Origin of the sequence: Selenomonas sp. FC4001, from assembly GCF_000701565.1 — a bacterium.
GTDB classification, from domain to species: domain Bacteria; phylum Bacillota; class Negativicutes; order Selenomonadales; family Selenomonadaceae; genus Selenomonas_A; species Selenomonas_A ruminantium_B.
Map to the genome: position 1 here is coordinate 56393 of NZ_JNJF01000004.1, position 56091 is coordinate 112483.

The window sequence follows — 56091 nt, forward strand, 5'->3', positions numbered from 1 at the left end:
GGACTGCCGGGATGGTATCTCCTATACCTTCTCCATGATTCCTTCTGCTCTGGGCAAGACGGATGAAATCCGCGTGCAGAACCTCACGGCTATGCTGGACGGTTACAGCGGTTATGAAGCACATCATATCAACATCAATGTCCTCGATAGAGCTGTATTGGAAGATGCTATGGAACATCCGGAAAATTATCCGCAGCTCACCATCCGCGTGTCCGGTTATGCGGTGAACTTCATTAAGCTCGACAGACCACATCAGTTGGAAGTAATCCAGCGTACCTTCTATGAAGCCATGTAAGATGCTGCAGGGATATTATCATTCCAAGCTGAGCTTTGGCACGGTGGACGGCCCCGGCATCCGCTATGTGCTCTTCCTTGCCGGTTGTCAGCTGGGCTGTGCCTTTTGTCACAACCCCGATACCTGGGCCCGAGGTGAGCAGCAGATTACGGCAGACGAAGTGCTGACGGAAATGGAGGACTATCGTAATTTCTACGAGTCCTCCGGGGGCGGCCTGACGGTTTCCGGCGGTGAGCCCCTGCTGCAGCCGGAGTTCTTGTCAGAGCTCCTGGCAAAGGCAAAGGTAGCGGGCTTTCATACCGTCATCGACACTTGCGGTCTGGCCGCTAAAGAGGCTATCCTGCAGGTTTTGCCACATACGGACAGGGTGCTCTTTTCCTTGAAGGGCTGCACGGAAGCCAGCTATCAGGCGCTGACCAAAGCAAAGTTTGGCACCATACGGGAAAATCTTGTCTGCATAGCCAAACGCAAGCCTGTAACCCTGCGCTATGTGCTGATTCCCGGCTATACGGCAGGGAAGGACAGCTTGGCGGAGCTTATCCGTCTCGTGCACAGCCTGCCGGGGGATGTGGAAGTGGAGGTCCTGCCTTACCATACCATGGGCATTGCCAAATGGGAGGCCTTGGGCTGGGACTATCCACTGCAAAGTGTGCCGGAACCAACCAAAGAAGAAGTAACGGTCTTTCGCCAAGCCTTAAAACAGGCGGGCATAAAATTAGCGGCAACGGAGAAATAACCGTTGCCGCTTTTGCGCATATGTTATCGTTTATATTTCGCCCTCATCCATGATGCCCAGCTTCCGCCTCCAGTAGCGGGAGTAGATGGCGCCCAGCGGGTTATGGGCAAGTAACCTGTCCTTTACCACCAAGGTGGTGACAGGGCCGGGGCAGGCGGAATTGAACAGGGTATCGTGCCCCACGCAAAGACCGCAGGAGATAAAGATTTCTGTACCCTTGTCGGCGAGAATCTTAGCTTGCATCTTGGGATTGCACATGGCTTCGTGTTCGAGCTCGGGCTTGACCTGCTTGAGGCCGAGTTCCTTCTTGTTGAAGCTGCAGTTCTTGCAGCAGACACTGTAAAATTCAAAACCCTGCTGCTGATAGTAACGGGCGATATACTTTGCTTCGGCGTTCAGTCCGATGCAGAAGGCCATGCCCAGTTTTTTATAGCCCATGGCTTTGGCAAATTCTGCCGTTTCCTGCAGGCGGGTGATATTGCTGTAGAAGGTGCCTTCCACATAAGCGGCGGCCTTCATAATCTGACGTTCCTCCTCATTGTAGGCAGCAAGGATGGTTTCCTTGTCAAACCCGGTACAATTTACGCCCTTGGTATAGCAGGCGTGCGTTTTGCAGTTGGCACAATCGGCGTTCATAGGTAAAACCTCCTGTTTTCTGATGCTTTCATTATAGCGCGGGAAAAAGTATTCTTCAAGGCAGGTACTGCCCAAATAAATTTAAGAAACACCTCCCGGCTTACGATATATTCAGCAGGGAGGTGTCTTTATGAAAGTGGCAGACAGCATGGAAATCTCTGCAGGCATGACCAATATAGAGCGGGCAAGGGCAGAAGGCTCCGATGCTTTCAAGAAAATGTTTTCCGGGATGGTTCAGGAACGGGTGGAAAGCCTCACGGAAACGCTCGAAGAAATGAATGCCCGTCAGCAGGAAATAAAGCAGCTCAAAGAGCAGCAGCATTTTACCGAAACCATCCGTCACATACTGCCTGATGGCAGTATTCTCGTACGGGAATACGTGGATGGCAAGCTGGACAGCTGCTACCGCAAGCGCCCTCATCTAAAGGATGTGCCGGACGAAAGCAAGCCCCTGCCCCGAGCGGCAGATGGCACAGTTTTGGAGGCGCAGATAAAAATGAAACAGGTACCTGCTGTGCGTATCTTTGAAGATATTGGCTAAATTTAGAGCCTGACAAGTTTTATTTGACTTGTCAGGCTCTGTTTCTTTTATATCGTTTTTGACTTGTCAAAAGCTGACTGGTCAGAAATTGACTTGTCAGCCGGGGGCGGGACGAGCAGCAGGAAGCAGGCCAGAATATCGTCCACCTGAGAGGACTTGGCCACGCCGGTTTTGCACCAGAAGGCGAAGTGTTCGCAGTTGTTGAGCAGCAGGCTGTAGCCCTGTTCGCCGAGCTTGCTGCGTGCTCGGTCGATGGTTTCCTGAGGGGAAAATGAGGTGATTTTGCCGTCAAATACCCGCTGGATAATCCAGTCAAAGAGGTGAGTGTCCGCAGTCGGGCCAATGCCGTTCAATACATATAAGGTATCGCTGTCTGACATGAACTCTGCCAGTGTGGTTTCCGTGATAATGCCGTCGCTGAGCAGGGGATGGTGTTCCTTGTGATAATGGATAACCTGCTCATTGCCTGAATAAATGCCAAAATGGCGGTAGCCCTTGCGCTTGACATAGACGATATCACCGGTGTTAGCTGTTATCATAAGGAACATCCTCCCCTTAGCTTGCGCGTATTTATTTGCCAATCATCATGCTGATGATTTCCTTGTCGGTTTCCTTCATGCCGATGCGTCCGAGGCGGCTGATGTTGCGGATGGTGTTTTCCACGCCCTTTTCGACGAGGCCGTCACCGCCGTAGAACTGCTGGCCGTTGCGGTACATCTCAAAGCCTAGGATACCTGCATCCACGGCGGCAGAAATCTTGGCGGCACAGGAGGCCTTGGCGCCGTCACAGACAATGCCGGAGGTGATGGCCAGCGCATTGACGATGGTGTGGATGACGGATTTGTAGTCGCCGCTGCAGAGCCAGGCAATGCCGGCACCAGCCCCGGCTCCGGCGCTGACGGCACCGCAGTAGGCAGACAGGCGGCCAATCCCTTCCTTTTCGTGGAGGGTAACGAGATTGGCCAGTACGAGGGCGCGATAGAGTTTTTCCTTATCCGCGCCTAATTCCTTGGCGTATTCAATGACGGGCAGGGAAACGGTCATGCCCTGATTGCCACTGCCGGAGTTGATGACGACCGGCAGTTCGCAGCCGTTCATGCGGGCATCGGAACCGGCGGCAGCCTTGGCGCGGGCCCGGATATGGACGGAGCTTCCGTAGGCTTTTAAGAGGGTCTTGCCGATATTGGCGCCGTAGTCGTTTTTGAGGCCTTCTTCGGCAATGGCCGTGTTATAGGCAATCTGGCGGTCGATAATCTCCTGCACATCGGCCAAGTCGCAGCTCATGGCAAAGTCGTAGATATTTTCAATGGTCAGGCATTCGTAGTCCGGCTTGCCCGTGTCCACGGTGTTTACGATTTCCTTTTCGAGAAGGACCTGGTTGTTGCGGGTGATTTTGACGATATTGGTGTGCTCATTGACCACCTGAACTTCCACCGTATCTGCGCCTTTGCTGGCCGTGACGATAATATCGAGTACATGGTCGGACTCGGCAAATTCTACGCGCAGTTCCGTCTGCTTCATGTAATCTGCGAGCTTGGCCTTGTCCTCATCCTTGGCATGGGCGATGACTTCGAGGCCTGCTTCTTCGTCCCCGGCCACAATGCCAATAGCAGCAGCAGCTTCAATGCCCTTGCGGCCGCCGGTGTTAGGCACGATAACGCTCTTGACGTTCTTGATGATGTTGCCGCTGGCGGCAATGGTGACCTTGTCCGGCAGGCAGCCTAAGACGGCTCTTGCTTTGGCAGCGCAGTAGGCAATGGCAATGGGTTCCGTGCAGCCCATTGCCGGAACCAGCTCGCGTCTGAGGATTTCAACATAGTTTCGATAGGTGGGGCAATTCTTTTCCATTAAAGTATCTCCATTCGTGTCGTTATTGTGCTGTCTTATAGCAGGTCGCTTAATTTTTTGCCATAGAAGAAGTCGTGTACCAGCTGGTGATATTCGGTCCAAAGGGGGAGGGTTTTGCAGATGCCCTTGCGGGGACATTCTGGCTCCTTGTCCGTCAGACAGGCAACCGAGGCCAATGTGCCTTCCATGAGTTCGATGATTTCGCCGACGGTGTATTCCTCGGGACGGCGGCAGAGCTTGTAACCGCCGCCTTTGCCGCTGGCTCCTGTCAGCAGACCTTCTTTTACCAAATCCTTGACGATAATTTCCAGATATTTTTTGGAAAGTTCCTGGCGGGCGGCAATATCCTTCAAGGGGATATATTTGCCATTTTCGTTTTCAGCCAAATCCAGCATAACGCGCAGGGCATAGCGCCCACGAGTGGAAATCATACCATCAGCTCCGTTCTTTCGCTATTCTTATCCACCCATTATACTGCAAGGCGAATGGGGTTGGCAACAGCGTTTTTGGTGAGTCTTTGACATGACAGCATTTGACTTGTCAATTTTGACTTGTCAGCTCGCAAGGTATATGCTACACTGTGAGTAAATAAATTACACAGGTGAGCATCATGGACAAGGCAAGTTATATCGCCATTGACCTCAAATCCTTCTACGCTTCCGTGGAATGTGTGGAGCGGGGGCTTGACCCGCTGACCACGAATCTGGTGGTGGCAGATGAGAGCAGGTCAGAAAAGACCATCTGCCTTGCCGCCAGTCCCGCCATCAAACAGTATGGCGTACCGGGGCGGGCAAGGCTTTTTGAGGTGGTGCAGAAAATCAAATATGCCAACAGGCTGCGGGCGGCTAAGGCACCGGGCGGAAAACTCGTGGGCGAATCCTGTGACAGTCAGGAACTGGCCGATAATCCCCAGCTTGCCATCGGTTATATCGTGGCTGTCCCCCGCATGGCACTCTATATGAAATACAGCGGGCAGGTGTTCGGCGTGTACCTGCGGTATATCGCTCCCCATGATATTCATACGTATTCCATTGACGAAGTTTTTATCCATGTGGCGTCATATCTCGCTACCTATAAAATGACGGCGCATGAACTCGCCCGAAAGATGGTGGGGGATGTGCTGACGGAAACGGGCATTACGGCCACGGCAGGTGTGGGCAGTAATATGTATCTGGCCAAGATTGCCATGGACATCACCGCCAAACATATGCCACCGGACAAGGACGGCGTGCGCATTGCCGAACTCGATGAAATGCGCTATCGTCAGCAGCTCTGGGCGCATACCCCCATAACGGATTTTTGGCGGGTGGGGCGAGGCTATGCCCAGAAACTTGCCGACATGGGGCTCTACACCATGGGCGATATTGCCCGCTTTTCGCTGCAGGTCTATGGTGAAAATGAACTCTATAAGACCTTTGGGGTGAATGCAGAACTTCTGATTGACCATGCCTGGGGATATGAACCCTGCATGATGGAGGCGGTCAAAGATTATCGGCCGACCAGCACGAGCCTCAGCAGCGGTCAGGTACTGCACGAACCCTATACGAATGAACAGGCGCGGCTGATTGTCTGGGAGATGATGGACCAGCTTGTCTTTGATTTGCTAGAAAAGAAACTCGTGACCAATCAGGTGGTGCTCGATGTGGGCTACGACATCGAGAACATGGCCAAGGGTTATACTGGCCCTGTCCATATCGACCATTACGGACGCAAGGTGCCCAAGGCTGCGCATGGAACTGTGAGCCTTGCGCAGCATACTTCCTCGACGAAAGAACTCCTGCAGGAAACGCTGGCCCTCTATGACCGCATAACCATGCCGCAGCTTCTCGTGCGCCGCCTTACCGTGACCGTAGGCCGCCTGATTGCAGAGGACAGTCTGACCAGTCAAAAGGAAGCGGTGGTGCAATTTAATCTCTTTGACAATCTAGAGGAGAGAACCCGCCAGGAAGAAGCGAAGCAGCGCAGCGCGCAAAAGGAAAAATCCCTGCAGCATGCAATGCTGGCCCTAAGAAATAAATTTGGCAAGAACGCTGTGCTGAAGGCGGCGAACCTCAAAGAGGAGGCGCGCACCATAGCCAGAAACAGTGAGATAGGAGGACACAAGGCATGATTCCCCAGAGAACAAGTGAAGATTACGCCGATATCGTGAACCTGCCGCGACCGGAGCCGCAGAACCATCAGCGTATGCCACTCGCCAAGCGGGCGGCACAGTTCGCCCCTTTTGCAGCGCTGACAGGTTATGACAAAGTGGTGGCCGAAACCATCCGTCAGCATGAAGAAAGCATTGACGATTAAAAATCTCGTTGTTGACAAAAATGGCAAAATCCTTATAATAAATGATTAGCAAGCTAATTATTTTATGGTGGAGATAATTATGAAACGGGAAATTATACCGACCTTTGCCGAATTGGAACGGCATAAGAAGCTGGTGCCGGAGATAAATCCGGCGGCAGTCATCGCCATGCTGGGCATCAAGATGGCCAGTGATGAGATTCAGCAATCCATTTTGGATGTGCTGCAGCAGAGCTATCAGTTGTCCGAGGGTAAGTTCTGTGCGCTGGTGGTGCTTCATCAGTATGGCGAAAAGGGCATAGCCCCGTCAGAACTTGCGGCCAAAGTAGGCGTGACCCGCGCGACCATCAGCAATATGCTGCGGCGCATGGAACGGGATGGACTGGTGGATATCAATCCTGCCGCACAGGATGGCCGGGCCAAGGTCGTGAGCCTGACGAGAGCGGGCTGTGAATTCATGGAAGAGATTTTGCCGCCGCATTATCTGCGGGTCAGCAAACTGATGGAAAAACTGACCGAAGCCGAGCAGAAAGAACTCATTATGCTGCTGGAAAAGTTAAGTGCCTAAGGCACTTATTTTTACGTCAAAGTAGTTAGCTAGTAAACTATATAAGGAGAGAATCGAGAATGAACACAAAAGAAAAAGCCAAGCGTACGGGCATTGTATTTATTGCCCTCCTGATTATCGGAGGACTGGTGCTGATGTATAAGGGCAATGATGCGCTGGTGCTGGCCACGGAGAAGAAGGAAGGGATACTTACCGCCGAGCAGGTCAAGATGTCCTTTGATTCCGTCAGCGGGCGGCTCATCAAAGAAGCGGTGAAGGAAGGCGATTATGTTCATAAGGGTGACGTCATCATGGAGCTGGACTCCACGGACACCGACCTTTCCATTGCCAAGCTCAAGACCCAGATTGCTCAGATGGAAGCGCAGATTGCCTCCACCAGCGGCACGCAGGGCATCAACTATCTGAAAGCCGATACGAGTGAAAGCCAGAACTACCGTGGCATCGACCAGCAGCAGGCGGCTTTGCAGTCGGCGAATGTCACCTTGAAGAATGCCCAGCTTGATTATAACCGCAAGGCCTCTTTGGTGGAGGCCGGAGCCATTGCTCAGTCCCAGCTGGATGATGCGGAGATGACCCTCAATGTGGCTCGGGCCAATGTAGAGCAGCAGCAGCAATTATTGAACAAGCTGACCGCTGTCACCAATGGCAGCGGCACGGACTCCATTGCACAGGCGCGGATGTCTGCCGACAACATGGGCAATGATGTGGAAGCCCTGCGTCAGCAGAAGGCGGCCCTCGAAGTGCAGTTGAAGGAACTTGAAGTGGCCAAGGAACGTCTGACCCTGCGCGCTCCCGAAGATGGCAAAATCCTTAAAGTGCTGGCTAAAGAAGGGGAAATGATTTCTCCGTCCACGCCGGTGGTGCTGCTCGAAAGCAGCCGCAGCTACTACGATATCTATATCAGCGAAAAGCAGGCCGCAGGCCTCTCCGAGGGCATGGAAATTACCGGCACTACGGTAGCTGGAGAAAAGAAGGTTACGGGGACGGTACGTCTTTTGACGCAGGCTCCGGGCTTTGCGGATTTGAAGCAGTCCCGCGAAAAGGGCCAGTCTGACCTTTCGGCATTTCAGGTGCGTATCTATATTGACCCGCAGGATGGTATTATCCCGGGCATGACTATTGGGGTGAAAGACAGTGAATTCACTAAGAGATGAAATTAAGTTCCTGTTCTCTGGTCAGGGCATGCCCTATGAAAAGGTCTGCATCATGGTGGCCATGGTTATCACGCTGTTTGTGTCGGTGCTGCTCACTGGCAACATTGCCAAGGATGTTAAAGTCGTTGTTATCGATTTGGATAACTCGGCTTATACGCGAGATTTGACCAATCGCATAGATGCCTCAGAGTATATGAAGGTTACGGCGGTGCTGAATACGGCGCAGGACCCCAAGGATTTATTCTATCAGGACAGGGCTTTTGCCGTGGTGTATTTCCCCAGAGGTCTGGAAAAGGATAGATATACGGGTGTGGCAGCCAATATTGGCGTGTTCTACGATAACACGAACTCGGCCAATACCAGCAACATCAAAGAAGCGTTAAATGAAATCGTAGGGCTGGATAACGCGATGGCCAACGGTGATGTGGGCAGTACCAATGACAGCATTTACGGCAACGTGAGCCTTGCGACCCGTAACCTCTTTAATCCGCAGGAATCCAAGGACAACGGGGAAACGTTGGGCTTCTTGTTCTTCTTTGGTTCGATGTTCTTTACCTTTGCAACCATTGGTATGATACCGCGTCTTAGGCTTACACATCAGCTGGATAAAGTTCTGCTTGAGGGCACGCCCTGGGATTTATTGGCAAGACTCATTCCCTATGGCTGCTGTCTGATGGTTTCCTGGGTGCTGGGATTGGCGGTACTCCGGGTATGGGGGGATTTGACCTTTTCGGGAAATCTCTTTACCTTTATCTTCGTGCAGATATTTTATATTTTCACCGTGGGCACCTTGTCCTTGATGTTTGGCTGGACGGCAGCCAACCCCGGTATTGCATCAAGCCGTATGATTCTCTTTATTCCTGGCGGTTTTATTCTAGGGGGCGGTGCTGGTCCGACTACCTTCTTTGCGGATTGGGTGGTAAAATTCAGCCATGTATTTCCGCTTACCTGGGAATTTCATTTTGAACGGGATATCATTGCCCGGGGGGCAGGCTTTGCTGATATTACCCAGACCTTTGGCGCATTTCTCGTCTATATGGGGATTGTGGGCATCCTGTTCTGCCTGCGGTTCAATGCCTCCCGCAAGGAACTTTTAGCCAGACAGGCAGCTGAAGAACGCCAGCATAAACAGATGGCAGCGCTGGCGCAGGAACTGGCAGATAGGGGATGATGTTGTGGAAAAGATGGAATTGACAAGTCAAATGGATACGGCCTCGCTGATTGAGGAAATCAAAACGCGGCCACAGCAGGCGATAAAGTGTGACCGCATTCTTCTGCCCACGGACGGTTCCGGGCAGGCCTTTAAGGCTGTCAAGGAGGCCGTTCAGCTCGCGGCTGCGACCAAGGCGGAAATCACCCTGCTGATGGTGGTGGACTACAATCAGAATGTGGCGGCTTTTGAACAGGTCAGTCTCAGCGGTTATGTGCCGGCAGAACTCAAAATTGCCGCCTATCAATTCCTGGCAGACCTCATGCACGTAATCCCCAGTGATGTTCACGCCCATACCCGCGTGGAAGTGGGCAATCCCGGTGAGGTTATCTTAAGTGTGGCCGAGGAAGAGGAAAGCGATATGATTGTCATGGGCTCCCATGGCTTCGGCACCTTCCGCAGCCTGCTGATGGGCAGCGTGTCCAGTTTCGTCACCCAGCATGCAGATTGTCCCGTGCTGCTGTGCAAGGGAATGCCGGAAGAACCTTAACGAGCAAAAAGCTGTGTCAGAATGCAAGCGCATTTTGTCACAGCTTTTTTTGAGTGCTATGACGCTAACGTGAGACATCTCTGGCAGCAGGATTTAAGACTTAAACCGCGAATATTGCGAATAAATGGATAGGCTAGCGAATCATCAAATTCTTGATTTTTCGCTGATGGAAGCAGGAAAAATTGAAATCGTTCTCGTAAATTATATATAGCGTCTATGCTAAATGACCTGGTGAATATGCTGCAGCCGAGCAGTTTTACTACGAAAAGATTATTGGGATTTTTTGGGAAAGAAAAAAGTCAGGCTGACTGCAATGGATGATGACAGGAGGGATAGATATGAGTGAGAAAAAAATAAAAAATGTGGTTATCGTCATGTGCAAATACAGTGTGGTGGTGAAGGGCATCGAGCGCAGGCTCAAGGAAATGGGCTGCAAGGTATCCATCATAACCCAGGACAAAGATAAGATGCCCAAGATGGATAAGGAAAAGGAATCAGCTACCTTTATCTTTTATCTGCCGAACAATATTATGGATGATGTCGTCAAGTTTAACTGGCTCGAACATATCTATGGCAAAATCCATGATTTGGAATGTGAATGTGAAGTAATCGTCATTGGCGATAAGAGTGAACGCGATGATTTGACGGGCAGGATTTTTGGCATGCTCCATGTGGGCTGGCTCGACAGACCCGTGAAGATGGAAGAATTGGAACTGGCTGTAACGGATGGGATTTTCCCCGAAGTCGAGGGGAACAACAAGAAACACATCTTAATCGTGGATGATGACCCCTCGTATGCCAAAATGGTTCGCGAGTGGCTAAAAGATGTTTATCAAGTCAGCATCGTCACTGCGGGGATACAGGCCATTACATTTCTGGCGAAAAAAAGCGTCGATATGATTCTGCTCGATTATGAAATGCCCGTAGTAGATGGTCCGCAGGTCTTTCAAATGTTAAGACAGGAGCAATCCACCCAGGGGATTCCCGTTGTTTTCCTGACCGGCGTTGGCGGGAAGGACCAGGTAGAACGTGTATTACAGCTGAAACCAACCGGCTATATTCTAAAATCCACCACAAAAGAAAAGCTGCTGAGCTACTTAATGAAAAAGCTGTGAATCTCCGTGGCGCAGGAGAAAAATAGGGGGAATGTCAGATAGGTGCGTTCATTTTACTGGGAGGGGGGCTATAGATGGATGAAATCATGCAAATAAACGAAGTGGTCAATCACTTTGTCTGGGGCCCTCCCGGTCTTACTTGGCTGGTGGGGACAGGTATTTATCTGACGATTTTGCTCGGACTGCCCCAGCTCCGCTATTTCTTCCCGGCATTAGCCGAAGTATTCAGCTTTAGAAAGAAAAGCGAAGATGATAATGCCATTTCCGCTTTTGCAGCGATGGCTACAGCGATGGCCGCGACGGTGGGAACCGGCAATGTGGCCGGGGTAGCGACAGCATTGCACCTGGGGGGACCCGGGGCACTTGTCTGGATGCTCATTTCGGCCTTTTTTGGCATGTGTACCAAGTTTGCAGAGATTACGCTGGCTGTTCATTATCGCCAAAAGGATGAAAATGGTGATTGGCGCGGCGGGCCGATGTATGTACTGGAGTATGGCCTCGGTGCGTGGGGCGGCGTATGGAAATACATTGGCAAGTTTCTGGCGGTTCTGTTTGCACTGTTTGCGCTGCTGGCTTTCTTGGGGATGGGGGCAGCAGTTCAGGCTAATTCCGTAGCGGAAGTGCTGTTCATGGGCTGGAATGTGGACCACCTGTACAGTGGTGTGATGATGGCAGGTGTGGTTGGTCTGGTCATCATCGGCGGACTCAGCAGCCTTTCCCGTGTAGCGTTGCTCGTCGTTCCCTTCATGGTCGTTTTTTATACGGTGGGCGCCGGCATTCTGATTTTGAGTTATTGGACGCAAATTCCGGTGGTTATCCTCAATGCCTTCCATATGGCCTTCCATCCGGAACCTACAGTGGTCGCAGGTGGTGTAGCAGGCTGGTGCGTGATGGAAGCTATTCAACGCGGCATTGCCCGCGGCGTCTTTTCCAATGAGGCCGGGATGGGCTCGTCTCCGATGGCTTATGCCACGGCGGATAGTGTTCATCCTGTTCGGACAGGCTTCTATGGAATATTTGAGGTGTTTTTGGATACCTTTGTTATCTGTACCATAACGGGGCTGGCTATTCTCGTGACCGGTACAATGACGTACTTTCCGGAACTTACGGGGGCGCAGCTCGTGCTCCAATCCTTTGAGTTTGCGCTCGGGCCGGCTGGCAAGTATATTCTTTCCATTGGGCTGATGCTCTTTGCGTTCACAACGATATTGGGCTGGTACTGGTACGCGGAAACGGCCGTGACATACCTGTTTGGTGTGCGGTTCAAGGCTGTCATGAAACTGCTGCTGATTGTGATGATTATCGTTGGTGCTTCCGGTCAACACCTGACGGATGCCTCCGGCTATGAATTCCTGAACAATATCTGGAATATCTCGGACACGCTCAACGGCCTGATGGCCTTCCCAAACCTGATTGGCCTGCTGCTCCTTTCGCTGACACTGCGGCGGATGGTGAAGGATTATGAGGCGCAAAAGGGACAGGCTGTAGAAGCAGCGGCGAAAAAGCCCCTGTCTAAGGAATGGCGGTACCTGTTGATTGTATCGGCCTGTGCAGCTTTGCTGCCGCTGGCTATTATTGCCTATTACAATGGTTCGCGTGATACCGCCCACACGCAGGACGTTTCCTTGCAAACGGTAATGGACCGCGGACAGCTTGTCTTTGGCGTAGATGACACCTTCCCGCCGATGAGCTTTACCGATGAAAGCGGGGAATTTGTCGGGGTGGACATTGACCTGGCCCGTGAAATCTGCGCCCGCTTGGGCGTTAAATGCGTGGTACGTCCCATCGCTTGGAAGCATAAGGAAGAGGAACTCGCTAGTGGCAGAATTGACTGCGTGGGCAGTATGTCTGTAATTCCTCAGGCGAAGGAGCATATGAGCCTGACGGAACCTTATGTAAAAGATAATCTCGTCTTTGTCATTCGTGGTGACAGCAGTATTGTGTGGATGCATGACCTCAAGGGGAAAGTGATTGGGATGCAGGTCGGCTCCACGACATATGATGCCTTTCATGCATCGAACCTTTGCACAGACGCGGTAGTCGTTCCGCTGCCAGACAATATGGCTGTTCTCCAGCAGGTGAAAGAAAAGAAATGCGATGCCGGCCTCGTGGATTCGCTGGCCGCCTGTTACTTCATTCGTTCTAATAGCGAGCGGTATTTTCTCCTTCACGACAGCCTTAGCGAAGAGAACCTGGCCTTGGGCTTTCGGAAAGAGGACAAAGAATTACGCAGCAGGGTACAAAAAATTCTTAGTGAAATGAAAGCTGACGGAACCTTAGGGAAAATCTCTCAAAAGTGGTTTGAGAGCGATATTATGATTGTCCGGTAAGCTCTGTCAGGAGGAAGAAGATGGATGCAAAACAACAAGAAAAAGTGAATTCCGTCCTGAAGAGAGTAGACATGACCACGATTATCATCCTGTTTTTTCTGATGGTGGTTATGGCTTATTACGCCATGCTTCAGTCCGAAATGAAGCAGAAAATCATTGTAAATCAGGAACTGGTCGCCACCAGGTCAGCCAGTCAGATTAACGATTACCTGTCCACCGGTGTTGATATCATACGCGTGGCATCCTGCACCCTCGATGACATGATTCGCAAGGGGAAATCCCATGCGGAAATGCGCGATTATTTGCTGAATCAGTCAGGCGCCATCGAGCACATCTCGGGGGGGAATTCAATGGGCCTGTATGCGATCGTGCAGGATGATTTTCTCGATGGCACCGGGTGGACTCCCCATGCTGGTTTTGTACCGCAGGAACGCCCTTGGTATGGCGGCGCAATGGCCAACATCGGTCATGTGGCCGTTGTGGACCCCTATCTTGATGCGCAAACCCATACCATGATGATTACCTTATCCAAGTCGCTCTGTGATGTCAAAAGCGTGGCCGCGATGGATTTCTCTCTGGGGCATCTGCAGACGATAACAGAGGAACTGGCTGTCCATGGTGAATCGGATATCGAGATTGTCATGGACCGCAAGTATCAGGTGGTAGCCCATTCGGACAAGGCCGAAGTGGGGAAATGCTATCTCAATGAGGAAGGGACGTTTGGCCGGGCGCTTATCGACAAGATGCGTTCTGCCGATGAAAAGTATTTTTCGTTCCGCTTTGGTGATGCCGAGTACATTGCCTATACGATGCCGGTGGCGAACAGCTGGCAATGCGTGTCGGTCTTTGATGCAACGTCCACCTTTGCACAGCTCAGAAGAACATTCGTGCTGACCATCTTCGTGCTGCTGCTGGTGGTTTCCATATTGATGGTCATCATGACCCGTTACGAAAAAAAGACCCGGCTGGCGCAGGAACTCAACCAGAAAGCGGAGAGTGCGGCCTTAGCCAATGAGGCGAAGTCGGCATTTTTGTCGAACATGTCTCATGAAATCCGTACACCTATCAATGCCGTGCTGGGCATGAATGAAATGATTCTGCGCGAGAGCCACGAGCCAAACGTAATCGAGTATGCCGAGAACCTGCGCAATGCGGGCAATACGCTCTTGGGGCTTGTCAACGACATCCTCGACTTTTCCAAAATCGAAGCAGGCAAGCTCGAAATCATCCCTGTGGATTATGATCTTTCGTCCATGCTGAACGATTTGGTCAATATGATTCATACGCGGGCGGATGCCAAGGGCTTGACGCTTTTGCTGGATTTCGATCAGGAGACGCCCAAGCGGCTCTTTGGTGACGAAGTCCGCGTCAAGCAGGTCATTACGAATATCCTGACCAATGCGGTCAAATATACGGAAAAGGGCAGTGTGACGCTGGCTGTAGGTTTTGAGCGCATTCCCGAGGAGCCGAATGACGTAGAGCTCTGTGTGACGGTCAAGGATACCGGCATCGGCATAAAGCCGGAGGATATGGAGAAGCTGTTTTCTAAGTTCGAACGCATTGAGGAAAAGCGTAACCGCAATGTGGAAGGCACGGGGCTGGGCATGGCCATCACGATAAATCTGTTGGAAAAGATGGGTTCAGCTCTGCAGGTGGAAAGCACTTACGGTGTTGGCTCGACCTTCTCCTTCAAGTTGCGGCAGCGTGTTGTCAAATGGGAGCCACTGGGCGATTACAAGGCATCCTATCAGGCGCTGCTCAAAGGGCACAAGAAATATCATGAGAAATTCACCGCTCCGGAGGCCTTGGTGCTGATGGTGGATGATAACCCCATGAATCTGACGGTGTTTAAGAGCCTCATAAAGCAGACCCGGGTGCAGGTTGATACGGCTAACGATGGTGACGAGGGTCTCTTGCTGGCGCAGGATAAAAAATACGATATCATCTTTCTTGACCATATGATGCCGCGCAAGGATGGCGTGGAGACGCTACATGAGCTAAAGAAACAGGCAGACGGCCCCAACTTTACTACGCCGGTAATCTGCTTGACTGCCAACGCCATTTCCGGGGCGCGGGAGCAGTATATGGAGGCTGGCTTCAACGATTATCTGACCAAGCCCATTGACACCGACAGGCTTGAGAAGATGCTGCTGGCCTATCTGCCCAAAGAAAAACTGCGGGCGGCTGGGCACGAAGAAGTCATGGAGCAGGAGAATTTGGAGCTTCCGGATTGCCTTGCACCGCTGAAGGGCGCAGGTTGGCTGGATCTTAGCATTGGCATAAAGAACAGCGGCTCGGTCGAGGCCTATCTGCCGCTGTTGAAGATTTTCTATGACTCCATTGATGAAATGGCACCGGCTATCGAGGGCTTTTATGCGGACAGAAATCTCAAGGACTATACCATCAAGGTGCATGCGCTTAAGAGTTCGGCAAGAATAATCGGCGCCAAAGAATTCGGTGAAGAAGCACAGCTGCTGGAAAATGCCGGCAAAGCCGGGAACATGGACTATATTCGGGCGCATCATGAAAACTTCATCGAGACGTATCGGGGATTTAAGGTTCAGTTGGCGAAAGTCTTTGAAGAAGGTCTCTTGGCGGCGGAAAATGAGAAACCCGAGGCGGATATGGAGCTTATGGAAGCAGTCTACGAAGAACTGCTGGCCGCGGCAGAAGAAATGGATTCCGACCGTCTCGAAGAGATTATCGCCGAGATGGATGATTACCGCATCCCGGAGACGGAGGCTGAACTCTATAAAAAGATTAAACAAGCGGTCGAACACTTTGAATACGAAACCATTTTGTCCTTGCTTAATCATTAAAGGGGGAGAAGGGAGATAACTATGGGAGTCTGGATTGTTGTTGTTGATGATGATGCCATGACGCTGACACATGTAAAACGCATTTTGCGGGAGCAGGATATGCGGGTCACCTGTCTGCGTTCCGGGCGGGATCTTTTGAAATATATGGGAAAAAATACACCGGATTTGATTCTGCTGGATATACAGATGCCGGAGATGGACGGCTTTGAAACGTATCAGGCATTGCGGCGCATGGAAGAAAAAGAGGGGCGCAAACCCACGCCCATCATTTTCTTAAGCGGCATGGAGACAAGTGAGGCGGAGATTCGCAGCTTTGAACAGGGCGCCGCGGATTTTATTCGCAAACCCGTTCATAAGGAAATTCTCATTCGGCGCATCTTAAATGCCGTCAAGCATACCCAGGAACTTGAACTTCTGAAAGAGGAAGCGTCTGTTGACAAGCTGACCGGTTTTTTGAATAAAGCCGCTGGAACCTTGCGCTTGACGAAGCTCTGTTCGGAGCGGGCGGGCATGCTGATCATTTTGGACCTCGACAATTTCAAACTGGTCAACGATTTGTATGGTCATAATATGGGGGATAAGTTTTTAACGGCTTTTGCCGATGTTGTCCGGCGTAACATCCGCGCGCAGGATGTTATGGTACGAATTGGCGGGGACGAGTTCATGGGTTTTTTCTGCAACATGAACGATGAAGCTGCGCTGAAAAGTCTGCACCGCAGGCTCAATGATGAACTGCTCCATGAGGCCATTGCTCTGGCCGGGAAGGACTTTGAAATCCCGCTGAGCATTTCTTTGGGTGCAGTTTTGGTGCCGGAACATGGTCGGGACTATGAAATGCTTTTCCCGCTTGCCGACAGTGCTCTTTATAAGGTGAAGCAAACGGGCAAGAACGGCAGCCGCCTTTACGGTCAGGAGGGCGAAACCGATTTATCGGAAAGCAATGATATCAAAAAGGAATTTGCCCGCATCACGCAGATGGTGGAAGGCTGGCATAGAAGAGGCGGGCCTATTTCGATGGATATGGAGCAATTCTCCATAATCTATCACTTCCTGCGCCAGTTCTACAAGCGTTATGGCGGTATGATTGTGAAACTGCTGTTCATCCTGTCGGATGAAGAAAATATTGAGGCGCGCCCGTACAGTCTGTCAGACGCTGTGGAAAAATTTGACCTCTGTCTGCAGGATGCACTGCGGAAAAGCGATATGATACTTCGCTACAAGGCCAATCAGTTCTATGTGATTCTGCAGAATCTTTCGGAGGAGGATTTCCCCATTGTGTTCCGCCGCATCATGGATACATGGGAGGCCGGAGAAACGCACTCCGGTATTCATATCGAATATCTCATGGAATACGTCATCTATGAGAAAGAGTGCTATGACAAGTGATGCTGGATGTGGATTCTAAGTCCAGCAGAGTTTTCTTCATCTCCAACCCATACGCATAGCCGGTCATCTCGCCATTGCTGCCGACAACACGGTGGCAGGGGATGAGGATGGCCAAGGGATTCGCCCCTACGGCTCGGCCTGTTGCCTGAAAGGCGCGCGGTTTTCCAATAGCCTGCGCGATGTCCTTATAGGTAACGGTCCTGCCATAGGGGATTTTTGCGATTTGCGCCCAGACCACCTGCTGAAAGCTCGTCCCTTGGAAGGCATACGGAACGGTAAACACCGTGCGCTTGCCGGCAAAGTATTCCTGCAGCTGGTGATAGACTTCTGCGCTAAGAGGTGTAGGCTGGCTTACCGTATCTGCTTTTGGTACCATACCGATAAGAATGACTTTGCCATTGGCAACGCCGATTTTCAAGAGACCGAAGGGACTTTCATAAAAGGCATAGGCAGTCATAACTTCTTCCTTTCAATAGAAAATTTAACAAATCAATATAAAAGTATTATAATATAGCCTGGGATAAAGATAAATATTACAAATTACATGGGGAGGTTATTTTTGATGAAGGGTTCTATGCGGAAAATGCTTTGTCTGGGGCTTACGGCGCTGTCCATGGGGGTAATGATGCCGGGCGCAGTGTCGGCGGAAAAGGCGGCCATCACTGTGCCGCAGAAGATGGCCAATGGGGAAACGGTCGAGGTCTATTATCGTAAGGGCTTGCCGCTTACGGCGGCTCGTGCCCGTGCAGCCGAATTAAAACGGGAAACGATGGTGCTTAAAGCGGGTTCCATCCGCCGTGAAGGTTCTAAGCCGCTGACCTGCGATATTCTGTTTGAAAAAGATGTGCCCGTAACCCTGCGTGACGGCACGGTTATCTATACGGATATTTTCCGCCCAGTAGACGAGGAAAAACATCCAGCGATTATGGCGTGGAGTCCTTATGGCAAGGAAATCGGCGGCCAGTGGCTCGATGATGTTCCAGGAAGGGCGGGCGTTCCGCAGGCGGCGACTTCTGGCTTGGAAAAATTCGAAGCGCCAGACCCAGCATACTGGGTGGCGCAGGGCTATGTCATCATCAATCCCGACAGCCGCGGGGCCTATCATTCGGAGGGTAACTTAAACTATTGGGGCAGTCAGAATTCTAAGGATGGCTATGATACGATTGAGTGGGCGGCTAAGCAGCCCTGGTCAAATGGCAAAATCGGCATGTCGGGCAATTCCTGGCTGACGGTTTCGCAGTGGTTTATTGCCGGCGAACAGCCGCCGCATTTAGCGGCCATTGCGCCATGGGAAGGCTTTGTTGACCATTTCCGCGAAACAGCCAATCGCGGCGGCATTCCCAATCCCGTATTCCCAGAGGGGATCTTTGAAACCTTTGCCAGCAAGAATTACATTGAAGACCAGCCGCGCATGGTCGTGACTCATACGCTCTTGGATGCCTACTGGCAGGATAAGATTGCCAAGCTGCAAAACATCCACATTCCGGCTTATGTCGTGGCCAGCTTCACCAATCCGGTGCATACACATGGCACCTTCGCCGGTTTCCGACAGATTCCAAGCAAGGATAAATGGCTGCGCGTTCACAACACCAATGAATGGGCCGATTACTACCAGCCTGAACATGTGGAGGACCTGCGCAAGTTCTTTGACCATTACTTAAAAGGTGTGGCCAATGACTGGGAAAAGACACCGCGCGTGCGCCTGTCGGTTCTTGACCCCGGCCATAAAGACGTAGTGGACAGAGTCGAGCAGGAATTCCCGCTGGCCAGAACGCAGTATAAAAAGCTGTATTTGACAAGTCAAAAAACATTGGCTGGGGCAAAAGAGGCGCAGGAACAAATCATCAGCTACGATACGCAGGCCAAACAGCCGGCGGTCAACTTTGTGCTGAACTTTGATAAAGATACGGAACTTACCGGCTATATGAACCTGCATACCTATGTGGAAGCGGACGGTTCTGATGATATGGAACTGCAGGTTACGGTGCAAAAGCTGGACAAGGACGGCAAGGTTATCACTGACCCCGTGACGCATATGCCCACGGTTTCGGAAGGTTATCTGCGTGTATCCCAGCGGGCCTTGGATACGCATAAATCCACGCCTGCTGAGCCGGTCTTAAAGCATACCCGTGAGGATTTACTGAAAAAGGGCGAGATTGTGCCTGTGGATATTGGCATCTGGCCCATGGGCATGAAATACCATGCCGGTGAAAAACTGCAGCTGACCATAGCAGCTTACCAGTCGCCTAAGGCCGACAGCGTACCGCCGTTTGGCATAGCAAAGATTGCCGTCCCCGCCGAGGGTTATACCTTTAGACCGGGTGAGAAACCGGCCATGAAAACTTTAGGCGGCAACCATACCGAAGTCGCCCATCCGGAGCTGGCGGTCAAGGCACCGGCAACCCGCAACAAGGGCAAACACATCATCCATGTTGGTGGCAAATATGACAGCTATCTCTTGGTACCGGTTGTGCCGGAAAAATAAATATCTTAAAGCAGATTGAGCATACGAAAAGCCGCAGGCACTAGACCTGCGGCTTTTATCATGTAATTCCTTTACCTGCAAAGCTTCCCCACTGTTGAAGGCATGTGTATGTGTCATCACTTCCCCAAGTGACAAAAATTATTATAGGCCGAGGCAATGGCAAGGACAATACCACGAAAGTATAGAATAAAAGTCTATCTACTATTTTAGTAGTAGAAGGATTTTGGGAAGTATGTATAGAATATTTTGATAAATATGGCATGCGGAGGTGAGGAAATTCTGAATAGTGGAGCTAAGGCCGTGTCGCTCTATCAGATTCTGCACAAAAGGAGAAAGGAGTATAGGAAATGCACAGGTTTATTTTCAGGAAAACGCTTTTGGCGTTTATGGCAGGCGTACTGATTATGCTCTTTGCGACAGGCGCAAGTACAGTATTTGCCAAGGCGAAGTTTTCCCAGGATGAGCTGGCATACATGCCCGCTGTAAAGCTCATAGAGCTGTTCCAGAAAGGTGAAACAACGCCTAGCGAAGTTTTGGAGGCACAGATTAGCCGTGTGAAGAAGTACAATGGTGAATACAACGTATCGCGTCGCGACTTGGTAAATGAGCTGGATACGTTCAATGCCGGCAAGGTCAATGCCATCACCTTCGACACCTTTGACGAGGCCAGGAAGCTGGCAAAGGAAGCCGATGAGCGTTACCGGAATGGCACTGCACGCAGACTGGAAGGGATTACCATCGGCGTCAAGGACGAGAATGAAGTCAAGGGCTGGCGCGTTGATGCCGCATCCCTGCTCCTGAAGGACCATGAGCCATGCACCGCTGACGGCGCCATGATTCAGAAGCTCCGCAAAGAGGGCGCGATTTTTGTTTTCCAGACGACGGTACCTGAACAGTACCTCAGCCCCATGACCTGGTCACGCCTCTACGGTGTCAGCCGCAATCCGTGGAACCTCTACTACGGTACTGGCGGGTCGTCCGGTGGTTCCGGCGCAGCGCTGGCCGCTGGCTTCTGCACGCTGGCCACTGGCTCCGATATGGGCGGCTCCATCCGCATTCCCTCTGCCATGAACGGTCTGTACGGCTTCAAGCCGCCGTTTGGCCGCGTTGCTACGTCGGACAACACCTATGAAACTTTAGGCCCCATGGCTCGCACTTTTGGCGACATGGCGCTCATGCAGGATGTCATTGCCGGTCCCAGCCCGGAAGTTCATTCCACGATTCGTCCCAAGCTGGACTATCCTCAGAAATACGCTCCGATTAAGGGGCAGAAGGTTGCTGTCGCTTATTGCAGAAATTGGCTGCAGGGCGGTCTGAGCCAGGAAGCCAATCACGCCATGGACTCTACGGTCGCGGCATTGAAGAAGGCTGGAGCGCAGGTTGAATTGATAGAGCTCGACGTAAGCGCCGAAAATTTCATGCCGACCTATTTCAAGGGGCTCATGTCCACAAGCATGTATGTCATCTTCGACGGTTTGGACAAGCATCGCGACAAGTTCAGCTCGTATGTGAAGAATCTGGAGGCATATGCAGGCAAGCTGACTCCGCAGGATCAGGTCAACGCAGAATTGATGTTGGCGAAGCTGCACCGGGACGTTCAGCAGAAGGTCTTTGAGAAGGGCTGCATCGCTCTGATCATGCCCACGCTGGCAACACCGTATTTCCCCGCCGATCTTGATGCGACCCCTGACAAAGCAGCTCAGGTGCGCGGGAAAAACTATTCCAGCACCAACCTCATGCTGACACCGATTTGGAATCTGGCCAGCAGATATCCGGTGGTGGCAATGCCGGTTGAACTGTCCGCTAAAAATGTTCCCGTCGGCGTGCAGATTGTCAGCAATACCTATGATGACCTGAACGCTTTCCGCGTGGCATACGCTCTCTCCAAAACGATTGCTCCGCTCTATAAGGATGGGCGTTTCCCTGATTTCAGGAATGTAAAATAATACGATGGGAGAAAGCGAAGTCTTTTCGATTCCGCGGGAGGAAAATATGAGGAAAGCATTGCTGGCTGCAATTGTGGCTGTTTTGGTGATGGTGTCTATGCTTCCAGGCTCGTCAGCGAGTGCCCAGACGGTGGCTGGAGATGCTCCGGATTATTCCCGGAAAAGCTGCTGGTATCAATTTCCGGCATTCCCTACGACGATATAACCGCTGCGCTCGATTACTACTTCACCAAATACAACAATGGGCGCCCCTTCATCATTGCGGGGCACAGTCAGGGTTCGGCGATGGTCAAATACGTGTTGAAGAACTACTTCAAGAAGCATCCCGACTACTACAAGCGCATGGTGGCGGCCTATGCCATAGGCTTCTCCGTCACGAAAGAAGACCTCAAGGAGAACCCGCATCTGAAGTTTGCGGCCGGTGAACGCGACACGGGCGTTATTGTCAGCTGGAATACCGAAGGGAAGAAAAATGTGGAGGAGAACGCCCGCAACCGTGCGTTGCTGCCGAATGCCATCAGCATCAATCCGTTGAACTGGAAGATTGATGAAACCTACGCGCCGGCAAGTAAAAACCTTGGTTCTTTCATGTTAAACGAAAAAGCCGCCAGGTATGAGATTACAAACATTGGTGCAGATGCACAGGTGAATCTCGCTCGTGGCGTAATCGTGACGAACGCCAAAGCCGCACCTATAGCCCTGACCGACTTCTTTGGGCCACAGAGTTTCCATGACGATGACTACACGTTCTATTACAATAATATTAAGGACAATGTAGCCAAACGCATTGCGGCATATAAAGCGAACCACTGATAAACAAACTACAAAAGACGGCTGAATGGTCAAATGACGTTCAGCCGTCTTTTTGTTCGCATGCATAACTGCAGGAAGAATGTTCTTTAATTGTGCACAATATTTGATAAGATGTATTAAATGTGATATAATTTTATAATCGCTTGTAAATTTTTTGAAGGAGGCCTTTTATGAACTTTTTACGCATAAGTAAGGAAGCACTGTCGCTGGCAATGGCTTATGTAGGCGTATTGGTCGGTGCGGGGCTTTCCTCCGGGCAGGATATGCTGCAGTATTTTTTGAGTTTCGGTAAAATTGGTTTGGTAGGTGTAGTCCTGCTCGGTGTACTGAATGTTGTATTCGGACGAATCATTGTGACCTTGGGTTCACATTATCAATCGAGCAACCATCAGGAGGTTTTGGAGCAGATTGCCCATCCGGTGATCAATCGGATTATTGATATTACGCTCATTATTTCCTGTTTTGTGGTCGGCTTTGTCATGGTGGCAGGTGCCGGTGCCAATTTGCAGCAGCAGTTTGGTCTGCCAAGTTGGCTGGGGGCGCTTTTTTGTTCCCTGCTCGTCATTGTCATAGCCTTTTTGGATTTTGACAAGATTACCCGTGTGCTGGGTGTATTTACGCCAGTCATTGTCGTGATGATTTTAGCGGTGGCCGGTTATACCTTTATCGGTAAATCCTATGATTATGAGGCGCTTGATTTAGTAGCGGGGACCATGCAGCCGGTTATGCCTAATGTATGGCTGGCGGTAATTAACTATTTTGCCCTCTGCGCGATGAACGGCGTGTCGATGGCGTTTGTGCTGGGCGGTTCAGTGGTGCGCATTGGCGATGCGGAGAAGGGCGGCGCTTTAGGCGGCACCATTATCGGCGTGATTGTCACCTGTGCGGCCATGACGCTCTTTGCTAATCTCGATAAAATCAAAGATGCGGAAATCCCCATGCTGATGATTGTCAATCACATTCATCCCGCCTTTGCCTTTGTCTATGCGGTGGTAATCTTTGCGCTGATTTTCAATACCGCATTCAGCCTTTACTACGCTACGGCTTGCCGCTTTGCTGGGGATGACCTGGGCAAGAAGCGCAAAATCCTGATTGGGATTACAGCACTCGGTTATGTGTGCAGCTTCGGCGGTTTTACCACGCTGGTTTCCTATATGTATCCGCTGCTCGGTTATATGGGGATTTTGCTCTTGGTGGTGCTGACTGTGGCTTGGTTTGAAGAACGGGAAAACATCGTCCGGGAAAAATTCCTGCGCCGCAAGATGATGCGGCTCCTGTTCCGCAAGTATGATGATGACTATGAGTTTACGGCAAAGCACAAAAAGGATTTCCATAAGCTCGGCGAAATGTCCGCAGCTGATACAGAAGGTTTGAAACAGGACATCAAATCCTATGTAAAAGATGTGGTGGAAAACACCGATGATTTGCAGACATACGCCGAGGAAAATCTGTCGATGAAGGGTTCGCCCTTGAAAAAAGAGGAAAAAAACAGCAAATAGCCAAGTAATAACTGTGATTATATTTTGGAGGTAGGAAAGATGGAAGCAATAAGTGCAAGGGCAGAAAAAGCCGTGGAGTACAAGCACAACCGTTGCAATTGTGCGCAGGCTGTTTTGATGGCTTATGAAAAGGAACTGGGCAGGCCTGCAGAGGATATCCTGGCCATGGGCTCCGGCTTTGGCTCGGGTATGGGCGGCATGGAAGGAACCTGTGGCGCGTTATGTGGAGCGGTCATGGCATTGGGCCTGCTAAACAAATCCGATATGCCCAGCAAGATGATTGCGAAAGATATGCTGCAGGAATTCAAGGAAATGTCCGGCGGGGCGACAATCTGCCGCGACTTAAAGGGCATAGGCACTGGGAAAATGCTCTGCGCCTGTGATGACTGTGTGCGTCATGGCGTGTTGGTGTTGGAAAAGAAATTGGCAGGCATTAATGGCTGAGCCAGGTGAAATATTCTCGGAGAGGAAAAAGTCCGCTGACGAAATTCAGCGGACTTTTTCCTGTAAATTGCAGGTGTTTGTTGGTTAGTACGTGCTGAAATATTTTTGTTACAGCTCAGTTTGGGCGGAGGTGGTAATACTTTTCGCCGTTACACTAAATGACCCACCAACAATAGTCTGGTTTTTTCTAGGTACCTGCGCCGGGCAAGACCGGCGGCGCGTATTTTCAGCTCAATTTTTAGGAACTACCGTTTGTGGGCCAGTCCTCACTGCGTTCGGACAGTCGTTCCACGGCGAAAAGCATCACCACCTCCGCCCTAAGCGGCGTCCGCATAAAATGTTTTTTTCCTCGATGATAAGCAACAAGTACATCGATGTTCTTGTTACGGGAGAGACGAGTTCGTGGCGATAGTCTAATCCGTAACTTGGGGCGAACGGGGAGTGATTTTTCTGTAGGGAGCGACTGCCTGAACGTAGTGAAGGCCGGCCCCGGTAGAAATCAGCTAAGCAAATACGCTGAAAGTAGCGCCGTTGGCCTGCCCGGCGCAGGTAACTGGACAGTTCTCTTTTACGAGGGGGTCGTTTAGCGGAAAACAGAAAAATTACTCCCCGTTCGCCCCTGACAACGTATGAACAGGATACCTTTCCCACGAACTAAACTCCCCGACAAACTGCAATTTATCTTTAAGGCGCAAACAGGATTTTATATTGGCAGGGCGAAATAAAGTCATATACAAGTCACATAGGGAGAATAAAATTGAGGCGAATAATTGATTTTCTATGTGAAGGGGGCGGCTTATGTTTTCAATATTGGTAGCGGAGGATGACCGCAATCTCAACCGCATGATTTGTGCAAAGCTCAAACAGGAGCAGTATCACGTCTTTTCGGCCTATGATGGGCAGGAGGCGCTCGATATTATGGAGCGGGAGCATATTGACCTCGTTATCAGTGATGTGATGATGCCCCGTATGGACGGTTTGGAGCTGACGAGTGCCCTGCGCGGGGCGAAAATGGATTTGCCCATCTTAATCATCACCGCCAAGGGGCAGATGGAGGATATGGAGAAAGGTTTCCGCGCGGGGACGGATGACTATATGGTAAAGCCCATTCAGTTGAGGGAACTCATGTTGCGGGTCGGGGCATTGTTGCGGCGGGCGCAGCTGATGAGTGAAAAAAGGCTGACTATCCGCGGCACGGTGCTTGATTACGCGTCATTGACGGTACAGACAGGCGAGCAGACCGATACTTTGCCGCCCAAGGAGTTTTACTTGCTGTTTAAGCTGCTCAATCAACCGGGGAAGATTTTTACCCGTCAGGAGCTATTGGACGAGATTTGGGGCGTAGACAAGGACACGGACAGCCGCAATGTGGATGCCCATATCAAGAAACTGCGCCACCGCTTTGCCGATAATCCCGACTTTGCCATTGAAACCGTGCGAGGCTTGGGGTATAAGGCAGTGTTTAAGGAAGAAACGTCATGAGAAAACAATTTGTTTTGCCCCTGCGGCTATATCACAGTTTGACCACCTTGCTTACATTGGCCTTGTGCTGTGGCGTGTCCAGCCTGTTTGTTTATCTGTTGGACAGCCTGACGGGGCTGCAATTGGAACTGCCGGCGGCACTCATTATCTGCAGTCTGCTCACGATTGTCTCCGGGGCGTTGCTATTGGCCTGGGAGGCCGGTTTTTACATCCGTCCAGCGCAGTCTGTGGTAGAGGCCACGGGGCGTATCGCCAAGGGGGATTTTGCTGTGCGTGTGCCCCAGCCGGAAAATCTGGTCAGTACGGAGGAAGGCGTGCAGCTGATTGCAAATTTCAACCGCATGGCCAAGGAACTGCAAAGCATTGACCATATGCAAAAGGGCTTTACCGGCAGCGTATCCCATGAATTTAAGACGCCGCTTTCGTCCATTGTCGGCTTTTCGGAAATCCTGCTCGAAGGCGGGTTAAGTGAGGAAGAACGGCGGGAGTATACGGGTCTTGTACATGAGGAGGCGCTAAGGCTTTCGCGGCTGGCAGAAAATCTTCTGCGTTTATCGCGGCTTGATGCACAGGCCATTGTCATGCGTTACGAAAATATTGCTGTGGATGAACAGATACGGCAGTGTGTAATCCTGTTGGCTGAGCGCTGGGAAAAGAAGGATATTTCGTTTTCGTTGGATTTGCCTGCGCTATCGATTGAAAGCGACCCGGATATGACCAAGCAGGTATGGCTGAACTTAATCGACAATGCCATCAAGTATTCGGCAAAGGGCAGCATCATTCAGATTACGGGAGAATCTGCGCCTGATTCCATCTGCGTGCGCATCCGTGATGAAGGCATTGGCATTCCTGAAGATAAGCAGGCGCATATCTTTGAGCGATTTTATCAATGTGACGAATCCCATCAGGAAAAAGGCCATGGCCTGGGGCTTTCCATCGTTAAGCGCATTTTGGAACTGTTGGGCGGTCAGATTGCCTGCCGAAGCCAGATAGGGAAGGGAACGGAAATGATTGTAGCCCTGCCACTGGATAGTGGCAAAAGCTGTTTGCTCCCAATATCAGCGAAATAAAATTTTTCACAAAAAGATTGCAAAAAACTGAATAAAAGTCACATAGAGGTCACAATTGGCCTCTATAATCATAAGCGTAGTAGATGAGGTACAGAAAGGAGATAATGATGCCAACGGAAAAGAAACGCATACAAAAGGATATCGTCATTATCGGTGCAGGTATGGCCGGCCTTACCGCCGCTCTTTATGCAGGGCGCATGAATTTGTCGGTGCTGGTGCTGGAAAACGCGCTGGTAGGCGGTCAGATTGCCAATGCGACCGGAATTGAAAATTATCCGGGACTGCCCAATGTGGCGGGCAAGGATTTAATCGCAACCGTACAGCAGCAGGCAGAGACTTTTGGCGCTGTGGTAGACGAGTTTGACATGATAGAGAAAGTCAGCTTGCAGGAAGACCGAAAAATCGTGGAAACTGAGTCCTGCATATACGAAGCCGGCAGCGTCATTATCGCCTCAGGCATGGAACGGCGCAAGCTGCCGCTGCCCGAAGAACGCAAATACGCTGGCAAGGGCGTGCACTATTGTGAGCTTTGTGACGGTCATCTGTATCAGGACAAGGTGATTGCTGTTATGGGCGGCGGCAATGCTGCCGTGGATGCAGCCAACTTCCTGACCAAGTACGCCAAGAAGCTATATCTGCTGCATCGTTCTAAGCTGCGTGCCGATGAATCCGCGCAGGAAAAATTGCGCAGCAATGAAAAAGTAGAAATCCTGCTTGAAACCGAAGTGACAGCTTTGAAAGGCGAAAAGCGCTTAGAAAGCGTTGAAGTTTTGGATAAAGCGACTGGCGAAAAGAAAGAATTGGCCATCGATGGCATTTTCGTCAATATCGGCGTTACACCGAATACGGCGCTGTTTCAGGCGGATATCAAGCTGGCCGAAGATGGCCGCATTGTGGCAGGGGAAGATTGCCGCACCAATATCCCAGGTGTTTTTGCCGCCGGTGATGTCCGGCATAAAGAAGTACGACAGCTGACAACAGCTGCCGCAGATGGTACGATAGCCGCAATTTTAGCGGAGAAATATTTAGCGCAAATCAGAAAGGGGAAATGAATTATGGTTAAGGTTTATTCGATTAATAACTGTCCTTGGTGTGACAAGGCCAAAAAGTATCTGCAATCACGGCAGGTGGAATACGTGGAATGCAATATCGAAATGGATGAAGCCGCCTTGGCAGAATGCAAGGCATTGACCAATGATGAGGTCGTTCCCGTGATTACTGCGGATGGCAAAGAGTTTGTACTGGGCTTTGACAAGGCAAAGATTGACGCTTTGTTAGGGCTTTAATGGATAAAATTTTTTAGACAGTAGAGGAGAATAATAATGGGTGTTTATGAATTTTCGGCAAAAACCAACAGTGGTGAGGAAAAGTCCCTCAAGGATTATGCAGGCAAGGTACTGATTATTGTCAATACCGCCAGCAAGTGCGGCTTCACTCCGCAGTACAAGGAACTGCAGGAACTTTACGATAAGTATCAGGACAAGGGCCTGGAAATCCTGGGCTTCCCCTGCAACCAGTTCGGTGCGCAGGAACCGGGCAGCAATAGCGAAGTACAGCAGTTCTGCCGCCGCAACTATGGCGTGAGCTTCCAGATTTTCGAGAAAGGCGATGTGCGCGGCGAAACCGCCCAGCCGCTCTTTAAGTATCTGACCGCAGAAAAGGGCTTCAAGGGCTTTGATGAAAACCACGAGTTTTCCGCAGTGCTGTTGGATGCTCTCAAGAAAAATTATCCGGAGTATTTGGAAGACGATGGCATTAAGTGGAACTTCACCAAGTTCCTCATTGACCGCGAAGGCAATGTAGTGGAACGCTATGAGCCGACCACGAGCCCGTCTGCTATGACGGCAGCAATCGAAAAGCTGTTATAAAAAATGTGTGTAATGTGTATTATGTAGATAAGGAGAGATGGACATGAGCTTACATGGTATTACGAAGGGGACCCCGCTGGAGAAAATGGCAGAAATGATGGCTTTGGGCGAAGCTAAGGGCACGATGATGTATTATACGCTGGCGCGCCTTGCTAAGGAGCAGGGGCTTGATGATGTGGCCGAGCAGTTTATCGAAGCCGCTAATCAGGAAGCTGTCCATGCCGGTTTCTATGCGACAGTAAACGGCATGCTGCCCAAGGATTTCTGGCAGCTCGTGCGCGGCCTGATGAGCGCAGAAACCAGCGGTGAAAAGAAGGTCAAGGCTATGGCCGACAAATTCCGCGAGGCAGGTTTTGCGGAAGCCGCTGATGAAATGGAAATCTTTGCCAAGCAGGAAGGCCATCATGGTGTAGTATTGGCGAAAATCTTGGAAAAGCACTGCCCGGGACTTTTGGAAGCTGCCGGCAAGAAAATCTATGTCTGCTCCGTCTGCGGCTATGAGCATGTAGGCGACTTGGATGCGGAACCGGATGATTTTGCCTGCCCGCTCTGCGGCCAGCCGAAGAAAGTGTTCAAACTGAAGGATTGAGGGGACTTTTGACCATGACAGATCAGGAAGTAATTCAGGCGTTTCATATTATGTGGGATTATTTTCCCGAACCGGTGACCATCACCCAGCGGAGCCGAGAGATTATCGCCGTAAACAAGAAAGCAGCAGAACTGGGCTTAACGGCAGGGATAAAGTGTTCCTCCATCGGCAAGCCCGAAGACCATAAAGGCTGCTTGTGCAATAAGGCGATTGATGAAAATAAGTCCGTACATGTGGCTTATGAAGGCCCGCAGGGCAAGGCTTATGGCTTTTGGACCCCGATTACGGAACGCCCGGAATGGATTCTCCACTTCAGCGTAGGCCGAGTGGCAGAATATCAGGAAATCAAACGCTAAAAATAGCCTGACAGGGCGCATAGCTTTGTCAGGCTATTGATTATGGGCGTAACGCAAAATCCTGCGGGCGGAAACCAAGACGCTTTATGCGTACAATACGACGCAGTTTAGCGACTATGACAAATATGAGTCCTCGATATTCGACCCCAAAGCCAAAGCAGCCTATCGTGAGGAAATGTTCCCCAAGCAATGTGCAGCGGCTTATGAATTGGGGAAAAGTTTGCTTGAAAGCTAATTACTAAATGTATGGCAATGCTTTGCATTCCCGTTGACTAGTCAAAGTTTGACTGATCAACGGGATTTTTTTATAGAAAAACTTGCAAAATAGAAACCATAGCGATATGATGTTGTAGATATAAAAAATATATTTAACGGTAAATAATATATAAAAAATATATAAAGGAGATAAAAACAGTGGATTTGAAACAGCTGCATTATTTTATGACCATTGTCAATGAGCAGCAGATTACCGCCGCTGCCAAGAAGCTGAATATGACACAGCCGCCGTTATCGCATCAGATGAAACTGTTGGAAAAGGAACTGGGTACTCAGTTGTTCAAACGTGGGTCGCAGTATATTGAACTTACGGAGCCGGGCCGTTTGCTGGCGCGGCGGGCCCAGCAGCTTTTGGATATGGCAGACAATACCGTCCGTGAGATTGACGAGCTTAATCAAAGTCTGCAGGGAACTCTTTCCATCGGGACGATATCTTCGTCCGGCAGCATTTTGCTGAGTCCGGGCATGCAGAAATTCCATCGAGAGTACAGCAATGTTCATTTTGAAATTCATGATGCCAATACATATCAGCTGATTGAAGAACTGGAGAAGGGCATCATTGAAATTGGCATCGTACGCACGCCCTTCAATACTAGTCCCTTTAACTGCCAGTTCCTGAATACGGAACCGATGGCTGCGGTTATGACAGCTGAGCTGGACTGGTGCCCCAGGCAGGAAAAGATTACTGTAGAAGAACTCGACAAGCGCCCACTGATTATCTATCGGCGCTTCCAGAACTTGCTTCAGGATGTCTTTGACCAAAAGCAGATAGAGCCGGAGATATATTGCCGCAATGATGATGCACGTACGACTATCCTTTGGGCCAATGCAGGTCTAGGAATTGGCGTTGCGCCACTTTCGGCCGTGGAACTGGCTGCCCATGATAAGCTTCATATCAAGATTATTGATGAGCCGGTACTGGAAACGCATATTGCGGCTGTCTGGCGGCGCAATACGAATCTTTCCAGAATCGGCAAAGAATTTTTGACGGCGCTTTGTGGTATGAACATTGCAGCAAATGGCGCAACAAATCAGGAGGAACAATAAATGTCCCATGAGGAAATGAAATCGATGGCAGCTGCCTGTCCAAATTTTTATTGGAAGCTCTTCCAATCCACTTTTCTTATCAGTGCCTTTACGGTAGGAGGCGGTTTTGTGATTATTCCGCTGCTGCGGGCTAAGTATGTGGACGAATATGGCTGGCTGAATGACAAGGAAACTTTGAATTTGGTGTCTATCGCCCAGTCCATGCCCGGTGTGGTGGCGGTTAATGCGTCCATCATTCTGGGATACCGCATGGCCGGTATCCGCGGAGCATTGACGGCTTTATCGGCTACCATCCTGCCGCCCCTTATCACGCTGTCCGTTATTTCCTGTGCTTATGACTGGTTTGCAAGCAATCTCTATGTACGCTATATGCTGAAGGGGATGCAGTGCGGGGCTACGGCGTTGATTGTCAATGTTGCAATTGACCTGTTGCAGAAGCAGTGGAAGAAAAGACTTCTTTGGCCCTTGACGATTATTGCGGGAACCTTTGTGGCCAATTTCTTTTTTGATGTCAACATCATGCTGCTGGTCGTGATTGACGGAATTCTGGGCTTGCTGTTCCTGCGCAGTGCGGAGTATGGGAAATAAGGAGGGAAAAGCGCATGATTTATTTGACCTTATTCTGGGAATTTGCCAAAGTCGGCATTTTCTGTGTGGGCGGCGGCTATGCTTCGATGCCGCTGATTCAGGCTGCCGTGGTGGATACTTATCGCTGGATGAGTCTCGGAGAATTTGTGGACATCTTTACGATTTCCCAGATGACGCCGGGGCCTATTGGCATTAACGCCGCCACTTTCGCGGGGATGAAGATTGCCGGGATTCCCGGTGCCATTTGTGCGACAGTAGGCTTCTGTACACCGTCCCTTATTCTGGGAATCGTCTTGGCAAATCTCTTTTTCAAATATGGCGATATCGGGCCCATCCGCGGCATTCTCAATGGCCTGCGTCCCGCCGTGGTGGCTCTGATTGCCGCCGCTGGCATCAGCTTCGTGGTTCTGGCTCTTTGGAATGAGGAAACTCTGCCGGACGACTTGACTACCATTGACCCGCTGGGTGTAATCATCCTGCTGGTCTCTTTGGTAGCTGTGCGCAGAAAAATTGGTGTGATAAAGCTTTTGGCTGCTACTGGTGTGGCTGGTTTAGTGTTGGGAATCATTCAGCAAAATTTGCTCGGCTAGGAAAAGCAGGTAAACTGTCAGGCGAGGGCGAATATCCTTGGTAATCGATAATGTAAGGAGGAGATTGGGTTGGGAAATAAGTGTTCTTATCTGGAACATGCGGCAGTGACCGTAGCGGATATTGAGTGGAGCCTGAAATTTTTTCAGAATGTATTGGGCATGACCGAGACAAGGCGGAAGGAAAAGGACGGCGTGCTGCAGCAGGTGTGGCTGAAAGGAGGCTTACAGCTGGTTGCGGCCCCGGAAAATCCGGCGGTGGGCAGAGGACATCATCTGGGCATTGTGGTGCAGGATTTCAAGTCTGCTTTGCAGGAAATGCTGGCCTATGAAGGCGTACATCCTATGGAGGGCAAGCCGGAAAAATGGGTGCAGCTTCCAGACGGGCTCGTGCTTGAACTGTTTCAGGAAAAGCCTGGCGCCATTGAAAAGATATTGGATATCGAAGTGAAATAAAATAAAGCCATCAATAAGGCAGAGCGATAAAATCTGTGCTTATTGATGGCTTTTGTTTATGAAAAATTACTGTTCAATGCCAGCATCATCAGCGGTGTATTCTTCCAGAGAATTTTCTCGTACCTGAATGCAGATGTAGCTGATGCCCTCATTGGCACCTGCTGCGAATTGACGCCGTGCTGCCGGGGCAATGCGCAGCCAGTCACCTGCAGAAAGTTCTACGGTCTGCCCGTCAATTACGGCAGTGCCTTTGCCGGCCGTGATGAAGTAAATCTCCTCATTTTTCTTGTGATAGTGTACAAAGGGAACACCTGCTCCAGCAGGCAGGTTGTTGACGCTGATTTCTGCTCCCGTCAGATTTAATTTGTCATGCAATTCCGTTCTTGCATCATTTGCCACGCTGATTTTACTAAAATTTGCCATGTTAAATTCCTCCTAAAAACATTGTAACAACATCGCTTACAATGAGATGATAACATTTTGGCGATGTAATGTCAACAGTTACAATGAATCTTTTTCTAAAGTTTTCGCAGTGGAAGCCATAAAGGCATAGCAGCAGGTAAGATTGACATTTTATAAGTGATGTAATATGATAAGCTACAACATTATAGTAAGAAATAACGGTTCTTAGGAGGTTCCTTCATGCAGTTTTCGTTTCGTCTGCCGGTAGCAACGCATATATTGCTTTGTATCGAGCGGTTCAAGAATGAGTACAAGACCACATCTACTTTTTTGGCAGGCAGTGTCAATGTCAATCCCGTCATTATCCGCAAGACATTAGGCCAGCTTAAAGCTGCAGGTCTCGTGGAAGTGGCGGCTGGAGTCGGTGGGGCAAAACTTACAAAAAGCCCGAAAGACATCACCTTGTGGGATGTCTTTCAGGCTGTGGAAGAAGATGAAGACTTATTTCATTTTCAGGAGAATCCCAATCCGGCCTGTCCTGTGGGGCGGAATATTCATGGGGTTTTAGGGGAACGGCTTGAAGATGTCAGACAACATATGCTGGCTGACTTTAAGAAGGTCACCCTTGCCGATTTGTTGGAATCTATCGCAGTGAAGGAAGCAGAACAGGAGAAACGTAAATGATTGCCATAGCGGAATTAAAAACAGGTGTTATCTTCGGAGATAATAACACCTGCGAATATGTATATATGCCGGCCAGTGAAATTGGCGTGGAAAATCCCCTGTGTGTTTACGAAAACAACGGGCAGCGCTCTGATGTAGATTTGTCGGAAGCCCTGCGGCTTATTCGAGTGCGGGCCTTGCGTCAGGTAAAGCATCCGGTTTTGGGAAGCAGTTCCTGCTGATAAAATGCGCGGAATCCGGCCGGATTATAAAAAGTAGCGACGGATTACCTCCAAAACGCCGTTATGGTCATTGTCGCTTACGATAACATCGCAGATTTCTTTGATGGAGTCGGTGGCATTTCCCATGGCGGCAGATAGTCCGGCTATTTGCAAGATTTCCAAATCATTCGGAGCATCGCCCACGGCAACGGTGGCGGCAAGGGGGATATTCAACAGCTTGCAGAGTTCTTTGAGTCCGCTGGCTTTGGTGATGCCTGCGGGGGAGGCTTCCAGCCCCGTTTTTTCGGCAAGAACTAGGTTCATACCAAGACCTGCAAGGCGCTGGCGGCTGCGTTCACGCGATGCCGTAGAGCGATGGTAAAGGTTGATTTTGAGAATTTCATCGGCGTGTTCCTGAACGTAACGGACTAAATCATCCTGTCTGTCACAGATGCGTTCATACATATCCTGATAGACGCTCATGGAAAAATCGTCCATATGAAAAATATCTTGTTCGCGGGCGACGGAATCATGCACGGTAAGGATGTGTACCATAGCATCTTCATCGGCGGCTGCTTCTAATAAGCGCTGGCACTGTTCTAAAGAGAGTGCATGCAATGTCAAAGGCTTTTCCTGCTGAAAGTCATAAATCAGGCCGCCGCTTACCAGCAGGCCATAGTGCATGCCTTGAAAGGCGTTGCGGTAGTCAGCAAGCTCTGCCAGACCACGTCCCGTGCCGACAACGACCTCAACACCGCGTTCCATCAGATCTTGGATAGCCGCCGTTGTTTCGCAGGGAATCTGTTTGGCAGAATTAAGCAGAGTCCCATCCATATCAAGAGACAGCAGTTGGTAGTTATTTTTTTGATTCATCATGTTCATCTCCGTAATGTCGCGTAATGGCTAAATTATAATCCTTTTATGCTCGCTTTACCAGTGGTTCCAGTTAATAATTCCATATCTGTTGAAGGAAAAAGCAAGTATCATAGCGAATGAAATCAATGGTATTTTTACGAATAGAAAGGCGTGATATGGTGAAATCGTTCAAGAAAAAACTGTTGATTGGTGCTGTGGCGGCTATGGTGAGCTGTAGTTTTGCCTATGGGGCAGAGGCGGCGAGCCGTGCAGAGATTAGTCAGATTGCTGTGAACCAGATGGGGAGCAATTTTAAGTATTGGAATAAGGATGCAGCTTCTTATCAAGCTTTGACCAATTATGTGAAGGACATTACGAATAAGAACAGTAAAAATTATATTCCGGAGAAAGACCGCGTAGCGGTGTTTGATATGGATGGCACGATTCTCTGTGAGACGGCCCCCTATTATCTGGGGCAAATGTTGATTGTTGACCGTACACTTCATGACAAGAACTATAAACCGAAGCTGGATGATGCGAAATTTGCGCGGCAGCTGGAGACGTGGCTCAAGGATAAGTCTGCTGTCAGCAAGCCGGGCAGCAGCAGCCCGCATTTTGCTTCGGTCTTTAGTGGCATGACGGCACCGGAATATGATGCTTATGTGAAAAACTTTATGAAAAAGCCCGTAACTGGTTTAAGCAATATGGCCTGGGGCGAGGCCTTTTATTTGCCGATGGTCGAAGTCATCAAATACTTGCAGGCCAATAAGTTCGCAGTGTATGTTGTCTCTGGTTCCGAACGTCAGCTCGTGCGCCAGCTTGTTTCGGATATTCTCGCGATTCCGGAAGGAAACATCATTGGCACGGATATGGAAATTTTGGCGGCCCATCAGGGGGATACCGATGGGTTAAAATACATGTATCGTCACGATGATTATTTGGTGCGCGGCGGCTTCAAAAATAAGAACTTGCAGATGAATAAGGTGACAGCCATCGCCAGAGAAATTGGCAAGCAGCCGGTGCTGGCTTTTGGCAATTCAAAAGATGATGCCAGTATGTTAAATTATGCCATCAGCGGAAACAAATACAAAAGCGCCGCCTTCTTTGTCCTCTGTGATGACCAGATGCGGGAACTGGGCGATATGGATAAAGCCGAAAAATGTCGGCAGCTTGCCGCGCAAAACGGCTGGAACACCATCTCCATGCGGGATGATTTCAAGACGATATATGGTGAGAAAATAAAGCGCACGGCAGCACCGTCTCCAGCGAAAAAGGAGCTTGCAACCAAGGATAAGTCGGTAGATTATATGGTTTTCGTCAATAAAACGCATAAGCTGCCGGATGATTATGAGGCAAAACTGCCGTTGATAACGGTAAAGAATTCGTTTGGCAAAGAGTTCCAGATTGAGCCGGAAACCTATCAGCATTTCGAGCAGCTGCGCACAGCACTAAAGCAAAAGGGAATTCAGATTGAACTGGATTCGGTCTATCGAAGTGTTGCCCGCCAAAAGGAAATCGTGGCCGAATTTACCCAAAAGTATGGGGCAGATTATGTGAAGAAGTATGTAGCGGTTCCGGGGTATTCCGAACATCACACGGGGCTGGCTGTCGATATCTGTCTGGTCGTGGATGGAAAGATTATTGATGATAACGACGAAATGATAGCGCAGAAGGAAATTTTTGCGCAGATACATCCATTGCTGGCGGAATATGGTTTCATCCTGCGTTATCCGCAGGGGAAAGAAAACCTCACAGGATACAGTTATGAGCCTTGGCATTTCCGCTATGTTGGCCAGGAGACAGCGAAAAAAATCAGCGGTGCAGGCTTGGTCATGGAAGAATATATGAAGTAAATATTTTATAGCCAAAGGACAGCTGGTTCGTTTCCGATACAGCTGTCCTTTGGCTTGGGTTATGCTTATGTAGATGGGGATTATGCTTTGCAAATGCTGTCTATCCAATTAGTACCGGGAAGTGTTTCGGGAGGAAAGAACATGAAGATTGTGGTGATTACCAGCAGCCCTCATCCGCAAAATGAGTCCACCTCAATTTATCTGGCAGACCGGTTTACGGAAGGGGCGAAAAGCGCCGGGCACGAAGTATTTACCTTTGACGCGGCGCATGAAGAAACGCATCCTTGTCAGGGGTGCGACAAATGCGGTATGGATGGCCCCTGCGTGTTCAAGGATGCCATCGAAAATACGCTGATACCCAAGATGCTGGCGGCTGACCTTATCGTGCTTACTACACCGCTATACTACTTTGGCATGTCGGCCCAGTTAAAGATAATTGTAGACCGCTTCTATTCCCGTACAGGGAAACTGCATGGCAAGAAATCCATTATGATGGCTACGGCCTATAACAGTGCCGATTGGACGATGGAAGCACTGGCCAATCATTATGAAACCTTGGTGCGTTACATGGAATGGCAGGATGTAGGGCAGGTTTGGGCGACAGGCTGCGGCGCCCGCAGTCTAGTGGAAAAGTCGTCCTTTGCCGAGAGGGCGTATAAAATAGGCGTCAATTTATAAGAGAATATACTTGACTTGGAGTTTGCTACAAGTGCTAGAATGATAACCGTTGAAATTGGTGATGAAAGGGGATAACATTATGCGAAAAATATGGATTGCCTGCTTGGGCGTGTTGATGATTTTAGGCCTGGTGGGCTGTGGCACAGAGTCAGGCAAGACGGCAGAAAAGGCGGCTCCGGCATCGGTGCAGACCACTGCACAGGCAGACAGCAAGGCACCTGCGGCCAAAGGTAAGATTCTCGTGGCGTATTTCTCGGCCACGGGCAATACCCGTACGCTTGCAGAGAATACGGCGAAGGCGCTGAATGCGGACCTCTACGAAATTCGTCCGGAAGTTCCTTATAGCAAAGAGGACTTGAACTATAATGACGAAAGCACTCGCGCTACGGTAGAGCAGAAGAACGACAGCGCCCGCCCAAAACTTGCGGATAAGAATGCACCGATTGCAAACTACGATACTATCGTACTGGCTTATCCCATCTGGTGGGGACAGGCACCGCGCATTATGGATACCTTTGTGGAAAGCTATGATTTCACGGGCAAGAAGCTGACGGCCATCTGCACATCTGGTGGCAGTGATATCGGCACTAGCGCCGACTATCTGCAGAAGCTGACCAAGGGCAAGGCGGAATGGAAGGCAGGCAAGCTGTTCTCTCCGCAGGCCAAAGCCGAAGATATCAAAAGCTGGTTTAATGGTCTGGGCTTATGAATAGGTTCAAGATAAATTTTCGCATGACAGTGACGGCACTTTTGCCGTTGCTGTTTTTGCCCATTATGTGCTTTCATTATGTGCCCAAGGTACTGCACGAGGTGCTGGGCATTTTGTGGCTGCTGCTGGTGCTGATACATATCGGCCAGAATCGGCAATGGTTTGCTTCACTAAAATGTGGGCGCTGGACGATGCTTCGCATTATCGGTACAGTGGTTGATTTGTTGCTGCTGGTCGTGCTGTTGGTAATGGTGGGCGCAGGCTCAGGCATTTCCAATCATCTGTTCAAGGATATCATGCCGCTGGACATTCAGCGCAGCATTTTGATTCATCAGCTGCATGTGTCCCTGCCGTATGCTTTGCTTATCCTGATGGGCTTGCATTGGGGTTTGCACTTCAAGGGCTGGCGGGAAAGATGGCATCTACCCTGGCCTGCTTCTAAACGAGTCAAAGCAGTATTAGCGCTCCTCGTGACCGCGGGCGGGATTTATGGTTCCTTTCTTGACCGCGTGGGGGACCGCCTGCTGATGAAACACATCTTTGCTACACCGGCCACGGGTGAACCAGCTATCGTATATGTCGGCTTGTTGCTGGCCATATGGGGAATGTACTTGATATTAGGAGCGTTGCTGATAAAAATTTTCCGATTGCGGTGAATGTATGATAAAACGTCCATTTCTTATCGTCATGCTGACAGATGAGAAATGGACGTTTCTTTCGTGGGAAATCATGCCTCCCGATGGGGGCATTTCTTTACCATGAGTTCTTCGTAATGGGCAATTTTGTAATCCAGACGTTCCATGGTGGCTTTTAGCTGTTCATACTGTTCCTGAAGACGGGTGCGCTGTTCTACAAGGATATCCTTGCGGGCTTCTTCGGTACCTTCCTTGAAGAACAGGTCAACGTATTCAATCAGAGCTTCCACCTGCACGCCGGCACTGCGCATACATTTGGAAAACTCCACCCAGCCGCAGGCGGTTTCGTCAAAATCGCGGATGCCATTTTCCTTGCGGGGCACATGGGGGATAAGGCCGATGCGCTCGTAGTAGCGGATGGTATCAGCAGACAAATCGTATTTTTCGCTGACTTCTTTGATGGTCATAAAATCACCTCGTTGTCATAACTTTACATTCTATTATAAGTTTAGCACTTGGAGTGGGCTCAAAGTCAACCCCATATTTTCTATCATCTATACAGCTACAAGGAGAATAAGGTCAGGCGCATAAAGTTATGAGGGGAATTTTAGTGAAATTTAAATATGGGAAGGGAATACATTAGTATAGGTCGAATATGATAAAAAATGTTTAGTTAGGAGGGTAAATAATGTTTCCTTTGCGTTAGCTAATCATCAATGACAAAAGGGAGGCAATACCTCCCTTTTGTCATTGACGATTAGCTAAATGAAACTTTATTCTGGAAATAATAAGCTCTATCAGCTCTTTAGAAAATTCAGCTTGATAATAATAGATATATATTTAATTTTACATGGATTTCTAGTATGAACTGCACCAATCACTATTGTTGGACAATTTTTTATAAATCGTTCTTGACTTTGAGTAAACTTCAAGTGTTACAGTAAAAAAGGAAATTAGCAAATAGCGAGTAATTTCGATAGCAATATTGCGTGAAAGCAAAGATACTTTATCAGAAAGGATGTTGGTATGAATAGAAGAACTTTTATTGCAGGCGGCTTAGGGGGACTGGCACTGCTGGCTGGCGGCATATATTTTACCAAAGGCTCCTGGTACCGTCAGACGGTCAACAGTGTGCGCAACTTGACCGGAGATTTGGATGCCCAATTTTTGCGGCAGTTGATTACAGCAGATGCTGCCCACAGCCGGACGATTATGTGGCAGGCGGAGGATGTTTTGACCAAGCCGGCCATCGAATACCGCGTTAAGGGACAGACCGAAGCGCAGATGGTTGCTGCTCAGGAGGATTTTTTTACCGATGATGGAGTGAAGAACAATCAGTACCTGGCGAAACTACAGGAACTTCAGGCCGATACGGATTATGAGTATCGTGTGGTGACGGATGCGGCTGCCAGCGATTGGCATACGTTGCATACCGCAGGGCAGGGGGATTTTGAGTGTTTGATATTCCCCGATTCCCAGTCCAGCGATTACAGCGATTGGAAGGCCGTAGCGCAAAATGCCGCTGAGCGCAATCCGCAGGCAGCATTTTTTATCAATATGGGAGATATTGTGGACAATGGCGAAGACCATACTCAATGGCAGGCCTGGTTCCATGGCGTAAATGGCATAATTGACCGCATTCCCTTTGTACCTATGATGGGCAATCATGAAACTTATGACCAGAAATGGAAGGTGCGGCTGCCAGAGGCCTATCTCCATTACTTTGTAGTGCCGGAAAATAACAGCCGGGATTTTTCACGTTACTATTATTCCTTTGACTATGGTGATGTACATTTCATGGTGCTTAACAGTCAGTGGGATGAAACGGAGGACTTCAAGCCGGGACTGATGGCAGAACAGCTGAACTGGCTGCGGGAAGATGCCAGCAGAAGCCACAAAAAGTGGAAAATCGTGCTGGTGCATAAGGATGTCTTGCAATACCGTATCCATAAACGCCCGGAACGGCAGGAAGGAATTTCTGAAGTAGGTAAGAACTTTATGCCCTTGTTTGATGAACTGGGCATTGATATTGTCTTTTCTGCACATCTGCATACATACCGCAATCGGGGACACATTAAAAACTTTAAGCGGGACAGTCAAGGGCCTCTCTATATCCTGACAGGCGTGGCCGGCAATGTCCGCTATCCCGGTTTATGGATTGACCATAAGCTCGATGAGGTCGTGGCTCCCCAGCCGGAAACAGACAATTATCTCACCATGCAGGTGACGAATAAAGAGATAACAGTCAAATGTTTCCTGCCGGACGGACAGGAGATTGACCGTGTGACGGTGCGCAAGAGTGTTGCTTCGTAAAGCCAGTACTCATCGTCAATAAATCTGCATGCAATAAAATCTCTTATAAAAAATTCCCTTGCAATGTCTTAGGACAGTCAAGGGAATTTTTGGTGTTAGGCGTTAAATTTTTCTTGCAGTGCGGCAAGGAATGCTTGGGATGCCTTGGAAAATACCTGATTTTTCTTCCAGACGACAGATGGTTCGGTGAAAATGGCCGGCTCCAGAGGGCGGGTGCAGAGACTGGTGCCGGTGGTGTTGATGAGTTGGTCAAAGGAGATGGCATAGCCCATGCCTTCTTTGACCATCAGGGTAGCATTATAGAGCAGGGTGTAGGAGCCGGCGATATGGAGTTCTTCCAATGGTTTTTGCAACCAGTTGAGCAGTTCATCGCCATGCGTGCTGAGGGAGAGTGCCTGCCGCGAAAAGAGCAGGGGGCGGTGCCAGAGGTCACTAGCTTTGATGGTATCCTGTTTTGCTAGTTCATCATCTTTGCGCAGGAACAACACCCATTGGTCACGGACTGGCAGGGGCAGTTCCTGATATTTTGCCGGGTCGAGCCGGCCATAGACAAAAGCAAAGTCAATAAGGCCCCGGTCCAGGCGCGTCATAGTGGTTCGCCCATCACCGGTTACAATATGAAAGCGGATGCGGGGATGCTGCTTTTGCAGTTGGCGGGCGGCCTCCATAATCAGGCCAAAGTGCACAGATTCCCCTGCGCCAATGCGGATATCGCCGCTGATATCTTCGTTGCTGCTCAATAGTTCGCCCTCGGTCTTTTCCACCAATGACAGGATTTCTTCGGCGCGGCGGCGTAAAAGCGCCCCGTCATCGGTCAGGAGAATGCGGCGCGGTTCACGAATCAGCAGCTGCTTGCCGAATTCTTCTTCCAAATCCTTTAACTGACGGGAAAGCGTCGGCTGGGAGAGGTGCAGTTTTTCTGCTGCCCGTGAAAAACTTTCCTCACGGGCAACGGTCAGAAAGTAGTTGAGAACACGCAATTCCATCGCAATCAGCTCCTTGTTTTTCTTTTATTATAGATTGCAAATCTATTACTGTAAAGCATAGATAAGCATTTTCTATAAGTATTGGTATTTACATGAAGATAAATCTATAATGGAAGAAAAGGAAGGTGTGGAAATGGAACAGAATGGAAATAAATGCGTAATGCTGCTTATCCTGGCCATGGGGGTGTTTGGTATTCTCAATACCGAAATGGGCTTTATCGGGATTTTGTCCTATATCGCGGAATACTATCAGGTCAGTGTGGTGCAGGCCGGCTGGCTTATCAGCTTGTTTGCCTTGGGGGTAGCGGTGGCAGGGCCGACCATGCCGCTCTTTATGTCCCGATTTAATCGCAAGTGGGTGATGGTCTTTATTTTGGGGCTGTTTACCGTTTGCAGCACGATTGCCGTCTTTGCCGAAAATTTCTATGTGCTTTTGGCGGTGCGGGTGCTGCCGGCGTTTTTCCATCCGGTCTATTGCGCGATGGCCTTTACCGTGGCGGCAGGATTAGCGCGGACAGGCGAGGAACCGAAGATGGTAGCGAAAATCAATATGGGCGTGGCCGCCGGTATGGTTGCAGGCGTGCCCATCAGCAACTTTTTGGCCGAGCAGTTCAGCCTTTCTGCATCTATGGCGTTCTTTGCCTTAGCTACTTTGCTGGTTATGTTGGCGACATTATGGTTTATTCCCTCAATGCCGGTAAAGGCACGACTGAGCTACGGTAGTCAGCTCGCTGTACTCAAAAAGCCGATGGTCTGGGCATCTATCGTGGCGGTGATTTTCCTCAATGGTTCGATTTTCGGCGTATTTAATTATTTGGCAGAGTATCTGGGTGTTGTTTCCGGTGTAGCACCAGCCTTAGTCAGTATCTTGCTGTTTGTGTATGGTCTTTGTAATATTTTGGGCAGTATGCTGGCGGGAAATCTGCTGACCGTGCGTCCATTGACTGTGGTCAAAATCTTTCCGCTGGCGGTCGCCGTAATCTATATTGCCCTGTTGGGCGGCGGCAGCGTTTGGCCGTTGATGGGGCTTATTGTGGTCATTTGGGGCATCTTGGGCGGTATCAATGCCAATATCAATCAGTACTGGATGGCAAGTGCCGCTCCGGAAGCACCGGACTTTGCCAATGGCCTGTTCCTGACGGCGGCCAATATGGGCTGTGTGCTCGGAACTACGGTCAGCGGTCATTTTATTGATGTTTGGGGCACGCAATATGTCGTGCTGGGTGGTCTGTTGTTCTGTCTGTTGGCGGCGCTGATGTTTTGGGTACAATGTTATCGCATGCAGGTGCATACGCCCTTGATGATTCAATCTGAACATTGAAGATGTTGATTTTTATGCTTAGTAAGCATAAAAATATATTTTTTATAAGTATTGGTAATTACAAAACAGAATCGCTATAATGAAATCAAGCAAGAGGATAAACGGTGTAAGTGAAGTGAGGAGAATAGAAATGTTGAAGAAAATAATCAAAAACAAAAAGATGGTTTTGGCCGCTCTGGTGGCAGGCGTGATGTCTTTTGGTCTTATGGGAAATGGTGTACAGGCAGCAGATAAAGGAGTGGCAGGGATGAAGTCTGCAGAAGTTAAAAGCGACAGAATGATTAAGGCTGAAAAATTGCAGCTGACGCAGGAATGGGACAAGGTGTTCCCCAAGAGCGATAAGGTAGACCATCGCAAGGTAACCTTTGTCAACCGTTATGGCATCACCTTGGCAGCCGATATGTATGTGCCGAAAAATGCTCAGGGAAAACTCCCCGCCATTGCGTTAAGCGGCCCGTTTGGTGCCGTAAAGGAGCAGTCTTCGGGTCTCTATGCGCAGGAAATGGCGGAGCGTGGCTTTTTGACCATTGCCTTTGACCCGTCATTTACTGGGGAAAGCGGCGGTCAGCCTCGTTATGTCGCCTCACCGGATATCAATACGGAAGATTTTTCTGCAGCTGTGGATTTCTTGTCCACGCAGGATAATGTAGACGCGAATCGGATTGGCATTATTGGCATTTGCGGTTGGGGCGGTATGGCACTCAATGCAGCGGCCAGCGATACGCGTATCAAAGCCACGGTGGCTTCCACGATGTACGATATGACCAGAGTTATGGCCAACGGCTATTTTGATTACGAAAAAGACAAGGAAACATTGAAAAAAGAGCGCTATGCCAACCGCGAAGCCATAAATGCTCAGCGCACGGTGGACTATAAAGCCGGTTATTACAAGAACTCCGGCGGTGTGGTTGACCCGCTGCCGGCTGATGCGCCGCAGTTCGTGAAGGATTATTATGCTTACTATAAGACGGAGCGCGGCTATCATTCCCGTTCACTGAATTCTAACGGCGGCTGGAATCAGACTTCGGTTCTTTCATTTATGAATATGCCGATTCTGTCCTATGCCGATGAAATCAAGAATGCCGTTATGGTTTTGCATGGTGAGAAAGCCCATTCCCGTTACTTTGGCGAAGATGCCTTCAAAAAGCTCAAGGGCGATAACAAGGAACTGGTGATTGTTCCCGGTGCGTCTCATGTTGACCTTTACGACAACAAAGCCAAGATTCCTTTTGCGAGAATTGAGGCATTCTTTCAGCAGAACTTAAAATAAACTGCTTGAGTTGGAGTCTGCTTCAAGTGATAAGGTAAAGTCACGATAACATGACATAGAGATGTAAGTGAAGTAAAGGAGAATAGAAATGTTGAAGAAAATTGGCAAAAACAAGAAGATGATTTTGGCTGCTCTGGTGGCAGGCGTGATGTCCTTTGGCATTATGGGAAGTGATGTGACGCTAGCAGCAACGCCGGCTAAAACTTTAGCAACAGCTTCGCAGATGCAGCGTTCATCCATCAGCGAGCTGGACAATGACACCCGTGTATTCAAGATTGACAAGTCAATTGAAGCCAAGAATGTGAAATTTGAAAACCGCTTTGGTTTTGAAGTGGCTGGTCATCTGTATCTGCCGAAGAATTTTGATGTCAGCAAGCAGTACAAGGCCGTAGTGATTACCGGGCCTTTTGGTGCGGTGAAGGAGCAGTCCTCCGGCCTGTATGCGCAGGAGTTTGCTAAGCATGGTTATGTGGCCGTAGCCTTTGATCCCTCCACCACCGGTGAGAGCAGTGGCAGCCGCCGCAATATGGGCTCGCCGGAAATCTTTACGGAAGACTATCATGCCGCCGTGGATTTCGTTTCCAATCTGAAATTCGTGAACCCGAATCAGGTAGGGGCTATGGGCATCTGCGGTCTGTCTGGCATGGCCATCACGGCTGCCGGCAGTGACAGCCGTATCAAGGCCGTGGCAACCTCGGCTATGTATGATATGAGTGAAAGTATCAGCGACCATTATAATGGTGCTTACTACACGCCGGAACAGCGGGAGATCGTGAAACAGCATCTGGCTAAGATGCGTAATGAAGAGGCCAGAACGGGCAAGGCCATCCGTGGTGCACATGAATTGGGCGTAGATGCCAAGGGCAATGTGGAAACTTTTGATACCATGTTCCCGGATAAACTGCCTGCCGATGCTAATCCCGTTATACAGGATTTCTTTGGCTACTATGTAGGCCGTGCATTCCATCCGCGGGCCATCAACTCCAATAAGCTAGCCTGGGATTCGGTGACGCCATACGGCTTCTTCGATTTCAAACTCATGAGCAATCTTGATGAACTGGGCAATACCCCGGTCATGCTGATTACCGGTGACAAGGCACATTCTAAGTATTTCTCCGATAATGTCTATGCCGCCATCAAAGGCGCGAAAGAAGAAATCGTCGTTCCTGGTGCTACCCATGTAGACCTCTATGACCAGATGGACAAGATTCCCTTTGATAAACTGTTTGCCTTCTTTGATAAAAATCTGAAGTAATACTAAGATGCAGCCCTGCGAATGGTAAGACCTTTGCAGGGCTGCATCTTAGTACTTGACTTGGAGTACACTTCAAGTGTTAGAGTAAAGGAGGAACATGTGTATGGAGGAGAGAATGATGAGCAAAAACGTAATAATCATATCCACAAGTCTTAGAAAAAACAGCAATTCCGAGGCTTTGGCCACGGCTTTTGCCGCAGGGGCCAGGGAGGCCGGACATGTGGTGGAGCAGATTACCCTGCGGGATAAGACTATAAATTTCTGCAAAGGCTGTCTGGCCTGCCAAAAGACCATGCAGTGTGTGATAAACGACGATGCCAATGCAATCACGGCTAAAATCGGTCAGGCGGATGTGGTCGTTCTGGCAACGCCGGTCTATTATTATGGTATGTGCGGCCAGTTAAAGACCTTGCTGGACCGGGCAAATCCGCTGTTCCCCTCGGATTATCGTTTCCGTGAAGTTTATCTGCTGGCTACGGCGGCAGAGGATGAAGCAGATACCGTAGCCGGAACCCGCGTCGGCGTGCAGGGCTGGGTAGACTGCTTTGACAAGGCAGAACTAAAAGAGACGCTTTTCTGTGGCGGTGTGACGGACACAGGCGATATTGCCGGCAATGCCGCACTGGAAAAAGCCCGACAGGCTGGCAAGAATATTTGAAGTCTGCAAAATAATGCCTTGCAGCTGTATTTGCATAAGGAGAGAGGGCAATGCCAAATCGGAAAATCATAAGTGTAGTTATGTTGTCGATGCTGCTACTGCTATCCGGCTGTACAGGTGCGCAGGAGACTGCTGCGGATACTGGCAGTAAGGTGCAGGAGGCTGTCCAACAGGAAAATAAATCTGTGGCAGAACCAAAGAAGGAGCAGGCGATGAAACTCATCATTGATAACACAGTTGTTCCCGTTACTTGGGAACAGAATGCTTCCACGGCGGCGTTGCAGAAGCTTTTGCCGTTGACTATAAAAATGTCACCTTACGGCGGTTTTGAGCAGGTGGGGGATATCGGTCAAAATATTACCAGCGCGGATAAGCAGATAACTACCCAATACGGTGATATTGTCCTCTATGCGGGGAATAAGCTAGTTATCTTTTATGGTTCCAATTCCTGGGCTTATACGCGGCTGGGGCATATTGACATGTCAAAACAGGAATTGACTGCTTTATTAAACCGTGATGGCGTAACGGTGCAGCTCGTGGCCCAGTGAAAAAGAATAGGATTTTTAGCAGAAAGGTACGGAAAATGGAAGAATATAGAGAACAAGCATTTGATGAAGAACGGGCACTGTATGGCAAGAACGGGGTGAAACTCCTTAATTGCCGCTTTGATGGCCCCGCAGACGGGGAAAGTGCGCTGAAAGAAAGCCGCGATATTGAGGTGCAGGATTGTTTTTTCAATCTGCGCTATCCCTTCTGGCATGATGAGTCTGTGCAGATAAAAAAATCCGAACTTACGGAGCTTTGCCGTGCGGCTTTATGGTATTCAACGGATATTCATATTGCCGATACGAAGCTGCATGGCATCAAGGCCCTGCGGGAATGCGGTGATGTGACCATAGAAAACTCGGATGTGATTTCGCCGGAATTTGGCTGGTCGGTCAAAAATATCCGCATGCAAAATACCAACGTGCAAAGCGAATATTTTATGCTGCGCAGTGAACAGCTGCATTTTGACCATGTCACGTTGCAGGGAAAGTATTCGTTCCAGTATATTGAGGACGCAGAATTTACCGACTGTGAGCTGAATACCAAAGATGCGTTTTGGCATGCCAAAAATGTGACGGTCCGTAACAGCGTGATTCGTGGGGAATATCTGGCCTGGTATTCGGAAAATCTGACGTTGGAGAATTGCACCATCATTGGCACACAGCCCTTCTGCTACTGCAAGGGGCTGAAACTTAAGAACTGCCGCATGGTGGATACGGATTTGGCCTTTGAAAAATCCGAGGTCGAAGCAGAAGTTACAACCGTGGTGGATAGCATCAAGAATCCGAAATCCGGCACAATTAAGGTAGCAGGGGTTACGGAAATCATTATGGATGATTCGGCAGCTAAGGGCCGTATTGTCGTTACTGAAGAAAGTCATTGTGCCTGAAAACAGGCAACTAAGATTGACAAAGCTGTTTTTTTGCTCTATGCTAGATAGCAGAATATAAGTTGACACCTGTTGCCACCGGGTAATGGGAGAAGCGTCATTTTCTTATCGTTAGGTCTTGGCAGATAAGAAAATGACGCTGTTTTTGTAGGAGGTTAATTATGTTTCGGAAGATGCGAAGATTCAAGCAGCAGCTGACAGAGGTAGAATGCAAAGAAGTACTGAGAGATGCGAAACGGGGCGTGCTGTCCATGCTGGGGGATGACGGCTATCCCTATGGTATCCCCATGAATCATTGGTACTGCGAGGAGGACGGTATCCTTTATTTTCATAGTGCCAAGGAAGGACACCGGATGGATGCCATACGGGCTTATGACAAGGTGAGCTATTGTGCGCATGATGAAGGCTGGCAAAAGCCCGGTGAATGGGCGCTAAATATCCGTAGTGTAGTTGTCTTTGGCCGGATGCAGCTGGTGACGGATGAGGAAAAAATTCGCCAAATCTGTAGCTCGCTGGTGCGCAAATTTACTGATGACGAAGCGTACTTGGAACAGGAATTGAAACACGCCCTGCCCCGCGTGCAATGTCTGGCGTTGATGCCGGAGCATATGGCCGGAAAATTGGTCAATGAATCATAGGTGAAATGAAAATCCCCCATTCCGCATGAAATCGTGCAGGATGGGGGATTGCTGGTTGGAAGCATAGGCATCAATACATTACAGATTGTCCGTCCTTTGGCATATCATAATTGTTTACATTACGTTCAGCAAGTTTGCCCTTTAGTGTATGGCGGGTAAGTGCGGCATGGGCTACATTGTCCAGATGTGTCAGATACAGTTTGGCATTAGGCGCAGTTTTGGCAACGCAGTGGATGTCTTCAGCATCCATAATCAGTCGTCCATTTTCAACTGTCTCGGCGGCACAGCAGTTGAGTGCCACGATTTCCGGCTGCCAGCGGTTCAACGTGTCGGCTACGGCAGGATACCAGACCGTATCCCCAGCCAAATAAAAGATTTTTTCAGCGGCGCTTTCAAACATCACACCCATGGCATCACCACAGGGATTTACCGTGCCATGGAGGGCCGGTACCTTGGTCAGCTTTGCCGGGCCAAACAACATGCCGGTTTCGGACAGTACGGTCACATCGTGAAAGCCGGATTTTTGGAAGAGGGCGGCATCTGCTTCATTTTGGCAGATTACTGGCACATTCTTGTCCAAAGGTGCGCCCACAGTACCATCCATGGACATATCGATGTGGTCGGGATGGATATGCGTTACCAGATAATAATCGACGCCAGCGAGGATTTCTTCCATCGGCATGGGCAGGTCATAGAAGGGCATGGGCAAATGCTCCTTCATTTCATCCGGCACATGATAAGGTCTGCCGGGAACATCGATGAAGGAAAACTGATGCTTGGGCATCAGCCACGGGTCAATCAGGAACGTTTTGCCGGCATATTCAAGGCGGTTGGTGGCATTGCGGATTTGCGTCAGTTTCATGGTCATGTCTCCTTTTTGTAGCTTCTAAATTGCGTTAGCTAGGTTATGCTTCTAGTATAATGCCCATACCGAAGTACAACAAGCAAAGAGATTCTCTTTTGACGCAACTAAAAGGTTGCTATAAAATAAAGAGGAGGGGGGATTGGATGAATCAGAAGCAAATGGAATATTTTCTCGAAGTATATCGGCAGGGCAATATACAAAGTGCCGCCGATAAGCTCTATGTGTCGCGGCAGGGCGTCAGCAAGATGCTCAAGTCTTTGGAGGAGGAACTGGGGCAACTGCTCTTTATCCGCAATCCGCATGGTCTTGTTCCAACTGACTATGCCAATGCACTTTTACCGCATGTGCAGCGGTTGCTGGCAGAATACCGGAGCATTGCAAGCATGAGCACATTGGCCTCCCAATCCAAAAGCGTGGTGACGATTTACGCACTGGACCATATTATGGCTTACTTGGGGGCAGAATTTCTTTGGGATTTTCACCAGGCATGCCCGGATATTATTCTCAGCACCGTGGATACGACAGATGATGCAGCCTTGAAGGGCGTTTTGGAAAAGCAATGCAACTTTGCCATCGTCACAGGAGAAGCTGACCAAAATCGTTTTGCAGCGGAATCCCTGTTCTTTTCCCGGTACTGCGCGCGGCTCCATCGCCAACATCCGCTGGCCGGTAAAGAACACATTGCCTATGCAGATTTGGAAGGTGCGCGCATCGTCAGCAAGGGGCGGGGTTATCAATGTTTTCGGCATAATATCGATAAGTATATTCTGTTGCCGGGACTACATGTAGAACTGCTAGCTGAAACTGCCGATGAAATGATTATCACTGACCTGATTCTCCGGCATCAGGCGATAAACTTAGGCTATGACTACGCTGCCGTGCTGAATCCACATCCGGATATCGTGGTAAAACCATTAGGTACGGGCGATGACCTGGGGCAGAATGTATATCTTGTCTGGGACAAAACAACAGTCCTAACCAAGGCAAGCCAAAAATTTCGTGCCTTTCTGCTCGACTGGTTGCCCCAAAATGGGAAGGATAAAGTTGTCTGGCCACTATAATATTATGCGATAAATTAAGGTGTACGGTTCATATGTTCAGGAGCGTCGGCAAATTTACGCCGGACGAAGTCGATAAGACAGCGTTCGTCCGCGTAAATTTGCCGGCCTTTTTTGGTGACGATAAAGCCTTTTTGAGCCAGTCCTTCAATGGGGATGGCGATAAGATTACTATCCTGCAAAATGCCATTGCCCGTCAGAATCGACAGGGCGATGCCTTGTTGGACGATGTTCCAGATGCTCGAAAGGTTGGGGGAATAATGGAGAATCTGTGGCTGGAGCTTTTGCCGGTCAAATTCAGCCAGCACGCGTTTGGTCAGGATAAATTTACGACTGAGCAGTACCAGGGGATAAGCTGCTGCTTCGGCCAAAGTGACGCTGGGCTTATCGGCCAGCGGATGGCTGCGTGGGACACAGAGGCAGATGGGCCAGGACGATAATTTGCGCAAGGTGAGATTGGGCCGTCCTTCGGCATCGTGGACAAAGGCCAGGTCAACTTCTTCCCGCTCTACCATATCTAGCGCTGCACCGCCGGCAGGTTCTGTGATTTCCAGCTGGATTTCCGGGTGCTGCTGGAAAAATTCGCCCAAAAGCAGCGGCAGGATAATGGTAGCAATTTGCGAAGGCACGGCCAGCTGCAGGCGGTTATGTCGTTTGGCAATTTCTTTGACGCTGGCTTCAAAGCGTTTAACCTGTTTTAGCATCTTTTCCACTTCCTGAAACAAGGCCTGCCCGTCAGCGGTAAGCTGAATATTGCGCCCTACATGACGGAACAGATTCAGGCCGGTTTCCGTTTCGAGGTTCTTCATGGACAGGCTCAGGGTGGATTGGGACATATGCAGGCTGGCGGCCGCTTTAGTAACATTTTCGTGACGGCAAACCTCGGCGAAGTATTGCATTTGTTGGATATTCATGGCAGTACCTTCCTTTCTGATAGTTCCATCATAGTGAAATCAATCGATTTTTTCAATAGATAAATCGATTATAAGTGTTTTTTATTTGGGGCGGAATAGGCTATGATGAAGACAGAAAAAAACAGTGTGAAGCGGGAGGTAATGACGATGAAAAAGGCAATGAAAATTCTGGCGGAAAAGATGATGGCAAGAACGCATAAGGCAGTAAAAATTTATCAGTTGGAATTGCAAAAAAAGCAGGACATGACTCCGGCGCGGTGGAATATGCTCTATGGGAAATATCTGCTAGATATGGATGAGGCTATTTGACGAAAGGAGAGCGTTATGGAAAAGAAAGCGATTCTGCTGGACGAGAAGGACAATGTGGCTACCTGCACCAGCGAGGCACAACCTGAGGACATGGTTATCTGTCATGGCGGCGGCAGTGCCCAGGTTAAAGCTGTCGAAACGATTCCCATTTGGCACAAGATTGCCTTAAAACCTATCGCCAAGGGCGAGATGGTCTATAAGTACGGGGAAATCATCGGGGAAACCTTGCAGGATATTCCGCAGGGCGGCTGGGTATCGCATGAGAATATCCGCAGCATTCCCCGGGATTACGCCAGTGAGTATGTAATGGGCAAGGAGGGGAAATAACATGGAATTTTACGGTTACAGACGCAAAGAAGGCCGCCCTGGCATCCGCAATCATATTTTGATTCTGCCCGCTTGTGCCTGCGGCAGTGAATCCTGCCGAATTGTGGCAAGTCAGGTGCGGGGCGCGGTGAATATCGTCTTTAACACCGGCTGCAGTGATGTGGCGGCCAATACGGAAATGAGTCAGAAGGTGCTCACAGGCTTTGCCCTGAATCCTAACGTGTACGGCGTAGTCATCATCGGTCTGGGCTGTGAAACTGTACCCCATGCCAAGTTGCGGGAGAAGATACAGGCAAAATGTTCCAAGCCGGTAGTTTCTTTTGGCATACAGGAGGAAGGCGGCACCTTAAAGACCATTGAAAAAGCTGTGCGGGCTGCCCGGGAAATGGCGGCTGAAGCCGGGTTGCAGCAAAAAGAAAAATTCCCCATCAGCGAGCTGCTGTTGGGGATAGAATGTGGCGGCAGCGATGCTACCTCCGGGATTGCCTCCAATCCAGCGGTGGGCAATCTTAGCGACAGGTTGGTGGACTTGGGTGCGTCCGCCATGATGAGTGAGTCCATTGAGTGGATTGGCGGCGAACATGTGCTGGCCCGCCGGGGCGCCACGCCGGAAATCCATGACCAGATTATCCGGGTGTGCGAGGATTATGAAAAGCATTTGCTGGCTGCAGGGCAGGATTGCCGGGCGGGGCAGCCGACACCGGGCAATAAAGCGGGCGGCTTGTCCACGATTGACGAAAAGAGCCTCGGCTGTATCCGCAAAGGCGGCACCCGTCCCATTGTGGAAGTGCTGGAACAGGCGCAGCCACCTACAAAGCGTGGAGCTATTGTCATGGATACGGCAGGATACGATATTTCGTCTGTAACATCCATGGCGGCTGCCGGCTGTCAGGTCATTATCTTCACCACGGGCAGGGGAACGCCTACGGGCAATGCCATTGTGCCGGTGCTGAAAGTGACCGCCAATGAGCATACGTATAGTTGGATGGAAGATAATATGGACGTGGATTTATCGGGCATTATCCGAGGCGAGCAGACCATTGAGGAAAGCGGCGGTATGCTGCTGGAAAAGCTTCACGAGATTGCAAATGGCAAGCTCACCAAAGCGGAAGCTTATGGTTTTTCGGATATCGCGGTTGACCATGTGTGCAGATTCGTGTAATTGGCGTAAGGGCGAAGCGTATAGAAGCTATCAGACTTTGAAATCCGGCTGGTCACGGTAGAAGTGCTGTAAAAGCTCAATAAAGGCGTGCAGGGATTGGCGCTTGTCGTTTTTATGCGTATAAACGCCGCAGGGAATGACGACATTGCTGTCAAAGTCGAGCCAGGCAAATTCGCCGTTATGGTCATTTAAGAACCCCGGTGCCAGACATACGCCTTTGTGGGCAGCCACGTTGGTCAGGGTATTGTCATGGTCGGGACTGTTGAAATAATCCACATGAATTTCGCTGATTATGCGTTGCTGCAGGGCACGCAGCATGGGCGGGGAGCCGCTGCCTACCATAAGTGTACGACCTTTTAAGTCGCTGGGCGTAACCAGCGGCTTTTTTGTCAGGGCGTCATTTTTCTCGGTAATCAGGTAGATGTGACTGTCAAACAGATGGTGACAGGTCACATCTGGTACGCGCTTCATCGTGTATTCCATGGCAAAGGTCACGTCCTGTTCGCCTTGCAGGAAGGATTCCTGTCCGTGCTGCCAGTCAAAACTGGGAATGACATTGACCGTAGGAAAACTGCGGTTGAATTGCGCAATGACTTGCGGCAGAAAGTAGATGGCGGAACGAATCGGCAGCGTTATGCGGATGCTTTCGGCGTATTTGGCGCTGAAATTCTGCCCTTGCTCAATGGCCTCCTTTAGTTGTCCGTAAAGTGTGCGCAAGGTGCCGACAAATTGTGCGCCTGCCGGTGTGAGCATAGCCCCTTTACCAGAGCGTTCAAAGAGGGCAAAACCAATCTCGTTTTCCACAGCCTTTATCTGATAGGTCAGTGTGGGCTGCGAAATAAAGAGATTTTCGGCTGCGCGGTTGAAATTCAGCACCTGCGCCAGTTCCAGGATATATTCCATCTGCTTGGTGTTCATCGGTGAGGCCTCCTTTATTCTATTTGCAGTATAGCGGCCTGCCTTCGAAAATGCAATGGTTTAATAAAAAAATTAAATCGATAATCTAAACTTACAATTGGATATTCTGATATAACATCGCTATAATGAAATCAACAAAAGGAAATGCAGATACGTGGAAAGGGGAATGTCAAATGTCACTGGAGATTTTAGAAGCAAAAGAAGCGATTCGCGAGGTTATTGATGGTTTTGCCAATCTGGAGTGCAATGTGCCGGCGCAGATGGTTTATTTTACCGAAGATGTTCATGTCATGGTCTATATGGGCGATAAGCTCACGATGAATATTCATGGACGGGACACGTTGGAAAAACAGTTCAGCGCCTTTACCGGCGGCATCAAGGCGTCGCACCATCAAAATGGCCAGCAGGTCATTACCGTGGACGGCGATACGGCTGTGGACGTGCATTACTGCCGGGCGGCCCTCGTGATGGAGGAAAACGGCCATGATGTGGTGTCGGACAACTACATCCGCTATACGGATAAGCTCGTAAAACAGGACGGCAAGTGGCTCATTAAAGAGCGTGAGCAGCATTTTGTCATTACGAAGAAACAGGATTTATAAAGAATTTAGACTAAGTTTTCGAGAGGAGTAGAGAACATGGCCAAGACATTGGTAATCTATTATTCCCGCAAGGGGCAGAATTATCTAAACGGCAGTATTGTGGATTTGCCTAAGGGCAATACGGAGATTGTGGCAGAATTTATCCAAAAGGCAGTAGGGGCGGATTTGTTCGAAGTCGAAACGAAAAAGCCCTATGCGATTGACTATACGCAATGTACGATTGAGGCCAAAGAAGAATTGCGCAACAATGACCGCCCGGAATTGGTGAAAATGCTGGACTCGGTGGCAGAATACGACAATATTGTTGTGGCCGGCCCGTGCTGGTGGGGAACTTATCCTGTGGCAGTATTCACTCAGCTGGAAGCACTGGATTTCAGCGGTAAAAAGGTGTTCCCTGTGATGACGCATGAGGGCAGCGGCATTGCCGGGGCTCCTGCGGCATTAAAAAAGTATTGTCAGGGAGCCGTGGTCGGTGAAGGGCTGGCTATACAGGGAGGAGCCGCCGCAGGCTCTGAAGCAAAAGTGGCTGTCTGGGCAAAGAAAAATCTGGCATAAGAAGGGGCGCAGTTTATCACGGGTTCAACATTTTTGGTAGATGGAGGGGCAACAGCTTCTTATTACTATGGGCCGTTGCAGCCATAAAAAATTGCGTATAAAAAAGTCTCTGTAATTTGATATCCTATCGAATCAAAAGGTCTTCTATGATAAACTATTAACAAGTCATAGAAGATCTTTTATTATGTCAAGATCCAAGCGATGTGTTGTCGGATGGATGATTTACTGGAGCTTTAATATGAGAACATACGTTAAACGGATTGTATTAGAAACAGAACGGCTAAGGTTATATGTAACATCACAAGCGGAAATGGAGGAGATTATCGATAGACAGACCGACGATGAGCTCCAAAAAGCTTATCAGGAAATGCTGGATGGTTATCTGGCCCATCCTGAGCAGGGAGAGTGGTACGCTATATGGATGGTGACACGCCACGATGGCGTGCAGGTTGGAGATTTGTCATTCAAGGGACTTAATGAAGATGGCTCCGTAGAAATTGGATACGGCATAAATGATGAATTCCAAGGGCAGGGATATGCCACAGAAGCAGTTGCAGCTGCTG

63 protein-coding genes (2 of these 63 only partly in view) are annotated in these 56091 nt (G+C 49.6%); 51 read left to right on the forward strand and 12 right to left on the reverse strand.

Annotated elements, in window-relative coordinates:
- On the forward strand, positions 1-295 hold the 3' end of the coding sequence (pflB, locus tag T320_RS00280; protein WP_037351844.1) for a formate C-acetyltransferase. It extends 1937 nt beyond the left edge of the window; the window shows 295 of its 2232 coding nt (coding positions 1938-2232); its start codon lies beyond the left edge, outside the window; it ends in the stop codon at positions 293-295.
- Complete coding sequence (pflA, locus tag T320_RS00285) at positions 282-1031, forward strand: pyruvate formate-lyase-activating protein (RefSeq protein WP_231465808.1); 750 nt, start codon at positions 282-284, stop codon at positions 1029-1031. Before pflB ends, pflA begins: the two co-directional genes overlap by 14 nt.
- Before the next feature lie 30 nt (positions 1032-1061).
- On the opposite strand, the gene T320_RS00290 is transcribed toward pflA, so the two are convergent.
- Positions 1062-1667, reverse strand: a complete 606-nt coding sequence (locus T320_RS00290) for a DUF1847 domain-containing protein (protein ID WP_037351846.1) — start codon at positions 1665-1667, stop codon at positions 1062-1064.
- Between the two features lie 130 nt (positions 1668-1797).
- Here T320_RS00290 and T320_RS00295 point away from each other — a divergent pair, with 130 nt between their 5' ends.
- Complete coding sequence (locus T320_RS00295; protein ID WP_037351849.1) at positions 1798-2208, forward strand: hypothetical protein; 411 nt, start codon at positions 1798-1800, stop codon at positions 2206-2208.
- Positions 2209-2255: 47 nt separating this feature from the next.
- Here the strand turns inward: T320_RS00295 and T320_RS00300 are convergent, their stop codons facing one another.
- Genes T320_RS00300 through T320_RS00310 form a run of 3 tightly spaced genes read right to left on the reverse strand, consistent with a single transcriptional unit; the run spans position 2256 to position 4487 of the window.
- Positions 2256-2747, reverse strand: coding sequence for a lecithin retinol acyltransferase family protein (locus T320_RS00300; protein WP_051608503.1), 492 nt, complete (start codon positions 2745-2747; stop codon positions 2256-2258).
- A 31-nt stretch (positions 2748-2778) separates the two neighbouring features.
- A complete protein-coding gene (locus tag T320_RS00305; RefSeq protein ID WP_037351851.1) occupies positions 2779-4056 on the reverse strand; it encodes an L-cysteine desulfidase family protein in 1278 nt (425 codons plus the stop codon).
- Between the two features lie 35 nt (positions 4057-4091).
- Positions 4092-4487 (reverse strand): RrF2 family transcriptional regulator, encoded by a 396-nt coding sequence (locus T320_RS00310; RefSeq protein WP_037351853.1) that lies wholly within the window; start codon positions 4485-4487, stop codon positions 4092-4094.
- A gap of 179 nt (positions 4488-4666) precedes the next feature.
- Between T320_RS00310 and T320_RS00315 the strand changes: the two genes are divergently transcribed.
- The 10 genes from T320_RS00315 to T320_RS00360 all read left to right on the forward strand — a co-directional run bounded on the left by T320_RS00315 (position 4667) and on the right by T320_RS00360 (position 17420).
- On the forward strand, positions 4667-6166 hold the full coding sequence (locus tag T320_RS00315) for a Y-family DNA polymerase (RefSeq protein WP_037351856.1): 1500 nt from the start codon (positions 4667-4669) through the stop codon (positions 6164-6166).
- Positions 6163-6351: a hypothetical protein gene (locus T320_RS00320; protein ID WP_037351859.1), complete on the forward strand. Its 189-nt coding sequence runs from the start codon at positions 6163-6165 to the stop codon at positions 6349-6351. Before T320_RS00315 ends, T320_RS00320 begins: the two co-directional genes overlap by 4 nt.
- A gap of 79 nt (positions 6352-6430) precedes the next feature.
- On the forward strand, positions 6431-6916 hold the full coding sequence (locus T320_RS00325; protein ID WP_037351860.1) for a MarR family winged helix-turn-helix transcriptional regulator: 486 nt from the start codon (positions 6431-6433) through the stop codon (positions 6914-6916).
- A 59-nt stretch (positions 6917-6975) separates the two neighbouring features.
- Positions 6976-8070, forward strand: a complete 1095-nt coding sequence (locus tag T320_RS00330; RefSeq protein WP_026760851.1) for an HlyD family secretion protein — start codon at positions 6976-6978, stop codon at positions 8068-8070.
- Positions 8051-9241, forward strand: coding sequence for an ABC transporter permease (locus T320_RS00335; RefSeq protein ID WP_037351861.1), 1191 nt, complete (start codon positions 8051-8053; stop codon positions 9239-9241). The genes T320_RS00330 and T320_RS00335 overlap by 20 nt, the downstream gene beginning before the upstream one ends.
- A 13-nt stretch (positions 9242-9254) precedes the next feature.
- Complete coding sequence (locus tag T320_RS00340; protein ID WP_369793424.1) at positions 9255-9770, forward strand: universal stress protein; 516 nt, start codon at positions 9255-9257, stop codon at positions 9768-9770.
- Between the two features lie 338 nt (positions 9771-10108).
- The gene (locus T320_RS13740; RefSeq protein ID WP_051608504.1) at positions 10109-10885 is read left to right on the forward strand and encodes a response regulator; all 777 of its coding nucleotides are present in this window, start codon (positions 10109-10111) and stop codon (positions 10883-10885) included.
- A 74-nt stretch (positions 10886-10959) separates the two neighbouring features.
- Positions 10960-13215 carry an amino acid carrier protein gene (locus T320_RS14765; RefSeq protein WP_072023973.1) on the forward strand — a complete coding sequence of 752 codons (2256 nt, stop codon included), beginning with the start codon at positions 10960-10962 and terminating at the stop codon, positions 13213-13215.
- A gap of 20 nt (positions 13216-13235) precedes the next feature.
- Positions 13236-16034 carry a hybrid sensor histidine kinase/response regulator gene (locus T320_RS13745; protein WP_051608505.1) on the forward strand — a complete coding sequence of 933 codons (2799 nt, stop codon included), beginning with the start codon at positions 13236-13238 and terminating at the stop codon, positions 16032-16034.
- Positions 16035-16055: 21 nt separating this feature from the next.
- Complete coding sequence (locus T320_RS00360; RefSeq protein WP_037351864.1) at positions 16056-17420, forward strand: GGDEF domain-containing response regulator; 1365 nt, start codon at positions 16056-16058, stop codon at positions 17418-17420.
- Here T320_RS00360 and T320_RS00365 read toward each other — a convergent pair.
- Positions 17389-17877, reverse strand: coding sequence for a methylated-DNA--[protein]-cysteine S-methyltransferase (locus tag T320_RS00365; RefSeq protein ID WP_037351866.1), 489 nt, complete (start codon positions 17875-17877; stop codon positions 17389-17391). The two genes, T320_RS00360 and T320_RS00365, sit on opposite strands and share 32 nt — an antisense overlap.
- 105 nt (positions 17878-17982) lie before the next feature.
- Here T320_RS00365 and T320_RS00370 point away from each other — a divergent pair, with 105 nt between their 5' ends.
- The 17 genes from T320_RS00370 to T320_RS00445 all read left to right on the forward strand — a co-directional run bounded on the left by T320_RS00370 (position 17983) and on the right by T320_RS00445 (position 32926).
- Positions 17983-19905, forward strand: a complete 1923-nt coding sequence (locus T320_RS00370; RefSeq protein ID WP_051608506.1) for a CocE/NonD family hydrolase — start codon at positions 17983-17985, stop codon at positions 19903-19905.
- A gap of 347 nt (positions 19906-20252) precedes the next feature.
- Positions 20253-21851, forward strand: coding sequence for an amidase (locus T320_RS00375; RefSeq protein WP_051608507.1), 1599 nt, complete (start codon positions 20253-20255; stop codon positions 21849-21851).
- 46 nt (positions 21852-21897) lie between these two features.
- Positions 21898-22056 (forward strand): hypothetical protein, encoded by a 159-nt coding sequence (locus T320_RS14890; RefSeq protein ID WP_231465809.1) that lies wholly within the window; start codon positions 21898-21900, stop codon positions 22054-22056.
- Positions 22053-22664, forward strand: coding sequence for a DUF3089 domain-containing protein (locus T320_RS00380; RefSeq protein ID WP_231465825.1), 612 nt, complete (start codon positions 22053-22055; stop codon positions 22662-22664). The genes T320_RS14890 and T320_RS00380 overlap by 4 nt, the downstream gene beginning before the upstream one ends.
- Before the next feature lie 170 nt (positions 22665-22834).
- A complete protein-coding gene (locus T320_RS00385; RefSeq protein ID WP_037351868.1) occupies positions 22835-24163 on the forward strand; it encodes a YkvI family membrane protein in 1329 nt (442 codons plus the stop codon).
- A gap of 39 nt (positions 24164-24202) precedes the next feature.
- Positions 24203-24607, forward strand: coding sequence for a C-GCAxxG-C-C family protein (locus T320_RS00390; RefSeq protein WP_037351870.1), 405 nt, complete (start codon positions 24203-24205; stop codon positions 24605-24607).
- A gap of 798 nt (positions 24608-25405) precedes the next feature.
- Positions 25406-26089: a response regulator transcription factor gene (locus T320_RS00395; RefSeq protein WP_037351871.1), complete on the forward strand. Its 684-nt coding sequence runs from the start codon at positions 25406-25408 to the stop codon at positions 26087-26089.
- Positions 26086-27159 (forward strand): HAMP domain-containing sensor histidine kinase, encoded by a 1074-nt coding sequence (locus tag T320_RS00400; protein WP_037351873.1) that lies wholly within the window; start codon positions 26086-26088, stop codon positions 27157-27159. The genes T320_RS00395 and T320_RS00400 overlap by 4 nt, the downstream gene beginning before the upstream one ends.
- A gap of 104 nt (positions 27160-27263) precedes the next feature.
- Positions 27264-28211, forward strand: coding sequence for an NAD(P)/FAD-dependent oxidoreductase (locus T320_RS00405; RefSeq protein WP_369793418.1), 948 nt, complete (start codon positions 27264-27266; stop codon positions 28209-28211).
- A 3-nt stretch (positions 28212-28214) separates the two neighbouring features.
- Positions 28215-28445 (forward strand): glutaredoxin family protein, encoded by a 231-nt coding sequence (locus T320_RS00410; RefSeq protein WP_026760841.1) that lies wholly within the window; start codon positions 28215-28217, stop codon positions 28443-28445.
- Positions 28446-28481: 36 nt separating this feature from the next.
- Positions 28482-29027 carry a glutathione peroxidase gene (locus tag T320_RS00415; protein ID WP_037351877.1) on the forward strand — a complete coding sequence of 182 codons (546 nt, stop codon included), beginning with the start codon at positions 28482-28484 and terminating at the stop codon, positions 29025-29027.
- Between the two features lie 43 nt (positions 29028-29070).
- Positions 29071-29616: a ferritin family protein gene (locus T320_RS00420; RefSeq protein ID WP_026760838.1), complete on the forward strand. Its 546-nt coding sequence runs from the start codon at positions 29071-29073 to the stop codon at positions 29614-29616.
- Positions 29617-29630: 14 nt separating this feature from the next.
- The gene (locus T320_RS00425) at positions 29631-29972 is read left to right on the forward strand and encodes a hypothetical protein (RefSeq protein ID WP_026760837.1); all 342 of its coding nucleotides are present in this window, start codon (positions 29631-29633) and stop codon (positions 29970-29972) included.
- A gap of 414 nt (positions 29973-30386) precedes the next feature.
- Positions 30387-31295, forward strand: coding sequence for a LysR family transcriptional regulator (locus tag T320_RS00430; RefSeq protein WP_037351880.1), 909 nt, complete (start codon positions 30387-30389; stop codon positions 31293-31295).
- The gene (locus T320_RS00435; protein WP_037351882.1) at positions 31296-31883 is read left to right on the forward strand and encodes a chromate transporter; all 588 of its coding nucleotides are present in this window, start codon (positions 31296-31298) and stop codon (positions 31881-31883) included. It abuts the gene before it with no gap.
- Between the two features lie 14 nt (positions 31884-31897).
- Complete coding sequence (locus T320_RS00440; RefSeq protein ID WP_037351884.1) at positions 31898-32473, forward strand: chromate transporter; 576 nt, start codon at positions 31898-31900, stop codon at positions 32471-32473.
- Between the two features lie 69 nt (positions 32474-32542).
- A complete protein-coding gene (locus tag T320_RS00445; RefSeq protein ID WP_037351886.1) occupies positions 32543-32926 on the forward strand; it encodes a VOC family protein in 384 nt (127 codons plus the stop codon).
- Positions 32927-32992: 66 nt separating this feature from the next.
- Here T320_RS00445 and T320_RS00450 read toward each other — a convergent pair whose 3' ends face one another.
- Positions 32993-33349 carry a cupin domain-containing protein gene (locus tag T320_RS00450; protein ID WP_037351890.1) on the reverse strand — a complete coding sequence of 119 codons (357 nt, stop codon included), beginning with the start codon at positions 33347-33349 and terminating at the stop codon, positions 32993-32995.
- A 219-nt stretch (positions 33350-33568) separates the two neighbouring features.
- Here T320_RS00450 and T320_RS00455 point away from each other — a divergent pair, with 219 nt between their 5' ends.
- Positions 33569-34012, forward strand: coding sequence for an Rrf2 family transcriptional regulator (locus T320_RS00455; RefSeq protein WP_037351892.1), 444 nt, complete (start codon positions 33569-33571; stop codon positions 34010-34012).
- Entirely contained in the window at positions 34009-34233 is a 225-nt protein-coding gene (locus tag T320_RS00460) for a hypothetical protein (RefSeq protein WP_026760830.1), read from the forward strand. Before T320_RS00455 ends, T320_RS00460 begins: the two co-directional genes overlap by 4 nt.
- A gap of 24 nt (positions 34234-34257) precedes the next feature.
- Here the strand turns inward: T320_RS00460 and T320_RS00465 are convergent, their stop codons facing one another.
- A complete protein-coding gene (locus T320_RS00465) occupies positions 34258-35088 on the reverse strand; it encodes an HAD family hydrolase (RefSeq protein WP_197019335.1) in 831 nt (276 codons plus the stop codon).
- Between the two features lie 155 nt (positions 35089-35243).
- Between T320_RS00465 and T320_RS13750 the strand changes: the two genes are divergently transcribed.
- The 4 genes from T320_RS13750 to T320_RS00490 all read left to right on the forward strand — a co-directional run bounded on the left by T320_RS13750 (position 35244) and on the right by T320_RS00490 (position 38963).
- Positions 35244-36920, forward strand: coding sequence for a D-alanyl-D-alanine carboxypeptidase family protein (locus tag T320_RS13750; protein ID WP_051608509.1), 1677 nt, complete (start codon positions 35244-35246; stop codon positions 36918-36920).
- A gap of 141 nt (positions 36921-37061) precedes the next feature.
- Positions 37062-37598, forward strand: a complete 537-nt coding sequence (locus tag T320_RS00480; RefSeq protein WP_037351896.1) for a flavodoxin family protein — start codon at positions 37062-37064, stop codon at positions 37596-37598.
- A 79-nt stretch (positions 37599-37677) separates the two neighbouring features.
- Positions 37678-38307: a flavodoxin gene (locus tag T320_RS00485; RefSeq protein WP_037351899.1), complete on the forward strand. Its 630-nt coding sequence runs from the start codon at positions 37678-37680 to the stop codon at positions 38305-38307.
- Positions 38304-38963, forward strand: a complete 660-nt coding sequence (locus tag T320_RS00490; protein ID WP_081824729.1) for a hypothetical protein — start codon at positions 38304-38306, stop codon at positions 38961-38963. Before T320_RS00485 ends, T320_RS00490 begins: the two co-directional genes overlap by 4 nt.
- Before the next feature lie 71 nt (positions 38964-39034).
- Here T320_RS00490 and T320_RS00495 read toward each other — a convergent pair whose 3' ends face one another.
- Complete coding sequence (locus T320_RS00495; RefSeq protein ID WP_037351902.1) at positions 39035-39409, reverse strand: MerR family transcriptional regulator; 375 nt, start codon at positions 39407-39409, stop codon at positions 39035-39037.
- 559 nt (positions 39410-39968) lie between these two features.
- Between T320_RS00495 and T320_RS00500 the strand changes: the two genes are divergently transcribed.
- Positions 39969-41255 carry a purple acid phosphatase family protein gene (locus T320_RS00500; RefSeq protein WP_037351903.1) on the forward strand — a complete coding sequence of 429 codons (1287 nt, stop codon included), beginning with the start codon at positions 39969-39971 and terminating at the stop codon, positions 41253-41255.
- Between the two features lie 95 nt (positions 41256-41350).
- Here T320_RS00500 and T320_RS00505 read toward each other — a convergent pair whose 3' ends face one another.
- Positions 41351-42241 carry a LysR family transcriptional regulator gene (locus T320_RS00505; RefSeq protein ID WP_037351905.1) on the reverse strand — a complete coding sequence of 297 codons (891 nt, stop codon included), beginning with the start codon at positions 42239-42241 and terminating at the stop codon, positions 41351-41353.
- A gap of 109 nt (positions 42242-42350) precedes the next feature.
- Between T320_RS00505 and T320_RS00510 the strand changes: the two genes are divergently transcribed.
- The 7 genes from T320_RS00510 to T320_RS00540 all read left to right on the forward strand — a co-directional run bounded on the left by T320_RS00510 (position 42351) and on the right by T320_RS00540 (position 48818).
- Positions 42351-43562 (forward strand): MFS transporter, encoded by a 1212-nt coding sequence (locus T320_RS00510; protein WP_156032674.1) that lies wholly within the window; start codon positions 42351-42353, stop codon positions 43560-43562.
- Positions 43563-43692: 130 nt separating this feature from the next.
- On the forward strand, positions 43693-44832 hold the full coding sequence (locus T320_RS00515) for an alpha/beta hydrolase (protein ID WP_081824730.1): 1140 nt from the start codon (positions 43693-43695) through the stop codon (positions 44830-44832).
- An 88-nt stretch (positions 44833-44920) separates the two neighbouring features.
- Positions 44921-46087, forward strand: coding sequence for an alpha/beta hydrolase (locus tag T320_RS00520; protein ID WP_081824731.1), 1167 nt, complete (start codon positions 44921-44923; stop codon positions 46085-46087).
- A 103-nt stretch (positions 46088-46190) separates the two neighbouring features.
- Complete coding sequence (locus T320_RS00525) at positions 46191-46745, forward strand: flavodoxin family protein (RefSeq protein ID WP_231465810.1); 555 nt, start codon at positions 46191-46193, stop codon at positions 46743-46745.
- Between the two features lie 50 nt (positions 46746-46795).
- The gene (locus T320_RS00530; RefSeq protein WP_051608510.1) at positions 46796-47293 is read left to right on the forward strand and encodes a cyclophilin-like fold protein; all 498 of its coding nucleotides are present in this window, start codon (positions 46796-46798) and stop codon (positions 47291-47293) included.
- Positions 47294-47328: 35 nt separating this feature from the next.
- Positions 47329-48180: a DUF3737 family protein gene (locus T320_RS00535; protein WP_037351907.1), complete on the forward strand. Its 852-nt coding sequence runs from the start codon at positions 47329-47331 to the stop codon at positions 48178-48180.
- 161 nt (positions 48181-48341) lie between these two features.
- Complete coding sequence (locus T320_RS00540; protein WP_037351909.1) at positions 48342-48818, forward strand: pyridoxamine 5'-phosphate oxidase family protein; 477 nt, start codon at positions 48342-48344, stop codon at positions 48816-48818.
- A 70-nt stretch (positions 48819-48888) separates the two neighbouring features.
- Here T320_RS00540 and T320_RS00545 read toward each other — a convergent pair whose 3' ends face one another.
- A complete protein-coding gene (locus T320_RS00545) occupies positions 48889-49680 on the reverse strand; it encodes an MBL fold metallo-hydrolase (protein ID WP_037351911.1) in 792 nt (263 codons plus the stop codon).
- A 146-nt stretch (positions 49681-49826) separates the two neighbouring features.
- Between T320_RS00545 and T320_RS00550 the strand changes: the two genes are divergently transcribed.
- The gene (locus T320_RS00550; RefSeq protein WP_197019336.1) at positions 49827-50744 is read left to right on the forward strand and encodes a LysR family transcriptional regulator; all 918 of its coding nucleotides are present in this window, start codon (positions 49827-49829) and stop codon (positions 50742-50744) included.
- A gap of 14 nt (positions 50745-50758) precedes the next feature.
- On the opposite strand, the gene T320_RS00555 is transcribed toward T320_RS00550, so the two are convergent.
- Entirely contained in the window at positions 50759-51655 is an 897-nt protein-coding gene (locus T320_RS00555; protein ID WP_051608511.1) for a LysR family transcriptional regulator, read from the reverse strand.
- 102 nt (positions 51656-51757) lie between these two features.
- Between T320_RS00555 and T320_RS00560 the strand changes: the two genes are divergently transcribed.
- From T320_RS00560 to T320_RS00570, 3 genes are read left to right on the forward strand one after another with little or no spacing between them, the layout of a single operon-like run.
- Positions 51758-51964, forward strand: a complete 207-nt coding sequence (locus tag T320_RS00560) for a hypothetical protein (protein WP_037351912.1) — start codon at positions 51758-51760, stop codon at positions 51962-51964.
- Between the two features lie 15 nt (positions 51965-51979).
- Positions 51980-52291 carry a UxaA family hydrolase gene (locus T320_RS00565; protein WP_026765451.1) on the forward strand — a complete coding sequence of 104 codons (312 nt, stop codon included), beginning with the start codon at positions 51980-51982 and terminating at the stop codon, positions 52289-52291.
- 1 nt (position 52292) lies between these two features.
- Positions 52293-53453, forward strand: a complete 1161-nt coding sequence (locus tag T320_RS00570) for a UxaA family hydrolase (protein WP_037351916.1) — start codon at positions 52293-52295, stop codon at positions 53451-53453.
- 30 nt (positions 53454-53483) lie between these two features.
- Here T320_RS00570 and T320_RS00575 read toward each other — a convergent pair whose 3' ends face one another.
- On the reverse strand, positions 53484-54371 hold the full coding sequence (locus T320_RS00575) for a LysR family transcriptional regulator (RefSeq protein ID WP_037351919.1): 888 nt from the start codon (positions 54369-54371) through the stop codon (positions 53484-53486).
- Between the two features lie 173 nt (positions 54372-54544).
- Between T320_RS00575 and T320_RS00580 the strand changes: the two genes are divergently transcribed.
- From T320_RS00580 to T320_RS14150, 3 genes are all read left to right on the forward strand, one after another.
- Positions 54545-54973, forward strand: a complete 429-nt coding sequence (locus T320_RS00580; protein ID WP_037351923.1) for a nuclear transport factor 2 family protein — start codon at positions 54545-54547, stop codon at positions 54971-54973.
- 36 nt (positions 54974-55009) lie between these two features.
- Positions 55010-55528 (forward strand): flavodoxin, encoded by a 519-nt coding sequence (locus T320_RS00585; RefSeq protein ID WP_037351927.1) that lies wholly within the window; start codon positions 55010-55012, stop codon positions 55526-55528.
- 238 nt (positions 55529-55766) lie between these two features.
- Positions 55767-56091, forward strand: partial view of a GNAT family N-acetyltransferase gene (locus tag T320_RS14150; protein ID WP_072023974.1) — the 5' portion only. The gene runs 149 nt beyond the window's last position; the window shows 325 of its 474 coding nt (coding positions 1-325); the start codon lies at positions 55767-55769; its stop codon lies off the right edge, out of view.

What these genes read in the sequence shown, in the direction of transcription:
- T320_RS00415 (WP_037351877.1), top strand. Translation starts at nt 28,482, where the DNA reads ATGGGTGTTTATGAATTTTCGGCAAAAACCAACAGTGGTGAGGAAAAG.
- pflA (WP_231465808.1), top strand. Translation starts at nt 282, where the DNA reads ATGAAGCCATGTAAGATGCTGCAGGGATATTATCATTCCAAGCTGAGC.
- T320_RS00330 (WP_026760851.1), top strand. Translation starts at nt 6,976, where the DNA reads ATGAACACAAAAGAAAAAGCCAAGCGTACGGGCATTGTATTTATTGCC.
- T320_RS00560 (WP_037351912.1), top strand. Translation starts at nt 51,758, where the DNA reads ATGATGAAGACAGAAAAAAACAGTGTGAAGCGGGAGGTAATGACGATG.
- T320_RS00385 (WP_037351868.1), top strand. Translation starts at nt 22,835, where the DNA reads ATGAACTTTTTACGCATAAGTAAGGAAGCACTGTCGCTGGCAATGGCT.
- T320_RS00290 (WP_037351846.1), bottom strand. Translation starts at nt 1,667, where the DNA reads ATGAACGCCGATTGTGCCAACTGCAAAACGCACGCCTGCTATACCAAG.
- T320_RS00540 (WP_037351909.1), top strand. Translation starts at nt 48,342, where the DNA reads ATGTTTCGGAAGATGCGAAGATTCAAGCAGCAGCTGACAGAGGTAGAA.
- T320_RS00340 (WP_369793424.1), top strand. Translation starts at nt 9,255, where the DNA reads ATGGAATTGACAAGTCAAATGGATACGGCCTCGCTGATTGAGGAAATC.
- T320_RS00545 (WP_037351911.1), bottom strand. Translation starts at nt 49,680, where the DNA reads ATGAAACTGACGCAAATCCGCAATGCCACCAACCGCCTTGAATATGCC.
- T320_RS00420 (WP_026760838.1), top strand. Translation starts at nt 29,071, where the DNA reads ATGAGCTTACATGGTATTACGAAGGGGACCCCGCTGGAGAAAATGGCA.
- T320_RS00495 (WP_037351902.1), bottom strand. Translation starts at nt 39,409, where the DNA reads ATGACCATCAAAGAAGTCAGCGAAAAATACGATTTGTCTGCTGATACC.
- T320_RS00565 (WP_026765451.1), top strand. Translation starts at nt 51,980, where the DNA reads ATGGAAAAGAAAGCGATTCTGCTGGACGAGAAGGACAATGTGGCTACC.
- T320_RS00500 (WP_037351903.1), top strand. Translation starts at nt 39,969, where the DNA reads ATGAATAGAAGAACTTTTATTGCAGGCGGCTTAGGGGGACTGGCACTG.
- T320_RS00535 (WP_037351907.1), top strand. Translation starts at nt 47,329, where the DNA reads ATGGAAGAATATAGAGAACAAGCATTTGATGAAGAACGGGCACTGTAT.
- T320_RS00550 (WP_197019336.1), top strand. Translation starts at nt 49,827, where the DNA reads ATGAATCAGAAGCAAATGGAATATTTTCTCGAAGTATATCGGCAGGGC.
- T320_RS00490 (WP_081824729.1), top strand. Translation starts at nt 38,304, where the DNA reads ATGAATAGGTTCAAGATAAATTTTCGCATGACAGTGACGGCACTTTTG.
- T320_RS00505 (WP_037351905.1), bottom strand. Translation starts at nt 42,241, where the DNA reads ATGGAATTGCGTGTTCTCAACTACTTTCTGACCGTTGCCCGTGAGGAA.
- T320_RS13750 (WP_051608509.1), top strand. Translation starts at nt 35,244, where the DNA reads ATGGTGAAATCGTTCAAGAAAAAACTGTTGATTGGTGCTGTGGCGGCT.
- T320_RS00295 (WP_037351849.1), top strand. Translation starts at nt 1,798, where the DNA reads ATGAAAGTGGCAGACAGCATGGAAATCTCTGCAGGCATGACCAATATA.
- T320_RS00530 (WP_051608510.1), top strand. Translation starts at nt 46,796, where the DNA reads ATGCCAAATCGGAAAATCATAAGTGTAGTTATGTTGTCGATGCTGCTA.
- T320_RS00405 (WP_369793418.1), top strand. Translation starts at nt 27,264, where the DNA reads ATGATGCCAACGGAAAAGAAACGCATACAAAAGGATATCGTCATTATC.
- T320_RS00525 (WP_231465810.1), top strand. Translation starts at nt 46,191, where the DNA reads ATGGAGGAGAGAATGATGAGCAAAAACGTAATAATCATATCCACAAGT.
- T320_RS00555 (WP_051608511.1), bottom strand. Translation starts at nt 51,655, where the DNA reads ATGAATATCCAACAAATGCAATACTTCGCCGAGGTTTGCCGTCACGAA.
- T320_RS00440 (WP_037351884.1), top strand. Translation starts at nt 31,898, where the DNA reads ATGATTTATTTGACCTTATTCTGGGAATTTGCCAAAGTCGGCATTTTC.
- T320_RS13745 (WP_051608505.1), top strand. Translation starts at nt 13,236, where the DNA reads ATGGATGCAAAACAACAAGAAAAAGTGAATTCCGTCCTGAAGAGAGTA.
- T320_RS00465 (WP_197019335.1), bottom strand. Translation starts at nt 35,088, where the DNA reads ATGATGAATCAAAAAAATAACTACCAACTGCTGTCTCTTGATATGGAT.
- T320_RS00425 (WP_026760837.1), top strand. Translation starts at nt 29,631, where the DNA reads ATGACAGATCAGGAAGTAATTCAGGCGTTTCATATTATGTGGGATTAT.
- T320_RS00400 (WP_037351873.1), top strand. Translation starts at nt 26,086, where the DNA reads ATGAGAAAACAATTTGTTTTGCCCCTGCGGCTATATCACAGTTTGACC.
- T320_RS00300 (WP_051608503.1), bottom strand. Translation starts at nt 2,747, where the DNA reads ATGATAACAGCTAACACCGGTGATATCGTCTATGTCAAGCGCAAGGGC.
- T320_RS00480 (WP_037351896.1), top strand. Translation starts at nt 37,062, where the DNA reads ATGAAGATTGTGGTGATTACCAGCAGCCCTCATCCGCAAAATGAGTCC.
- T320_RS00395 (WP_037351871.1), top strand. Translation starts at nt 25,406, where the DNA reads ATGTTTTCAATATTGGTAGCGGAGGATGACCGCAATCTCAACCGCATG.
- T320_RS00510 (WP_156032674.1), top strand. Translation starts at nt 42,351, where the DNA reads ATGGAAGAAAAGGAAGGTGTGGAAATGGAACAGAATGGAAATAAATGC.
- T320_RS00410 (WP_026760841.1), top strand. Translation starts at nt 28,215, where the DNA reads ATGGTTAAGGTTTATTCGATTAATAACTGTCCTTGGTGTGACAAGGCC.
- T320_RS00305 (WP_037351851.1), bottom strand. Translation starts at nt 4,056, where the DNA reads ATGGAAAAGAATTGCCCCACCTATCGAAACTATGTTGAAATCCTCAGA.
- T320_RS00365 (WP_037351866.1), bottom strand. Translation starts at nt 17,877, where the DNA reads ATGACTGCCTATGCCTTTTATGAAAGTCCCTTCGGTCTCTTGAAAATC.
- T320_RS00460 (WP_026760830.1), top strand. Translation starts at nt 34,009, where the DNA reads ATGATTGCCATAGCGGAATTAAAAACAGGTGTTATCTTCGGAGATAAT.
- T320_RS00450 (WP_037351890.1), bottom strand. Translation starts at nt 33,349, where the DNA reads ATGGCAAATTTTAGTAAAATCAGCGTGGCAAATGATGCAAGAACGGAA.
- T320_RS00520 (WP_081824731.1), top strand. Translation starts at nt 44,921, where the DNA reads ATGTTGAAGAAAATTGGCAAAAACAAGAAGATGATTTTGGCTGCTCTG.
- T320_RS00325 (WP_037351860.1), top strand. Translation starts at nt 6,431, where the DNA reads ATGAAACGGGAAATTATACCGACCTTTGCCGAATTGGAACGGCATAAG.
- T320_RS00585 (WP_037351927.1), top strand. Translation starts at nt 55,010, where the DNA reads ATGGCCAAGACATTGGTAATCTATTATTCCCGCAAGGGGCAGAATTAT.
- T320_RS00515 (WP_081824730.1), top strand. Translation starts at nt 43,693, where the DNA reads ATGTTGAAGAAAATAATCAAAAACAAAAAGATGGTTTTGGCCGCTCTG.
- T320_RS14765 (WP_072023973.1), top strand. Translation starts at nt 10,960, where the DNA reads ATGGATGAAATCATGCAAATAAACGAAGTGGTCAATCACTTTGTCTGG.
- T320_RS00315 (WP_037351856.1), top strand. Translation starts at nt 4,667, where the DNA reads ATGGACAAGGCAAGTTATATCGCCATTGACCTCAAATCCTTCTACGCT.
- T320_RS00390 (WP_037351870.1), top strand. Translation starts at nt 24,203, where the DNA reads ATGGAAGCAATAAGTGCAAGGGCAGAAAAAGCCGTGGAGTACAAGCAC.
- T320_RS00455 (WP_037351892.1), top strand. Translation starts at nt 33,569, where the DNA reads ATGCAGTTTTCGTTTCGTCTGCCGGTAGCAACGCATATATTGCTTTGT.
- T320_RS00375 (WP_051608507.1), top strand. Translation starts at nt 20,253, where the DNA reads ATGCACAGGTTTATTTTCAGGAAAACGCTTTTGGCGTTTATGGCAGGC.
- T320_RS00370 (WP_051608506.1), top strand. Translation starts at nt 17,983, where the DNA reads ATGAAGGGTTCTATGCGGAAAATGCTTTGTCTGGGGCTTACGGCGCTG.
- T320_RS00435 (WP_037351882.1), top strand. Translation starts at nt 31,296, where the DNA reads ATGTCCCATGAGGAAATGAAATCGATGGCAGCTGCCTGTCCAAATTTT.
- T320_RS13740 (WP_051608504.1), top strand. Translation starts at nt 10,109, where the DNA reads ATGAGTGAGAAAAAAATAAAAAATGTGGTTATCGTCATGTGCAAATAC.
- T320_RS00320 (WP_037351859.1), top strand. Translation starts at nt 6,163, where the DNA reads ATGATTCCCCAGAGAACAAGTGAAGATTACGCCGATATCGTGAACCTG.
- T320_RS00360 (WP_037351864.1), top strand. Translation starts at nt 16,056, where the DNA reads ATGGGAGTCTGGATTGTTGTTGTTGATGATGATGCCATGACGCTGACA.
- T320_RS00580 (WP_037351923.1), top strand. Translation starts at nt 54,545, where the DNA reads ATGTCACTGGAGATTTTAGAAGCAAAAGAAGCGATTCGCGAGGTTATT.
- T320_RS00575 (WP_037351919.1), bottom strand. Translation starts at nt 54,371, where the DNA reads ATGAACACCAAGCAGATGGAATATATCCTGGAACTGGCGCAGGTGCTG.
- T320_RS14890 (WP_231465809.1), top strand. Translation starts at nt 21,898, where the DNA reads ATGAGGAAAGCATTGCTGGCTGCAATTGTGGCTGTTTTGGTGATGGTG.
- T320_RS00485 (WP_037351899.1), top strand. Translation starts at nt 37,678, where the DNA reads ATGCGAAAAATATGGATTGCCTGCTTGGGCGTGTTGATGATTTTAGGC.
- T320_RS00570 (WP_037351916.1), top strand. Translation starts at nt 52,293, where the DNA reads ATGGAATTTTACGGTTACAGACGCAAAGAAGGCCGCCCTGGCATCCGC.
- T320_RS00310 (WP_037351853.1), bottom strand. Translation starts at nt 4,487, where the DNA reads ATGATTTCCACTCGTGGGCGCTATGCCCTGCGCGTTATGCTGGATTTG.